This is a genomic window from Burkholderia sp. Bp9142, assembly GCF_003853415.1.
Taxonomy (GTDB): Bacteria; Pseudomonadota; Gammaproteobacteria; order Burkholderiales; family Burkholderiaceae; genus Burkholderia.
Genome location: NZ_QTPP01000033.1, coordinates 1 through 56870, shown reverse-complemented (window position 1 = coordinate 56870; position 56870 = coordinate 1). Strand labels below are relative to the sequence as shown.

Annotated in this window: 50 protein-coding genes, 1 tRNA gene and 3 pseudogenes (1 of these 54 running past the window's edge); 23 read left to right on the top strand and 31 right to left on the bottom strand. The window is 66.4% G+C overall.

Annotated elements, in window-relative coordinates; genetic code table 11:
• From esaS to def, 7 genes are all read right to left on the bottom strand, one after another.
• Positions 1-2080, bottom strand: the 5' portion of a protein-coding gene (gene esaS, locus DIE22_RS28660) for a sensor histidine kinase EsaS (protein WP_124500619.1). The gene continues 335 nt to the left of window position 1, outside the view; 2080 of the gene's 2415 nt are visible here — the first part of the coding sequence; its start codon is at positions 2078-2080; its stop codon lies off the left edge, out of view.
• Positions 2070-2660, bottom strand: coding sequence for a DUF4390 domain-containing protein (locus tag DIE22_RS28655; protein WP_124500620.1), 591 nt, complete (start codon positions 2658-2660; stop codon positions 2070-2072). The genes esaS and DIE22_RS28655 overlap by 11 nt, the downstream gene beginning before the upstream one ends.
• Positions 2657-4045: a 16S rRNA (cytosine(967)-C(5))-methyltransferase RsmB gene (rsmB, locus tag DIE22_RS28650; protein WP_124500621.1), complete on the bottom strand. Its 1389-nt coding sequence runs from the start codon at positions 4043-4045 to the stop codon at positions 2657-2659. Before rsmB ends, DIE22_RS28655 begins: the two co-directional genes overlap by 4 nt.
• A 176-nt stretch (positions 4046-4221) precedes the next feature.
• Positions 4222-5079 (bottom strand): zinc metalloprotease HtpX, encoded by an 858-nt coding sequence (gene htpX, locus DIE22_RS28645; protein ID WP_014895693.1) that lies wholly within the window; start codon positions 5077-5079, stop codon positions 4222-4224.
• A gap of 99 nt (positions 5080-5178) precedes the next feature.
• Positions 5179-5817, bottom strand: a complete 639-nt coding sequence (locus tag DIE22_RS28640; RefSeq protein ID WP_124606589.1) for a LysE family translocator — start codon at positions 5815-5817, stop codon at positions 5179-5181.
• 110 nt (positions 5818-5927) lie between these two features.
• The gene (gene fmt, locus DIE22_RS28635) at positions 5928-6911 is read right to left on the bottom strand and encodes a methionyl-tRNA formyltransferase (protein ID WP_124606588.1); all 984 of its coding nucleotides are present in this window, start codon (positions 6909-6911) and stop codon (positions 5928-5930) included.
• A 34-nt stretch (positions 6912-6945) separates the two neighbouring features.
• Positions 6946-7449, bottom strand: coding sequence for a peptide deformylase (gene def, locus DIE22_RS28630; protein WP_124500624.1), 504 nt, complete (start codon positions 7447-7449; stop codon positions 6946-6948).
• A gap of 185 nt (positions 7450-7634) precedes the next feature.
• Between def and dprA the strand changes: the two genes are divergently transcribed.
• The 3 genes from dprA (at position 7635) to DIE22_RS28615 (ending at position 12162) form a co-directional block, all read left to right on the top strand.
• Positions 7635-9002, top strand: a complete 1368-nt coding sequence (dprA, locus tag DIE22_RS28625; protein ID WP_260426787.1) for a DNA-processing protein DprA — start codon at positions 7635-7637, stop codon at positions 9000-9002.
• Positions 8990-9370: a thioredoxin family protein gene (locus tag DIE22_RS28620; protein ID WP_124500626.1), complete on the top strand. Its 381-nt coding sequence runs from the start codon at positions 8990-8992 to the stop codon at positions 9368-9370. The genes dprA and DIE22_RS28620 overlap by 13 nt, the downstream gene beginning before the upstream one ends.
• A gap of 194 nt (positions 9371-9564) precedes the next feature.
• Positions 9565-12162, top strand: a complete 2598-nt coding sequence (locus DIE22_RS28615) for a DNA topoisomerase III (protein WP_124500627.1) — start codon at positions 9565-9567, stop codon at positions 12160-12162.
• A 128-nt stretch (positions 12163-12290) separates the two neighbouring features.
• On the opposite strand, the gene DIE22_RS28610 is transcribed toward DIE22_RS28615, so the two are convergent.
• Complete coding sequence (locus DIE22_RS28610) at positions 12291-13340, bottom strand: LysR family transcriptional regulator (protein ID WP_124606586.1); 1050 nt, start codon at positions 13338-13340, stop codon at positions 12291-12293.
• Between the two features lie 426 nt (positions 13341-13766).
• On the opposite strand from DIE22_RS28610, the gene DIE22_RS28605 reads away from it, so the two are divergent.
• Positions 13767-14780, top strand: coding sequence for a D-2-hydroxyacid dehydrogenase family protein (locus DIE22_RS28605; protein WP_124500629.1), 1014 nt, complete (start codon positions 13767-13769; stop codon positions 14778-14780).
• Positions 14781-14827: 47 nt separating this feature from the next.
• On the opposite strand, the gene DIE22_RS28600 is transcribed toward DIE22_RS28605, so the two are convergent.
• Together DIE22_RS28600 and DIE22_RS28595 are read right to left on the bottom strand one after the other, a co-directional pair.
• Entirely contained in the window at positions 14828-15694 is an 867-nt protein-coding gene (locus tag DIE22_RS28600) for a patatin-like phospholipase family protein (RefSeq protein ID WP_124606585.1), read from the bottom strand.
• Positions 15695-15702: 8 nt separating this feature from the next.
• Positions 15703-16107, bottom strand: a complete 405-nt coding sequence (locus tag DIE22_RS28595; RefSeq protein WP_124500631.1) for a PaaI family thioesterase — start codon at positions 16105-16107, stop codon at positions 15703-15705.
• A gap of 191 nt (positions 16108-16298) precedes the next feature.
• Here DIE22_RS28595 and DIE22_RS28590 point away from each other — a divergent pair.
• Both DIE22_RS28590 and DIE22_RS28585 read left to right on the top strand, forming a co-directional pair.
• A tRNA-Lys gene (locus DIE22_RS28590) sits at positions 16299-16374 on the top strand.
• 187 nt (positions 16375-16561) lie between these two features.
• On the top strand, positions 16562-17611 hold the full coding sequence (locus DIE22_RS28585; RefSeq protein ID WP_124606584.1) for a DUF3592 domain-containing protein: 1050 nt from the start codon (positions 16562-16564) through the stop codon (positions 17609-17611).
• A 38-nt stretch (positions 17612-17649) separates the two neighbouring features.
• Here DIE22_RS28585 and DIE22_RS28580 read toward each other — a convergent pair whose 3' ends face one another.
• Positions 17650-18264: a CGNR zinc finger domain-containing protein gene (locus DIE22_RS28580; protein ID WP_124500633.1), complete on the bottom strand. Its 615-nt coding sequence runs from the start codon at positions 18262-18264 to the stop codon at positions 17650-17652.
• Positions 18265-18345: 81 nt separating this feature from the next.
• Here DIE22_RS28580 and DIE22_RS28575 point away from each other — a divergent pair, with 81 nt between their 5' ends.
• Complete coding sequence (locus DIE22_RS28575) at positions 18346-19161, top strand: alpha/beta fold hydrolase (RefSeq protein WP_124606583.1); 816 nt, start codon at positions 18346-18348, stop codon at positions 19159-19161.
• A 24-nt stretch (positions 19162-19185) separates the two neighbouring features.
• Here DIE22_RS28575 and DIE22_RS28570 read toward each other — a convergent pair whose 3' ends face one another.
• The 3 genes from DIE22_RS28570 to DIE22_RS28560 are packed head-to-tail and all read right to left on the bottom strand — an operon-like array spanning position 19186 to position 21418.
• Entirely contained in the window at positions 19186-19944 is a 759-nt protein-coding gene (locus DIE22_RS28570; RefSeq protein ID WP_124606582.1) for an amino acid ABC transporter ATP-binding protein, read from the bottom strand.
• Positions 19941-20621: an amino acid ABC transporter permease gene (locus DIE22_RS28565; RefSeq protein ID WP_124606581.1), complete on the bottom strand. Its 681-nt coding sequence runs from the start codon at positions 20619-20621 to the stop codon at positions 19941-19943. The genes DIE22_RS28570 and DIE22_RS28565 overlap by 4 nt, the downstream gene beginning before the upstream one ends.
• A gap of 14 nt (positions 20622-20635) precedes the next feature.
• Positions 20636-21418, bottom strand: coding sequence for an amino acid ABC transporter substrate-binding protein (locus DIE22_RS28560; RefSeq protein ID WP_124606580.1), 783 nt, complete (start codon positions 21416-21418; stop codon positions 20636-20638).
• 327 nt (positions 21419-21745) lie between these two features.
• On the opposite strand from DIE22_RS28560, the gene DIE22_RS28555 reads away from it, so the two are divergent.
• Positions 21746-22018, top strand: coding sequence for a hypothetical protein (locus tag DIE22_RS28555; RefSeq protein WP_124500638.1), 273 nt, complete (start codon positions 21746-21748; stop codon positions 22016-22018).
• 89 nt (positions 22019-22107) lie between these two features.
• Here DIE22_RS28555 and phnY read toward each other — a convergent pair whose 3' ends face one another.
• Together phnY and phnA are read right to left on the bottom strand one after the other, a co-directional pair.
• A complete protein-coding gene (gene phnY / locus DIE22_RS28550) occupies positions 22108-23562 on the bottom strand; it encodes a phosphonoacetaldehyde dehydrogenase (protein ID WP_124606579.1) in 1455 nt (484 codons plus the stop codon).
• Between the two features lie 28 nt (positions 23563-23590).
• Positions 23591-24829: a phosphonoacetate hydrolase gene (gene phnA, locus DIE22_RS28545; protein WP_124606578.1), complete on the bottom strand. Its 1239-nt coding sequence runs from the start codon at positions 24827-24829 to the stop codon at positions 23591-23593.
• Between the two features lie 210 nt (positions 24830-25039).
• Here phnA and DIE22_RS38985 point away from each other — a divergent pair.
• The 3 genes and pseudogenes from DIE22_RS38985 to DIE22_RS28530 form a co-directional block, all read left to right on the top strand.
• Positions 25040-25282: pseudogene (locus tag DIE22_RS38985) on the top strand (putative 2-aminoethylphosphonate ABC transporter substrate-binding protein); the annotation flags it as partial.
• Positions 25248-25469, top strand: a pseudogene (locus tag DIE22_RS28535) (2-aminoethylphosphonate--pyruvate transaminase); the annotation flags it as partial. The pseudogenes DIE22_RS38985 and DIE22_RS28535, both read left to right, overlap by 35 nt.
• 112 nt (positions 25470-25581) lie before the next feature.
• Positions 25582-26970 (top strand): FAD-dependent oxidoreductase, encoded by a 1389-nt coding sequence (locus DIE22_RS28530; RefSeq protein WP_124606577.1) that lies wholly within the window; start codon positions 25582-25584, stop codon positions 26968-26970.
• Positions 26971-27076: 106 nt separating this feature from the next.
• Here the strand turns inward: DIE22_RS28530 and DIE22_RS28525 are convergent, their stop codons facing one another.
• Both DIE22_RS28525 and DIE22_RS28520 read right to left on the bottom strand, forming a co-directional pair.
• Positions 27077-27805 carry a phosphonate utilization associated transcriptional regulator gene (locus tag DIE22_RS28525; RefSeq protein WP_124500642.1) on the bottom strand — a complete coding sequence of 243 codons (729 nt, stop codon included), beginning with the start codon at positions 27803-27805 and terminating at the stop codon, positions 27077-27079.
• Positions 27806-27967: 162 nt separating this feature from the next.
• Positions 27968-30139, bottom strand: coding sequence for a phosphocholine-specific phospholipase C (locus tag DIE22_RS28520; protein WP_124606576.1), 2172 nt, complete (start codon positions 30137-30139; stop codon positions 27968-27970).
• Between the two features lie 229 nt (positions 30140-30368).
• Between DIE22_RS28520 and DIE22_RS28515 the strand changes: the two genes are divergently transcribed.
• Positions 30369-31277: a LysR family transcriptional regulator gene (locus DIE22_RS28515; RefSeq protein ID WP_124500644.1), complete on the top strand. Its 909-nt coding sequence runs from the start codon at positions 30369-30371 to the stop codon at positions 31275-31277.
• Between the two features lie 133 nt (positions 31278-31410).
• Here DIE22_RS28515 and DIE22_RS28510 read toward each other — a convergent pair whose 3' ends face one another.
• Positions 31411-33051: an L-lactate permease gene (locus DIE22_RS28510; RefSeq protein ID WP_124606575.1), complete on the bottom strand. Its 1641-nt coding sequence runs from the start codon at positions 33049-33051 to the stop codon at positions 31411-31413.
• A gap of 378 nt (positions 33052-33429) precedes the next feature.
• On the opposite strand from DIE22_RS28510, the gene DIE22_RS28505 reads away from it, so the two are divergent.
• Complete coding sequence (locus tag DIE22_RS28505; RefSeq protein ID WP_124500646.1) at positions 33430-33741, top strand: DUF4148 domain-containing protein; 312 nt, start codon at positions 33430-33432, stop codon at positions 33739-33741.
• Between the two features lie 80 nt (positions 33742-33821).
• Here the strand turns inward: DIE22_RS28505 and gshA are convergent, their stop codons facing one another.
• From gshA to ada, 3 genes are all read right to left on the bottom strand, one after another.
• On the bottom strand, positions 33822-35435 hold the full coding sequence (gshA, locus tag DIE22_RS28500; protein WP_185640704.1) for a glutamate--cysteine ligase: 1614 nt from the start codon (positions 35433-35435) through the stop codon (positions 33822-33824).
• A 474-nt stretch (positions 35436-35909) separates the two neighbouring features.
• Positions 35910-36884 carry a DNA-3-methyladenine glycosylase gene (locus DIE22_RS28495; protein WP_124606573.1) on the bottom strand — a complete coding sequence of 325 codons (975 nt, stop codon included), beginning with the start codon at positions 36882-36884 and terminating at the stop codon, positions 35910-35912.
• Positions 36881-37972 carry a bifunctional DNA-binding transcriptional regulator/O6-methylguanine-DNA methyltransferase Ada gene (gene ada / locus DIE22_RS28490; RefSeq protein ID WP_124606572.1) on the bottom strand — a complete coding sequence of 364 codons (1092 nt, stop codon included), beginning with the start codon at positions 37970-37972 and terminating at the stop codon, positions 36881-36883. Before ada ends, DIE22_RS28495 begins: the two co-directional genes overlap by 4 nt.
• A gap of 429 nt (positions 37973-38401) precedes the next feature.
• Here ada and DIE22_RS28480 point away from each other — a divergent pair, with 429 nt between their 5' ends.
• A complete protein-coding gene (locus DIE22_RS28480; protein WP_124500651.1) occupies positions 38402-38815 on the top strand; it encodes a VOC family protein in 414 nt (137 codons plus the stop codon).
• Between the two features lie 10 nt (positions 38816-38825).
• Here DIE22_RS28480 and DIE22_RS28475 read toward each other — a convergent pair whose 3' ends face one another.
• The 3 genes from DIE22_RS28475 to speG form a co-directional block, all read right to left on the bottom strand.
• Positions 38826-39380, bottom strand: coding sequence for a YaeQ family protein (locus DIE22_RS28475; RefSeq protein ID WP_124500652.1), 555 nt, complete (start codon positions 39378-39380; stop codon positions 38826-38828).
• 177 nt (positions 39381-39557) lie between these two features.
• Positions 39558-39905: a surface attachment protein Sap1 gene (gene sap1, locus DIE22_RS28470; RefSeq protein ID WP_044848669.1), complete on the bottom strand. Its 348-nt coding sequence runs from the start codon at positions 39903-39905 to the stop codon at positions 39558-39560.
• 510 nt (positions 39906-40415) lie between these two features.
• Entirely contained in the window at positions 40416-40958 is a 543-nt protein-coding gene (gene speG / locus DIE22_RS28465; protein WP_124606570.1) for a spermidine N1-acetyltransferase, read from the bottom strand.
• A gap of 153 nt (positions 40959-41111) precedes the next feature.
• On the opposite strand from speG, the gene DIE22_RS38345 reads away from it, so the two are divergent.
• The 4 genes from DIE22_RS38345 to DIE22_RS38980 all read left to right on the top strand — a co-directional run bounded on the left by DIE22_RS38345 (position 41112) and on the right by DIE22_RS38980 (position 43378).
• Positions 41112-41282 carry a hypothetical protein gene (locus DIE22_RS38345; protein WP_006489933.1) on the top strand — a complete coding sequence of 57 codons (171 nt, stop codon included), beginning with the start codon at positions 41112-41114 and terminating at the stop codon, positions 41280-41282.
• A 103-nt stretch (positions 41283-41385) separates the two neighbouring features.
• Complete coding sequence (locus tag DIE22_RS28460; protein WP_124606569.1) at positions 41386-41634, top strand: DUF2795 domain-containing protein; 249 nt, start codon at positions 41386-41388, stop codon at positions 41632-41634.
• A gap of 110 nt (positions 41635-41744) precedes the next feature.
• Positions 41745-43103, top strand: a complete 1359-nt coding sequence (locus DIE22_RS28455; protein ID WP_124606568.1) for a diguanylate cyclase — start codon at positions 41745-41747, stop codon at positions 43101-43103.
• A 149-nt stretch (positions 43104-43252) separates the two neighbouring features.
• Complete coding sequence (locus tag DIE22_RS38980; protein ID WP_006750105.1) at positions 43253-43378, top strand: hypothetical protein; 126 nt, start codon at positions 43253-43255, stop codon at positions 43376-43378.
• 164 nt (positions 43379-43542) lie between these two features.
• Here the strand turns inward: DIE22_RS38980 and mnmE are convergent, their stop codons facing one another.
• Entirely contained in the window at positions 43543-44937 is a 1395-nt protein-coding gene (gene mnmE / locus DIE22_RS28450) for a tRNA uridine-5-carboxymethylaminomethyl(34) synthesis GTPase MnmE (RefSeq protein ID WP_124606567.1), read from the bottom strand.
• 337 nt (positions 44938-45274) lie between these two features.
• Between mnmE and DIE22_RS28445 the strand changes: the two genes are divergently transcribed.
• Positions 45275-45712, top strand: coding sequence for a helix-turn-helix domain-containing protein (locus DIE22_RS28445; RefSeq protein WP_124500657.1), 438 nt, complete (start codon positions 45275-45277; stop codon positions 45710-45712).
• Between the two features lie 132 nt (positions 45713-45844).
• On the opposite strand, the gene yidC is transcribed toward DIE22_RS28445, so the two are convergent.
• The 4 genes from yidC to rpmH all read right to left on the bottom strand — a co-directional run bounded on the left by yidC (position 45845) and on the right by rpmH (position 48468).
• Positions 45845-47506 (bottom strand): membrane protein insertase YidC, encoded by a 1662-nt coding sequence (gene yidC / locus DIE22_RS28440; protein WP_124500658.1) that lies wholly within the window; start codon positions 47504-47506, stop codon positions 45845-45847.
• 8 nt (positions 47507-47514) lie between these two features.
• Positions 47515-47781 carry a membrane protein insertion efficiency factor YidD gene (gene yidD, locus DIE22_RS28435; RefSeq protein WP_006750110.1) on the bottom strand — a complete coding sequence of 89 codons (267 nt, stop codon included), beginning with the start codon at positions 47779-47781 and terminating at the stop codon, positions 47515-47517.
• 75 nt (positions 47782-47856) lie between these two features.
• On the bottom strand, positions 47857-48318 hold the full coding sequence (gene rnpA / locus DIE22_RS28430) for a ribonuclease P protein component (RefSeq protein WP_124500659.1): 462 nt from the start codon (positions 48316-48318) through the stop codon (positions 47857-47859).
• Positions 48319-48333: 15 nt separating this feature from the next.
• Positions 48334-48468, bottom strand: a complete 135-nt coding sequence (gene rpmH, locus DIE22_RS28425) for a 50S ribosomal protein L34 (protein WP_004198824.1) — start codon at positions 48466-48468, stop codon at positions 48334-48336.
• A gap of 421 nt (positions 48469-48889) precedes the next feature.
• Here rpmH and dnaA point away from each other — a divergent pair, with 421 nt between their 5' ends.
• From dnaA to DIE22_RS28405, 4 genes and pseudogenes are all read left to right on the top strand, one after another.
• The gene (gene dnaA / locus DIE22_RS28420) at positions 48890-50467 is read left to right on the top strand and encodes a chromosomal replication initiator protein DnaA (protein ID WP_221623903.1); all 1578 of its coding nucleotides are present in this window, start codon (positions 48890-48892) and stop codon (positions 50465-50467) included.
• Between the two features lie 170 nt (positions 50468-50637).
• Positions 50638-51744 carry a DNA polymerase III subunit beta gene (dnaN, locus tag DIE22_RS28415; RefSeq protein WP_006756934.1) on the top strand — a complete coding sequence of 369 codons (1107 nt, stop codon included), beginning with the start codon at positions 50638-50640 and terminating at the stop codon, positions 51742-51744.
• Positions 51745-51937: 193 nt separating this feature from the next.
• Complete coding sequence (gene gyrB / locus DIE22_RS28410; RefSeq protein WP_124606565.1) at positions 51938-54412, top strand: DNA topoisomerase (ATP-hydrolyzing) subunit B; 2475 nt, start codon at positions 51938-51940, stop codon at positions 54410-54412.
• Between the two features lie 165 nt (positions 54413-54577).
• Positions 54578-55851 (top strand): annotated as a pseudogene (locus DIE22_RS28405) (IS256 family transposase).
• A 236-nt stretch (positions 55852-56087) separates the two neighbouring features.
• On the opposite strand, the gene DIE22_RS28400 reads toward DIE22_RS28405, so the two are convergent.
• On the bottom strand, positions 56088-56789 hold the full coding sequence (locus DIE22_RS28400; protein ID WP_124606564.1) for a hypothetical protein: 702 nt from the start codon (positions 56787-56789) through the stop codon (positions 56088-56090).
• Between the last annotated feature and the right edge of the window lie 81 nt (positions 56790-56870).

Sequence of the window (56870 nt, the reverse complement as noted above, 5' to 3'; positions counted from 1 at the left end):
CGGGATCGCCATATTCTACTGTCTTGGTTTCGATCAACACACGCGGATGCGCGACTTCCGCGACCGAATCCTGCGCGTTCTGCAGCAGGTTGTGAATCACCTGGCGCAGTTGCGTCGCGTCGCCGCGAATCACCGGCAGCGACGGCGCGAGCTCGGCGACGATCGCGCTCTTGCCTTCGCCGACACCATACAGCCCGAGCACCTCGCTCGCCAGTTCGTTCAACTGCAGGTTCGCGAGCACCGCCGGCGGCGTGCGCGCATATTCGCGGAAGTCGTCGACCATCCGCTTCATCGCGGCCACCTGGTTGACGATCATCGTCGCGCCGCGCTTGAGCACGTCCGCATCGTGCGGCGCGAGCTTGTCGGACAGCTTCATCTGCAGCCGCTCGGCCGACAGCTGGATCGGCGTCAGCGGGTTCTTGATCTCGTGCGCGAGCCGCCGCGCAACCTCGCCCCATGCGACCGAACGCTGCGCGGAAATCACGTCGGAGATGTCGTCGAACACGACGACGTAGCCCGATGTCTGCGGATCGTCGGCCTGGCCCTCGACCGTCGAGACGAGGCGCGTGCCGCGCACGAGCAAGGTCAGCGGATCGGCTTCGCCCGGCACTTCGACCGCGAATTGCTGCTGCCAGTGGCCGCGATCGCCGCTGCCGCCGTCGGAAGCCGCCTCGCGATCGGCGAATGCCTTGCGCACCATCGCGCCGAATTCCGCCACGACGCCGATCCGGTCGAGCGCCGTGCCGATCATCGAGCCGAACGGCTGCCGGAAGATCCGCTCGGCGCCGCGGTTGGCCGTCGTCAGCCGGAACTGGCGGTCGAGCACGAACACGCCGGCGGTCAGGTTCGCGAGAATGCTCTCGAGATACGTCTTCGAATGCTCGAGCGCGACCCGGTTCTTCTCGACCGCGAGCCGCGCCTCGGACAGCTGGCGCGTCATCGCGTTGAACGACTGCGTGAGGAAGCCGAGCTCGTCGCGCGACTTGATCTCGCGCTTCGGCGTGTAGTCGCCTTCGGTGATCTCCTTCGTGCCCTGCGCGAGCAGGAACAGCGGCCGCGCGAGCTGCTGGCCGAGTGCGAGCGCGAGCATCATCGCGATGAAGGTCGCGAGGAACAGCGCGAGCGTGAGCGTACCGATGTACATCTTGCGCAGCCCGGTGCGGCCGAGCGACTTTTCCTGGTACTCGCGATACGCGCGCTGCACGGCGTCGGCGTTGTGCGCGAGCGTGGGCGGCACCGGCTGCGTGAGCTGCAGGAACCGCTCCGCGGGCTGCAGCAGCGACGTCGTCGCATCGGGAATCGGCCGCACGACGCGCAGCCGCAACGCGCCCTTCGCGCCGTGCGCGCGCGGGTCGCCGTCGACTTCGCCCTCGATCGCCGCGTACGCGCCGTGTTCGCGCGCCTGGCTCAGCATCAGCGGCGTCGGCAGGTCGTCCGGAATCAGCGCGGCGAAATTGCCCGACGCCTGCGCGACGATGTGCAGTTCGGGCGCCGCGCCCGAGGCGCCGCGGCTCGGCTCGACGATCGTCGCGTCCTGCACGCCGAACTGGTCGCGCAGGCGCAGGAGCGTGAGCGTCGTGCCGTTCGTGTTCGCATCGACGCTCGCGAGCTGGTCGGACATCAGCCGCGCCTTCGTCTGCAGGTCGGACAGCGATGCGTCGAGCATCCCGCGGCCGAGATTCAGGCCGGCCGTCAGCGCGGTCTCGACGTTCACGTCGAACCACGACTCGATACTGCGCGACACGAACTGGTACGACACGATGTAGATGATGCCGCCCGGCACCACGCCGACGAGCGCGAAGAACACCGCGAGCTTCGCGAGCAGCCGCGTGCCGAACTTGCCCTTCCTCAGGCGCACGACGATCATCCCGATCAGCCCGAGCACCACCAGCAGGAACACGAGCGCGACGATGATGTTCATCGCGTACAGCCACGAGTAGTAGCGGTCGAAGAACTCGGTGTTCGCGCTCGCGGCCGCCAGCAGCACGAGCAGCAGCAGCGCAGTGAGCGCGACGGTCGAGACGATCACGCGAACGAGGAGGCTCTTCCCGCTGGCCGCGCGGCGCACTTTATTTAGCACGTTCGGTCACCGTGAAGTTGAAGCGCTTCCAGTCCGAGCCGAGCGTCCAGTCGCGGTTGTTCACCGCGTCGACCTGGAACGGCTTCGGCATCAGCGCCGTATCGAGCTGCATGCGCACCGAGGCCGTATAGGTTTCGCCGGCGCGCACCTGGTTGCGGTCGATCACGTGCCATGACGTGATGTGCCGGACGACCGCAAGCGCGTCCTTCAGCGACGGGAAGCCGAGTTGCAGCCCGCCCGTCGACACGCGGTACTCGCGCGTGAGCGGCTGGAACGACAGGCGGATCGTCTGCGACACCGACACCGGCTGCTCGTCGAACCAGTACCAGCGCGCGCGGCCGAGTTCGAAGTCGGTCGTGAAGTAAAGCGGGATGCCCTTGTTGACGGCATCCTCGAGGTTCGGATTCAGCTCGAAATCGAAGCGGGCATCGAGGCTCCAGCCGCTTCCGTCAGCCTGCAGCGATGCACGCTGCACGGCGATCGACTCGGCGCGCGCCGGCCGAACGACAGCCAGGCACAGCGTCAACGCCACCAGCAGGACGGCCGCGAGCCGAAGTGGAAAAAGGTGTTTGATCGTCACCGTTTCTGAAACCGCGCGTAGAAAAATCCGTCGTGATCGGTGTTCTGGTCAAGTGCGCCGGCCGCCCCGCCGTGCACGCCGCCCGGCAGCAGTTGGCCGGGCGCGTCCAATCGTACCGCATCTTCACAGGACGCTTCAAACCAGCGGGCCTGCAATTCGCCCTCCTCGGGAAAGATCGAGCAGGTCACGTAGAGCAGTTCGCCGCCCGGCTTCACGAGCGGCCACAACGCCGTCAGGATGCGGCGCTGTTCGGCGACGAGCGCGGCGATGTCGGCTTCGCGGCGCAGCCAGCGGATGTCGGGATGGCGGCGCACGATGCCCGACGCCGAGCACGGCACGTCGGCGAGGATGCGATCGAACGGCCGGCCGTCGTACCACGCGTGCGGCGCGCCTGCGTCGCCGACCCGTACGTCCGCCGCGAGCGACAGGCGCGCGAGGTTCTCGCCGATGCGCGCCGCACGGGTCGCGTCGCTCTCGAGCGCGACGACGTCCGCGTCGGCCAGCTCGAGGATATGGCCGGTCTTGCCGCCCGGTGCCGCGCACGCGTCGAGCACGCGCATGCCGTCACGCGCGCCGAGCCATTCGGCCGCGAGCTGCGCACCGGCATCCTGCACCGACACGACGCCATCGACGAAGCCCGGAATGCGCTCGACCGGAAGCGCCGACGCGAGCCGCACCGCATGGCGGCCGATCGCGATCGCGTCGATCCCGTTCGCGCGCAGTGTGTCGAGATACGCGTCGACGGTCGCGCGGCGCGCGTTCACGCGCAGCGTCAGCGGCCCCTGGCGCTCGCCGGCCGCGAGGATCGCCTGCCATGCATCCGGCCACGCGCGCTTCACCGCATCGATCCACCATGGGCGGTAATTCCAGCGGGCGACCGGATCGTCCTGCAGCGCCGCGACGAGCGCGTCGCGCTCACGCTGGAAACGGCGCAGCACCGCGTTGACCAGCCCCTTCGCGAACGCATGTTCACGTCGGGCGCCGATCACGGTGACGGCCTGGTCGACGATCGTGAACGCCGGATACGCCGCCGATTCTTCCGGATCGAGCAGCAGCGCAAGCGCGCCGGCGAGCACCGCCTGCACGTGCGCGGGCGGCGCCTTGCTGACGAGCCGGCCGATCAGCCAGTCCGCGGTGCCGAGGCGGCGCATCGTGCGGTAGGCGACGTCCTGCGTCGCGCCGCGCGCCAGCGCCTGCGCGCCGGCCGGCATCTGCGCGAACACGGCGGCCAGTGCCGCCGGCAGCGCCGTGCCGCGCCGCACCGCATCGACCGCCTGCGCGGCCGCGTCGAGCGCAAAGCCCAGCGAATCGGGCGCGAGATGCAGTGCGGACAGGCGCGCGGGACGGCCGGAGGAAGACGGAGCGGAGGAACGGGTTCGTGTCATCGGAGCAAAATCGGCAAACGGGCGCCGCGAGCGGCGGGAACCCTGCGGCCCGCGTGGCCGCCGCGATTCCAAACCGCGCATTGTAGCGTGAGGCCATGCGGCCCCTTTACGGGATGCACAAATGAAACACCCCGCAGCGCGGGGCGTGCGGGGCGATGTGGCGAGTGCGACGCGACTTAGTCGAAGCGGCCGGTACGCGCCATCTCCATCAGGCGCGCGATGCGCTCCTCGGTCGCCGGGTGCGTGGAGAACAGGTTCTGCAGGCCGCCGCCGTGCAGCGGGTTCATGATCATCATCTGCGCGGTGGCCGGATGCGCTTCGGCAGCCTGGAACGGGATGCCCGCCGCATAGCGATGGATCTTGTCGAGCGCGGTGGCGAGCGACTGCGGATCGCCGGAGATCTGCGCGCCGCCGCGGTCGGCCTCGAACTCGCGCGCCCGCGAGATCGCCATCTGGATCAAGGCGCCTGCGATCGGCGCCAGCAGCGCGACCGCAATCCCCGCGATCGGATTGGCCGGGCGACCGTTCTCGTCGCGGCCGCCGAAGAACATCGCGAAGTTGGCCAGCGCCGAAATCGCGCCCGCCATCGTCGCGGTGATCGTCGAGATCAGGATGTCGCGGTGCTTCACGTGCGCGAGTTCGTGCGCCATCACGCCGCGCATCTCGCGCTCGGACAGCACGCGCAGGATGCCCGTCGTCGCGGCGACTGCCGCGTGTTCCGGATTGCGGCCCGTGGCGAACGCGTTCGGCGCGTCCTCGTTGATCAGGTAGACGCGCGGCATCGGCAGGTTCGCGCGGGTGGCGAGCTCGCGCACCATCCGGTAGAACTGCGGCGCCGTGTTCTCGTCGACTTCCTGCGCGTTGTACATGCGCAGCACCATCTTGTCGGAGAACCAGTACGAGAAGAAATTCATGCCGAGCGCGAACAGCAGCGCGATCGTCATGCCGCGCGAACCGCCGATCATGCCGCCGATCACGATGAACAGGGCCGTGATCCCGGCCATCAGCATCGCCGTTTTGACCCAATTGAACATACCCACTCCTTATCCTCAGGGGACCCGCCGCACATCACCGTGCACAGCGGAAAATTGTAAGTGATTTGTTAGATAAGGTCTTGCCGGAAAAATTCAATTTCAGCGCTGCGCCGCCGCGAGCCGCAGCCCGAGACCGACGAACGCGCTGCCGACCGTGCGGTCGAGCCACTTCCTGACGCCCGGCTTGCCGGAAAAGCACTGCGTGACGCTGCCCGCGACCCATGCAACGATGCCGGTCCAGATCGTGCTCATCACGACGAACACCGCGCCGAGGGCCAGGAACGCCAGCGCCTTGTGCGGACTGTCGGCCGACACGAACTGCGGGAAGAACGACACGAAGAACAGCACGACCTTCGGATTCAGCACGTTGGTCCAGAAACCCTGCACGAACAGCTGGCGCAGCGGCTTCGCGGCCGTGGCCTGCGCCGCCTGCGCGCCTGCCGCGGCGGCCTGCTTCGTGAGAAGCATGCGCACGCCGAGGTAGATCAGGTAAGCGGCACCGGCAAGCTTGATCACCGTGAACGCGGCGGCCGACGCCGCGAGCAGCGCGGTCAGGCCGAATGCACACGCGAGCGCGTGCACGCAGCAGCCGGCCGAGATGCCGAGCGCCGACATCAGCCCCGCGCCGCGGCCCTGCGCGACACTGCGGCCGACGATGTACGCCGTATCGGGGCCGGGCGTGACGTTCAGCAGGAAAACCGCGAGTACGAAGAAGCCGAAATGGGTGATGCCAAGCATGAAAACCTCGAAACCGGAAAGCGCAGGGAAATTCTACGCGCGCCTGCCGCGCCGCGCGACTCGGCCGTCCGGCCGATTGCGTGCAGCCGGCAGGCCGTGTCGAATCACGCTCAAGTCCCGTCGGGCAACCCGAAGCGCTGGCCCGCGACGAGCGGCGAGCCTGCCAGGAATTCGCGCGCGGGCAGCCGCTTGCCGCCCGGCTTCTGCAGTTGCGTGACGCGCAGCGCGCCGCTGCCGCACGCGACGATCACGCCTTCCGACGCCGCCTCGACGATCGTGCCGGGCGCCGCGTCGCCGCGCGCCGCCACGGGCTCGGCTGCCCACAGCTTGATCGCCGCGCCGTCGAGCGTCGCGACGCCGCCCGGGAACGGGTCGAACGCACGCACCTGGCGCGCGAGCACGGCGGCCGGCTTGCGCCAGTCGAGCGCCGCTTCGTGCTTGCCGATCTTTTCCGCATAGGTCACGCCGTCGGCCGGCTGCGGCGTGGCAGGCAGCATGCCGTCGCGCTCGAGCCGCACGAGTGCGTCGACGATCAGCCGCGCGCCGTCGGCGGCCAGCCGGTCGTGCAGCGTGGCGGTCGTATCGTCGGGCGCGATCGCGAGGCGCGCTTCCTCGATCATCGCGCCGGTGTCGAGGCCGACGTCCATCTGCATCAGCGTGACGCCCGTCTCGGCGTCACCGGCCTCGATCGCGCGGTGGATCGGCGCGGCGCCGCGCCAGCGCGGCAGCAGCGACGCGTGGATGTTGATGCAGCCGGCGCGCGGAATGTCGAGCACTTCCTGCGGCAGCAGCAGGCCGTACGCGGCGACCACCATCACGTCGTGCGGGGTCGTGCGCAGGCGCTCGATCGCGTCGGCCGCCTCCGCCGGGTACTTGCCCGCGCGGCGCAGCGACGGCGGCTGCGCGACGGGCATCCCGTGCTCGACGGCATAGCGCTTCACCGCGCTCGCCTGCAATTTCATCCCGCGCCCGGCAGGGCGATCGGGCTGGGTGAGCACGAGCGGCACCGGAAAACCGGCCTCGTGGATCGCGGCGAGTGCGGCCGCGGCGAATTCCGGCGTGCCGGCAAAAATCACGCGCAACGTATGGGTCATGAAAGCGTTCGGGGTCGGGCTTGGCGCACGCGCGTCACATCGCGCGTTCGAGTTTCTTCATCTTCGTCTTGATGCGGGTCTGCTTCAGCGGCGACAGGTATTCGACGAACACGCGCCCCATCAGGTGATCCATCTCGTGCTGCACGCACACGGCCAGGAGGCCCTCGCAGTCGAGTTCGAAGGTCTCGCCGTGCTCGTTGAGTGCACGCACGCGCACGTGGTCCGGACGCTCGACCTCGTCGTAGATCCCGGGCACCGACAGGCAGCCCTCCTCGTAGACCTGCTTCACGTCGCTCGACCAGATGAGCTCGGGGTTGATGAACGCGCGCAGCTCGTTCTTCTCCTCGGAGACGTCGATCACGATCACGCGCTCGTGCACGTCGACCTGCGTCGCCGCAAGGCCGATGCCGGGCGCTGCGTACATGGTTTCGGCCATGTCGGCGACGAGCTTGCGGATCCGGTCGTCGACCTTGTCGACGGGCTTGGCGACCTTGTGCAGCCGCTTGTCGGGGTAATGAAGAATGTTCAGCAAAGCCATGGTGTTCGGTATTCGGTGGAGCAGCGCGCCGCATCGGCCATCCGGCCGGCTGGCGCCGCCGCCGGGATGCAATGAAGATGAGGCGGACGCGCGGCATGTCAACGCCGCGGGTCATGCCTCCTGCAATTGGCCGGACGCCGGTGCGCGCGGCCCTGTCGAGTATTTCGGATGATGAAAATTTTATCATGGCGCCACGCGGTTCGCTGGCCGTCGCATTCGAGGGGAACCTCATGTCACCGCAAGCGCTGACCACCTCCGCGCTGCGCGCGTGGCTGCAGCTCGCGCATGCGCCGGGCCTTGCCCCCGCCGTGCTGCACGCGCTGCTCGATGCATTCGGCTCGCCGGCGGCGCTGCTGCGCGCGTCCGACCAGGCCATCAGCGCGGCAAGCAGCGCCGCCGCCGCGCGGGCGGTGCGCGCCAGCGAGCGGGACGACCTCGACATGCGCACCGACGACGCGCTCGCATGGCTCGATGCACCGGGCAACGCGATCGTCACGCTCACCGATCCCGCCTATCCGCCGCGGCTGCGCGACCTGCACGATCCGCCGGCGCTGCTATATGTAAAGGGCCGGCTCGACCTGCTGCACGCACGCGGCCTTGCCGTGGTCGGCAGCCGCCACGCGACGCCGCAAGGGCTCGCCGACGCGACGCGCTTCGCGCACGCGCTGTCCGATGCGGGGCTCGCGATCGTCTCCGGCCTCGCGCTCGGCATCGACGGCGCCGCGCATCGCGGCGGGCTCGATGGCCGCGCCAGCACGGTCGCGGTGATCGCGACGGGCGCCGATCTCGTCTATCCGGCGCGGCACCGCACGCTCGCGCACGAGATCGCCGCGCGCGGCGCGATCGTGTCCGAATGGCCGCTCGGCACGCCCGCGCGGGCGTCGCACTTCCCGCAGCGCAACCGGCTGATCGCCGCGCTCGCGCTCGGCGCGCTCGTCGTCGAAGCCGCGCCGCGCTCCGGCTCGCTGATCACCGCGCGGCTCGCGAACGAACTGGGCCGCGACGTGTTCGCGATGCCGGGCTCGATCCACGCACCGCTCGCGCAGGGCTGCCATGCGCTGATCCGCGACGGCGCGAAGCTCGCCGCGACGCCGCTCGACGTGCTCGAGGAATACGGATTGGGCGAACCGGCGGCGCTCGCCATCCACGCCACGACGAATTCGGGTTCGTGCCCCGATAACGGCGACGCAGCCCCCGCGGGGCAACGCACGGGCGAGCCCGTCGCGAAGACGAACTCCACCGTTCCCGTCGCCGCACCGGCCGGAATCGACGACGCGCCACCCGACAACCCGGCCGAACGGTCAGTGCTCGCCGCACTGGGATACGGCCCCGTTACCTACGAGTGGCTCGCCGAGCACAGCGGCCTGTCCGACGACGTGCTGCACCGTGCGCTGCTCGCGCTCGAACTGGCCGGCCGTGTCGCGAGCGTGCCCGGCGGACGCTTCGCGCGGCTTGACGCGGCGCCCACCCCGCCCCCGTCCGGCGTGCTACATTCCCCCGCTAGGGGCGGCCGTGCCGCCGACGATACCCAAGGAATTCCATGCCCGCGCTGAATCTCGACACCGATGCCGATCGGATCGCCGAGCGCCTCGCCGATCCCGACACGCTGCTGGTCGCCTGCCTGTGCGCCGAGTGGTGCGGCACCTGCCGCGACTACCGAACAGCCTTCGACCAGCTCGCCGACGCCCATCCCGACGCCTGCTTCGCGTGGATCGACATCGAAACCCATGCCGACCGGCTCGACGATCTCGACGTCGAGAATTTCCCGACGATCCTGATCGAGGACGCGAACACCGCGCGCTTCTTCGGCACGGTGCTGCCGCACGCGGCGATCGTCGAGCGGATGCTGTCCGACCTGAGCGCGGTGCCCGGCTCGCCGCACGCACCGAAATTGCGCAACATCCTGAACGTCGAGGCGTAAGGCGCGCACCGGCCGAACGGCGGCTTTTCGCGCCGTTGCGCGCGCCGCCGCGCCGGGCGCTTGCCGCCGTTGCGCCCCCCCTCTATGATGAGCCGCTTTTTACACGCCGAGCCGCCGTCGCCGCGGCTTGTGCTATAAAGCCGTCGTAAAAGGGACCCACACCGGCGAACCCGGTCTACCAACACACACCTGTCATGTCCAAAGCTCTGATCATTGCGGAAAAGCCTTCTGTCGCGAACGACATCGCGCGCGCTTTGGGCGGCTTTACCAAGCATGACGAATACTTCGAGAGCGACGAATTCGTCCTTTCGTCCGCGGTCGGCCACCTGCTGGAAATCGCCGCCCCGGAAGAGTACGAGGTCAAGCGCGGGAAATGGAGCTTCGCTCATCTGCCCGTCATCCCCCCGCATTTCGACCTGAACCCGATCGCAAAAAGCGAATCGCGCCTGAAGGTCCTTACCAGGCTGATGAAGCGCAAGGACGTCGATCGCCTGATCAACGCATGTGACGCGGGGCGCGAGGGCGAGCTGATTTTCCGCCTGATCGTGCAGCATGCGAAGGCGAAGCAGCCGGTCCAGCGCCTGTGGCTGCAGTCGATGACGCCGCAGGCGATCCGCGACGGCTTCGCGCACCTGCGCAGCGACACCGACATGCAGCCGCTCGCCGACGCCGCACGCTGCCGCTCGGAAGCCGACTGGCTCGTCGGGATCAACGGCACGCGCGCGATGACCGCGTTCAACAGCAAGGGCGGCGGCTTCTTCCTGACGACCGTCGGCCGCGTTCAGACGCCCACGCTGTCGATCGTCGTCGAACGTGAAGAGAAAATCCGTCGATTCATCCCGCGTGACTACTGGGAAGTGAAGGCCGAGTTCGCGTGCGCCGGCGGCTTCTACGAAGGCAAGTGGTTCGACCCTAAATTCAAGCGCGACGAATTCGATCCGGAAAGGCGCGACTCCCGCCTGTGGAGCCTGCCGGCCGCCGAAACCATCGTTGCCGCGTGCCGCGACCAGGTCGGCACGGTGAGCGAGGAATCGAAGCCGTCGACTCAGCTGTCGCCGCTGCTGTTCGACCTGACGAGCCTGCAGCGCGAGGCGAACAGCCGCTTCGGCTTCTCCGCGAAGAACACGCTCGGCCTCGCACAGGCGCTGTATGAAAAGCACAAGGTGCTGACGTACCCGCGTACCGACGCGCGTGCGCTGCCGGAAGACTACATTTCGACCGTGCAGTCCACGCTCGAGATGCTCAAGGAGAGCCACAACTACCTGCCGCATGCGAAACAGGTGCTCGACAAGGGCTGGGTGAAGCCGAACAAGCGGATCTTCGACAACACGAAGATCAGCGACCACTTCGCCATCATCCCGACGCTGCAGGCGCCGAAGTCGCTGTCCGAGCCGGAGCAGAAGCTGTACGACATGGTCGTGAAGCGCTTCCTCGCGGTGTTCTTCCCGGCGGCCGAATTCCGCGTCACGACGCGGGTCACCGAAGTCGCCGGCCATCACTTCAAGACCGAAGGCAAGGTGCTCGTCGAGCCGGGCTGGCTGCAGGTGTACGGCCGCGACGCCGAAGGCGCGGATGCGAACCTCGTGCCGGTGCAGAAGAACGAGAAGGTGAAGACGGACGAGATCGCAGCCGTCGCGCTCGTGACGAAGCCGCCCGCACGCTACTCGGAAGCGACGCTGCTGTCCGCGATGGAAGGCGCGGGCAAGCTCGTCGAGGACGACGAGCTGCGCGAGGCGATGGCCGCGAAGGGCCTCGGCACGCCGGCCACGCGCGCGGCCATCATCGAAGGCCTGTTGGGCGAAAAATATCTCGTGCGCGAAGGCCGCGAGCTGATCCCGACCGCGAAGGCATTCCAGCTGATGACACTGCTGCGCGGGCTCGGCGTGAAGGAATTGACCGCGCCCGAGCTCACCGGCGAGTGGGAATACAAGCTTTCGCAGATGGAGCGCGGCAACCTCGGGCGCGACGCGTTCATGCAGGAAATCGCCCGCATGACGCAGCAGATCGTCAAGCGCGCGAAGGAATACGATTCCGACACGATCCCCGGCGATTACGCGACGCTCGAAACACCGTGCCCGAACTGCGGCGGCCAGGTGAAGGAAAACTACCGCCGCTTCGCTTGCACGAAGTGCGAGTTCTCGATTTCGAAGATTCCGGGCAGCCGGCAGTTCGAGATCGCGGAAGTCGAGGAGCTGCTGCGGGAGAAGACCATCGGTCCGCTGTCCGGTTTCCGCAGCAAGATGGGCCGTCCGTTCTCGGCGATCCTGAAGCTCTCGTTCGACGACGAAACGAAGAACTACAAGCTCGAGTTCGACTTCGGCCAGGACCAGGGCGGCGAGGAAGGCGAGGCACCCGACTTCTCCGCACAGGAGCCGGTCGGCGCATGCCCGAAGTGCAAGGGCCGCGTGTTCGAGCACGGGATGAGCTATGTGTGCGAGCACTCGGTCGCGAATCCGAAGACCTGCGACTTCCGTTCGGGCAAGGTGATTCTGCAGCAGGAAATCACGCGTGATCAGATGGCCAAGCTGCTCGCCGACGGCCGCACGGATCTGCTGCCGAACTTCAAGTCGTCGCGCACGGGCCGCAACTTCAAGGCATTCCTCGTGAAGCAGCCGGACGGCAAGATCGGTTTCGAATTCGAAAAGAAGGAGCCGAAGGCTGCTGCTGCGAAGAAGACGGCAAAATCGGCGACGAAGGATGCCGAAACCGTGACGGAAGGCGCCGACGAGAAACCGGCACCGGCCCGCAAGACCGCCGCCCGCAAGACGACGGCGCGCAAGACGGGCTCGTGACGCCCCGGCCGCCGGGGGCTTCCCCGGCGCATTGCACGCCGGTCGAACGGCAATAAAAAAACGCGGATCGATCGCTCGATCCGCGTTTTTTTTGGCGCGGGCCGTGTCGGCGCGCGGCCGCCGCGCCGTTACAGCGGCGACGGCACCGCGACGCGCGCGCGCGGTGAACGCGCGAGACGCGGCTGCAGGTTCGGGTCGGTCGATTCGGCCGGCTCGGCACGCATCTCGACGCCGATCGGCGCAGGCGTCGCACCCTGCGCGGCCCACTGCTCGCCCATCGTCGCGTCGGTCGAGTGGCTGAAATACTCGACGAGGTGATCGATGAACGTGCGCACCTTCGCGGGCAGATGGCGCCGGCTCGGATACGCGATGTTGATCTCGACCTGCGGCAACCGGAAATCCGGCAGCAGCCGCACCAGCGCGCCGCGCGCGATGTCGCTGCCGATCAGGTAGCTCGGCAGGATCGCGATGCCCATCCCGAGCAGCGCAAACTGGCGCAGCATCGCGGTGTTGTTCGCGACGATCAAGTTGGTCGGGCGCACGCGCACTTCGCCGTCCGGCCCCGTGAACACGCGCTCGTCGCCCCAGTATTCGGTCGGCAGGCTCAGGGCCGGGTGCTCGGCGAGCTGTTCCGGGTGGGTCGGCACGCCATGCTTTTCCAGGTAGCTCGGCGTCGCGCACACGGTCATGCAGCCCGTGGTCAGCCGCCGTGTGACGATGCTCGCGCTGCGCATCTGGCGCGTGACGACGATGCCGACGTCGAAACCTTCCTCGACGAGATCGACCTGGCGGTCGACCAGCGTCAGATCCGGCACCACTTTCGGGAAATTCTCCGTGTACGACTGCAGGACGGGGGCAAGGTTGTGCAGGCCGAACACGACCGGCGCGACGATGCGCAACGTGCCGACCGGCTCGTGATTGCGCGCGACGACCATCTGCTCGACATCCTCGAGCTCATCGAGAATCTGGCGCGCCCGCTCCAGATAGACCTGGCCCGACTCCGTCAGCGAAAGGCTGCGCGTGGTGCGGTTCAGCAACCGCGTGCCGAGCCGGCCTTCCAGATCGGCGACGTGACGCGTCGCGACCGCGTTGGAGATATCCATTGCACTCGCGGCCCGCGCGAAACTGCCGAGATCCGCAACCTTGACGAACACGCGCATCGACTGCAAATGATCCATAAACGACTCCTGCCGCTGTTACAACTTCAAAAAGTTGAAGCAAATGCGTAATTCTCCTACGACAGCGGAAATGATGCAGAGTTGCTCAACAAGGCGCCGGTTGACGATAAAAATAGTCAAAAATCCTCACTCATTGCGAACAGATGATCCAATTATTCTGATTGGAGCAACAATTGGGTGAACCTCGTCCGGTAAGCGGCTGAATCAGGAAGGACGTGTTTGATGCAACACGGCAGCGCACCCCGCCGCCCCGCACGGGAGCGGCGCGAGGTCAGGCCGGCGCCGATTGCGGCGGAGCGTAACAACCTGTTAAAAAGACACCACGACGTGCGCCGACGTAGCATCATGTCGGCCCCGGCCGGGCGGGATGGGTGCGCGACGTGCGCCGCCGCCACCGCCGCTTTCAACGCGCGATTCCCGCTGACCATGAAAATTGCCATCCTCGACGACTACCAGGACGCTGTCCGCAAGCTGAACTGCTTCGAGATGCTCGCCGAGCACGACGTGAAGGTCTTCAACAACACGGTACGCGGCCTGGGGCAACTCGCGAGCCGTCTCGCGGAAGTCGAGGCGCTCGTGCTGATTCGCGAACGCACGCCGATTTCGTCGCAACTGCTCGCCAAGCTGCCGAACCTGCGCATGATCAGCCAGACCGGCCGCATCTCGAGTCACATCGACCTCGAAGCGTGTACCGACCGCGGCATCGCGGTGCTCGAGGGCACCGGTTCGCCGGTCGCGCCGGCCGAACTGACCTGGGCGCTCGTGATGGCCGCCCAGCGCCGCATTCCGCAATACGTCGCGAACCTGAAGCAGGGTGCCTGGCAACAGTCGGGCCTGAAGACGTCGGCGCTGCCGCCGAACTTCGGCCTCGGCCAGGTGCTGCGCGGCCAGACGCTCGGCATCTGGGGCTACGGCAAGATCGGCCGGCTGGTCGCCGGCTACGGCAAGGCATTCGGGATGAACGTGCTGATCTGGGGCCGCGAGCATTCCCTCGAGGCCGCGCGCGCCGACGGCTACACGGCCGCCGAGAGCCGCGAAGCGCTGTTCGAGCAGAGCGATGTGCTGTCGCTGCACCTGCGCATGCACGACGACACGCGCGGGATCGTCAAGCAGGAAGACCTGATGCGGATGAAGCCGACGTCGCTGCTCGTCAACACGAGCCGCGCGGAGCTGCTCGAGGAAAACGCGCTCGTCAACGCGCTGTCGCACAACCGTCCGGGGATGGTCGCGATCGACGTGTTCGAAAGCGAGCCGATCCTGCAGGGCTACAGCCTGCTGCGGATGGAAAACGTGATCTGCACGCCGCACATCGGCTACGTCGAACGCGAAAGCTACGAACTCTATTTCAGCGCGGCGTTCCAGAACATCCTCGCGTTCGACCAGGGCGACCTGTCGAGCGTCGTCAACCCGGAAGCGCTGACGCCGCGCCGCGTGCGCTGACCAGCGCGGGCCGCACTCGCCGCGGCCCTGCTGCCGGCCTCCCGCCTTCAGGCCGGCATACGGCCGGCCGTCATCGCGTCGACGCGCGCAAGGAAATGCTCGCCGTCGCGCCGTCCGAGGTCGTATGCATGCCGCATCTGCGACGGACTCGTGTAATCCCAGCTCGAAATCGGCACCTTGCTCGACGGCTGTACATAGAGCCGCCGCTGGTCGCCGTGCGCGACCGTGAACATCTGCGGACGCGGATACAGCCGCGTGACGAGCACCAGCACGTCGCCCGGCGACGGGTCGAGCGCGTCGACCGGCACGTTGTCGACCATCCCGCCGTCGAGCACCGGCCGGCCGCCGCGCCGCAGCACCGGCGTGAACGGCGGCGTGCACGACGACTGCAGGATCAGGTCGGCGAGTTCGTCGACGCTCGTGCAGGCCTGCGCGCGCACGAACTCGGGCCGGAAGCCGAGCGTGCGCCCGAGCGTCGGGTGCAGCGTCTTGCGCACGTACTTTTCGATGTTGTACGCGACGAGGCCCGCGGCGACCGCGCTGCGCGCGCCGAGCCAGCGCGGCACGTGCGATACGCCGATGCGGATCTCCGGCGCGTCGGCGAGCTGCCGGAACGGCTCGCCGTAGATGTCGAGCAGCGCCTGACGGTAGATCCGGTAATGCGGAAACACGGGCTCGCGCCCGAACAGGTTGCCCCAGTACGCGTTCTTGCGATTGTGGCGCAGCGCTTCCTCGTAATAGCGCATCACCCAGGCGGCGTCGCGCGTATACAGCATGCAGGCGGTCGCCGCGCCGGCCGAGATGCCGGCGATCACGCGCGGGCGCAAGCCGAGCGCCGGCTGCGCGACGTCCCAGAAGCCGGCCTGCCACCAGCAGCGATTGCCGCCGCCCGCGAAGACGATCTGGTCGAACATCGCGCCGCTCAGCTGACGAGCGCGTAGGTCGACGTCGCGTGAACGGCCATCGTGCCGTCCTCGTCGAACAGCTCGACTTCGCCGAATACCAGGTTGCGGCCCATCCGCAGCACGCGCGCGGTGACGAGCACGTCGCCCTTGCGCACCGGACGCATGAAGTTCGTGTTCAGCGACACGGTCGTCATCGGCCGGAACTCGCCGAGCGCGGCCGAGATCGCCACCACCATCGCCGTGTCGGCGGCGGCCGTGAACACCTGGCCGCAGATGATGCCGCCGGAATGACGGAATTCGCCGGAAAACGGCAGGCGCATCGTGACGCTGTCGTCGCCGATCGATACGGGGACCAGACCGAGCGAGCGGACCCACGGGGCCAGCAGGCGATCCAGCAATTCGCGGACTGCGTTTTCGTCCATCTTCGAATGTCCAGAAAACGTTGCGCGACCGCCGCGCAACGGGTGTGGACGTCATCATACCGGGAGCACGCCAACTGCGATGGCTCGTTGCCGCGCCGACAGACGCCGTTGCCGTGACGAAATATTTTCAGGAAATTTGCAGAAAGGTCTTGCCAAGACCGAAATACCCATGCATAATCTTTCTTCTGTTTGGGGCGTTAGCTCAGTTGGTAGAGCAGCGGACTCTTAATCCGTAGGTCGAGTGTTCGAGTCACTCACGCCCCACCAGGAATTCCGAAGCCCGGTTAGCGAAAGCTAACCGGGCTTTTTCCATTTCCGGCGCCGCCCCGCCCCTGTCGCATCGCCGCGGGCAATCACATACATGCCTCGCCCATATACTTTCCGTTAGAATCGTCCGACAAATATCACACGACCGGCACGGCGATCGCCGCATCGCCGCCGGCACTGAGAGAGCATGGGACGTCAAACATGGAGTCACGTGAGCGAGACGCGACCATTCAGGGAGCATGGTCACGCCGATATCGGCGCGCACGTCGAGTCGCGCCCCGCACCCGATCGCATCCGGCCCCGTCGCACGACGCACGCGGCGGATCCGCTCATGCTGCGTAAAGGCACGCTCGTCGCGTTCGCGCTCGGCGTTGCGCTGCTCGTGATCGCAGCCGCGCTCGCCGTCACCGCGAGCCGCACGGCCGGCCATCTGGTTCGCGCGCCGGGCACGGTCGTGCGCATCGTGCAGGACAGCGACGCGATGCGCGCATACCGCCCGATCGTCGCCTATCTCGCGAACGACGGCCGGCGCCGCGAAGTCGCCGGCAATACCGCCTCGATGGTCCCGGCGTACGACATCGGCGAAAGCGTCGACATGCTGGTCGATCCGGATCATCCGAACCGTCCCGCGCTGATCGACGATTTCGCGCAACGCTGGTTTCCCGTCGCGGTGCCGGCACTGCTCGCGGTCGCGTCGCTTGCGATCGGCAGCCTGCTGTACGCGAACGAGCGCCGCAGCAGGCAAGCCGGCGTGCTTGCCGCACCGGCCGCCCGCAAGACGGTCCGGCGCCGCTGGAACATCGCGATCGTGCTGATTCCGATCGCAATCGGCACCGGCTTCCTGGCCAGCGCCGGCGCAGTCGGGCTGCGTCAGTGGCAGATCGCCCGCCAATACGCGCACTCGACCGGCCATGTCGTCGAGATCGCCGAAACCGGACACTCGCCCCGCGCCCGCACGTCACTCTATTCCGTGAGCGTCGCGTTCACGACCGACAGCGGCCGCCCGGTCACGTTCACGCAAGGCTCGACGTCATCGCATCCCGAGCTGTACGAAGGCGAGATAGTCAACGTGCTGTACGACCCGGTCACACCCGAGCGCGCGATCGTCGACCGGTTCTGGGATCGGTGGGCGCTCACGGCGATCCTGCTCGCGATCGGCACGCCGTTCCTCGTCGCCGGACTGTTCGTCGCCGGAACACTGTGGCCGGAGCATCGGCCGCTCGAAATCGCCGAATGACGCGCGCGGCGCCGGGCCGTCAACACCGCGCCCCCACCTCACCGCTCCCTGAACGCCTCCACCTTCGCGCGGTTCCCGCACGTGCGCATGTCGCACCAGCGCCGCCCGACGCCGCGGCCGCGATCGACGAAGAACCACGTACAGCGGCCGCACTGCCGCACACGCGCGAAGTCGTCGCCGCGCAGCAGATGCTCGAACCCGAGCGCGGCCGCATCGATCCAGCGGGACGCGGCGCGCGCATCGGGACGCCACGCGAAGCGGCCATCGACCGCGTCGAACGTGCTGCGCCCGATCGCATCGCGAATCGCCACGGCGAGCCGGTCCGCCGCACGCGCGCCTGCGCTGCCGCCGTCGCCGGCCGTCAGGTACGCGAGCGCCGCATACGCATCCTCGCGAAATCCATGCAGCGCGGCGAGTTCGTCTGCTCCATCCTGCCGGGGATGACGCAGGAACCGCGTCAGGTCGGCCTCCTCCAGCAACCCCGACTTCGCGGCCCACGCACGCACGGCCGGCCAGTCGACGAACTTGTCCTCATTGCGCGTCTTGCCCGTGTCGGCCACCGTGTTCAGGAAGTCGAGCGCCGGGTGGCCGCCGACGAAATCCGCCGCGATCCATGCGTGCGCCTGTCGTGCAGGCTCGTGCCGGGTAACCATTTATCTCCACCTATCGGTTTCATATCCGGATGAACAGGCGTAACCTGTTAATAACCCAAACAGGTTATCACGGAGGCACCGATGCTCGATCTCGCCAATCGCTTCATGTTCGAAGGTCACGGGATCGCATGGGGTACGCTCGGCGAAGGGCCGCCGCTCGTGCTCGTGCACGGCACGCCGTTTTCATCGCAGGTGTGGCGCCGGATCGCGCCATGGCTTGCGCGGCGCCATCGCGTGTTCTTCTACGACCTGCTCGGCTACGGCCAGTCGGACATGCCCGACGCGGACGTATCGCTGGGACGGCAGAACGTGCTGTTCGGCGCGCTGCTCGACGAATGGAATCTTTCGCGCCCGCGCGTGCTTGCGCACGATTACGGCGGTGCGACCGTGCTGCGCGCGTATTTCCTCGACGGCATCGCATATTCGGACCTGACGCTCGTGAACCCGGTCGCGATCGCGCCGCAGGGCTCGCCGTTCGTGCGGCATGTCGCGCAGCACGAAGCCGCGTTCACCGGATTGCCGGCCTACGCGCATCACGCGCTCGTATCAGCCTATATCGGCAATGCGGTCGCGCAGCCGTTGAGCGACGACGTGCTGTCGATCCATCGCTCGCCATGGCTCACGCCCGCCGGTCAGGCCGCGTTCTACCGGCAGATCGCGCAGATGCGCCAGCGCTACATCGAGGAAGCCGAGGCCCGCTATGCGCCGCCGGACTTTCCGGTGCGCATCGTGTGGGGCGAGGACGACGGGTGGATTCCGCTCGAACAGGGGCAGGCGCTCGCCGATCGCATCGCGAACGGCAAGCTGATCAGGGTGCCGCGCGCGGGTCACCTGGTCCAGGAAGATGCGCCGGAAGCGATCGTCGCCGCCGTGCTCGACGGGCACGGCCAAGGTTGATCGCTGCCGGCACTGCTTGGCACGTCAGAAGGCCGGCACGCCCTGCGCGAGCGTCGCGACGAACTTCGTGGTGCGCGGGTCGCGCGGTCGCCCGAACAGCTCGCGCGATGCGCCGGCCTCGACGATGCGGCCATCCGCGAGAAACACCGCATCGTGCGCGACCGACGCGGCCAGGCGCAGGTCGTGCGTGGCCATCAGCATCGTCGTGCCTTCCCGCGCGAGCTGGCGCAGCACTTCGACGACTTCGACGGACAGCTCGGGATCGAGCGCCGACGTCGGCTCGTCGCACAGCAGCACCTGCGGCGACGGCGCGAGCGCACGTGCGATGGCGACGCGCTGCTGCTGGCCGCCCGACAGCGTCGCGGGCCATGCGTCGGCCTTCTCGGCGATGCCGACCTTGTCGAGCAACGCGAGCGCCCGCCGGCGCGCCTGCTCGCGCGGCCAGCGCTGCACGGTCACGAGCCCTTCCATCACGTTCTGCACGACGCTCAGGTGCGGAAACAACTGGAAGTTCTGGAACACCATGCCGGTTTGCCGGCGCACCGCGAACACGTGATCTCGCGACGGCCGATACCCCGCCGCGAAGTCGATGCGTGCATCGCCGACCGTAAGCGCGCCCGTCTCCGGCACTTCGAGCAGGTTCACGCAGCGCAGCAGCGTGCTCTTGCCGCTGCCGGACGGCCCGATCAACGCGGTCACGCTGCCGGGCTGCAATGCGAGGTTGATTCCGGTCAGCACGCGCTGCGCGCCGAACGACTTGTCGATGCGCTCGAGACGGATCATCGCAACTCCGCGTGGAACAGCGCATGACGGCCGAAACGGAGCTCGAGCCGACGTTGCAGCGAGGAGAGCACCGAGCTGAACAGCAGATAGATCAGCGCGGCTTCGGTATAGAGGATCAGCGGCTCGTAGGTGACGGCCGCGATGCGCTGCGCGGCCTGGAAGATCTCGGGCACGGTCAGCACGGCGGCGAGCGACGTGTCCTTCACGAGCGAGATGAACGCATTCGACAGCGCGGGCAGCGCGACGCGCACGGCCTGCGGCAGGATCGCGCGGCGCAGCGTCTGCGCGCGCGTCATCGCCATCGAGTACGCGGCTTCCCACTGCCCCTTCGGGATCGACTCGATCACGCCGCGGATCACCTCGGCGTTGTACGCACCGACGTTCAGCGAGAAGCCGATCACGGCGGCGGTCAGCGGATCGAGCACGATGCCGACGTTCGGCAACCCGTAGAAGATCACGAACAACTGCACGAGCAGCGGCGAGCCGCGAAACAGCCAGATGTAGAAACGGACGCCGGCCTGCGCCCAGCGCGGCCCGAACAGGCGCGCGAGCGCCGCGCCGAACGCGAGCAGCAGGCCGATCGCGAACGACGCGAGCGTGAGCGGAACCGTGAACACGAGCCCCGCCACCAGCAGGGGCCGCAGCGATTCCGCCATCAGGTGCAGCCAGGGCGGCATCGGTCAGCCTCGCGTCACGGCTGCGACACGTCGCGGCCGAAGTACTTCTGCGAGATCCTCGCGTACGTGCCGTCGGCCTTGATGTCCGCGAGCGCCTTGTCGATCGCGGCGACCAGCGCGGGGCTGCCCTTGCGCAGCAGCACACCCGATGCATCACCGGCACCCGTCGTGTCGGTCGCCGCGATCTTCAGTTTCGCGTCGGGCTTGTGCTTGCGGAAGTCGAGGTACGACAGCGAATCGTTGATCGTCGCGTCGACGCGCCCCGAGCTCAGCAGGTCGATCGATTCGTTGAATCCCTGCACGGGCACCACGTCCGCGCCGTGCGCGGCCGCGAGCTTGCCGAAATTGCTCGTCAGCGTGTTCGCGGATTTCTTGCCCTTCAGGTCGTCGAACGAGCGGATCGACGTGTTGTCCGCGCGCACGATCAGCACCGCGTGCGACGTGATGTACGGCGTCGAGAAATCGTACTTCGCCTTGCGCGCGTCGGTGATCGACACTTCGTTGACGACCGCGTCGTAGCGGTTCACGTCGAGGCCCGCGATCAGCCCGTCCCACTTGCCTTCGACGAACTCCGCCTTCACGCCGAGCCGCTGCGCGATCGCGGTCGCGATGTCGACGTCGAAGCCGGTCAGCTTGCCCGTCGTGTCGTGATACGTGAACGGCGCATACGTGCCTTCGGTGCCGACCCGGAACACGCCGGCCGACTTGATCCGCGACAGGTCGTCGGCGGCCAGCGCGCTCGTGACGGCAGTGGCCTGCAGCAATGCGACGACCAGGATGGAGCGAAGGAATTTCATAGTGCGGACCCCGAACGATGGAAGGGAGTGAACCCGCCGGCCCGAGCGGCCGCGCGAGCGGTCCGCGAATTCTACCGACGCGCCGATGCCCGGCAAAAACGCAAATCCGCTAACGATATGAGCGCGTCGAATAACGCGCCGGCCAGCCACGCTCATCCCGCAGATGAAATCCGTCGCGATGCAGCGCGGCGATCGTCCGACGATTCGTTACCGGCGGTTACAGAAGCGACACCGCGGTATCACCCATTCGGCATGCGCTACGTACCATGAAGACAGGTGAACCTATTGCTCGCGGGCCTTGCCCCCCACGAACGGAGTGAACGGCAAATGAAACGCATCCTGTTGTCCTGTGCCCTCGGCATCGCGACCGCCTGCCTGTCGGCAAGCGCGTTCGCGCGCGCCGACATCGGCGTGTACTTCGGCGTGCCGGGGCCGGTGATCGAGGCGCCACCGCCTGTCTACTACCCGCCGCCGCCCGTCGTGTACGAGCCGGCGCCCGTCTATTACGGCCCGTACTACGGCGAATATCGCTACCGCCACTACCGGCACGACAACGGCTGGCATCGCGGCTGGCGACATCACCGCGACGACGACGACTGACCGTCGCCTGGCGGCCGTCGCGACCGCATCCCGCCGGGGGACATTCCGCGCGCCGGCCTTCGAGCCGGCGCGTCCGCATCACGCACCGCTTACCACGGCAGCGAATAGGTCTTCGTGTTCGTGAAGCTCTTCATCGCTTCCTGCACGCCTTCCTTGTAGCCGAGGCCCGAATCCTTCACGCCGCCGAACGGCGTCAGTTCGAGCCGGTAGCCCGGCACCTCGCGCACGTTCACGCTGCCGACCTCGAGCTCCGTGATGAAGCGCGTGATGTTGTCGAAGCGGTTCGTGCAGACCGACGACGACAGCGCATAGTCGGTGCTGTTCGACATCCGGATCGCCTCGTCGATGTCGCGAAAGCACATGATCGGCGACACGGGCCCGAACGTCTCGTATTTCACGAGCGGCATGTCGGGGGTCACGCGATCGACGACCGTCGGCGAATACAGCGCACCGTCACGCACGTTGCCGACCAGCAGGCGCGCACCGCGCGCAATCGCATCGTTGACCTGCTGCTCGCAGAACTTCGCGGCCGCCTCGTCGATCACCGTGCCCATGTCGACCGACGGATCGGCCGGATTCCCGTACGCCCACGCGCGGGTTTTCTCGACGACCAGCTCGGTGAAGCGATCGGCCACCGCCTCGTGCACGAGCATCCGCTTGATCGCCGTGCAGCGCTGCCCGGAGTTCTTGTACGAGCCCGATACGGCGAGCGTGCTCGCCTCGTCGAGATCGGCGTCTTCCATCACGATGATCGGATCGTTGCCGCCGAGCTCGAGCACCGCGCGCCGGTAGCCCATCCGCGACGCGATCGACTTGCCGATCGACACGCCGCCGGTGAACGTGATCAGGTCGATCGCCGGGTTCGTGATCAGCTCGTCCGCGATCTCCTTCGGGTCGCCGGTAATCACCTGCAGCATCTGCGGCGGCAGGCCGGCTTCATACAGGATGTCCGCGAACAGGTAGCATGACAGCGGCACCTTCTCCGACGGCTTCACGACGATCCGGTTGTTGGTCGCGATCGACGGCACGACCTTGTGCGCGACCTGGTTCATCGGATGGTTGAACGGCGTGATCGCGGAAATCACGCCGAGCAGCGGTTCGCGCTGCGTGTATACGCGGCGCTTCTTGCCGTGCGGCGTCAGATCGCACGAGAAGATCTGCCCGTCGTCCTTCAGCACTTCGCCCGCGCCGAACGTGAGCACGTCGGCCACGCGTCCGGCTTCATACGTCGAATCCTTGAGGCACAACCCGGCTTCGGCCGTGATCAGCGCCGCGATCCCGGCGGTGCGCGCACGCACGATGTCGGCCGCGCGGCGCAGGATCGCCGCGCGCTCGTGGCGCGTGAGCGACGGCCGGTATGCGCGCGCGGCCGCGAAGGCGCGCCGCACGTCGTCGAGCGTCGCCTTCGGCACGCTGCCGACGAGCGAGCCGTCGTACGGGTTGCGCACCTCGATCACCGCATCGCGATCAATCCTTTCACCATCGATTCGTAGTGCTTCGCGATGAAGCGCGCGGACCTCCGTCGATGCTGCAATGGCGTTCATGAGTGTCTCCCTGGCGGATACGTCCGCGTCACTGCAGATGGTTGAGCGCGATGTCGATGATGTCGAAGTTGCGCAGCCGCGTGCGACCCGTGACGTCGGTCGCGACCGGCTTGCTGAAGATCAGCGGCACGATCTGTTCGGAGATCCCGCCGTGCGAGCGCAGCGGCACGTCGAGGCCCGACAGGTCGTGCCTGATGCGGCGCGTGCCGAGCACGACGTCCTGCTTCGAGATCACGATCAGGTCGCCCATCCGGTCGGGCGGCAGCTCGAAGCGCGCGCAGCCTTCGGCGCCGGTCAGCACGACCTCGATGCCGTCCACCGCGGCGAGCCGCGCGCGCAGCGCGTCGGCATCGGCGGAATCCGGCACGTAGACGGTCGCGAACGAGCCGAGTGCGCCGTGGTGCACGACGTACGGATCGGTGATCGGCAGGATCACGCGCGCAGCATCCTGGCCGAGCCACGCGTCGAACAGCTCCTGCAGGTAGATCACGTTCGGCTCGCCGGTCTCGCCGTCGTGCTTCGCGTTCATCCCGTGGTCGGCCGTGATCGCGACGATCGCGCCGAGCTCGTCGAGCCGCTTCAGGTACGTGTCCATCATCTGGTAGAACGCGTTGGCGCCGTCGGTGCCGGGCGCGCACTTGTGCTGCACGTAATCGGTCGTCGACAGGTACATCAGGTCGATCGGGCGCGTCTCGAGCAGGCGCACGCCGGCCGCGAACACGAATTCCGACAGGTCCGCGCTGTACACGCTCGGCACCGGCTTGCCGACCAGCTCGAGCACGTTGTCGATGCCGTTTTCCTCAACGCTTGCCTCGTCGGCCTTTTCCGACGAGAAGCAGATGCCCTTGAGCCCCTTGCCGAGCAGGCGGCGCAGCTTGTCCTTCGCGGTGACGACCGCGACGCGCGCGCCCTGTTCGGCGAAGGTCGCGAGCACGGTGGGCGCGACGAGGTACTTCGGATCGTTCATCAGCACCTCGGCGCCGGTGTCGCGATCGTAGAAGTAGTTGCCGCTTATCCCGTGGATCGCCGGCGGCACGCCGGTAACAATCGACAGGTTGTTCGGGTTCGTGAAGCTCGGCACCACGCACTCGCCCTTGAGCGCCGTGCCCGGCTTCAGCAGCGTGCGCAGGAACGGCGCGACGCCGGCCTCGGCCGCCATCTCGAGATATTCATAGGCGCAGCCGTCGACGCAGACCACCACCACGGGGCGGCTCATCCAGTTGTAGCGGCGGCCGTTCACTTCCACGGATACAGGCGTTTCAGTCATGACGTTCAGTCCTTTCGGTTCGAAGGGGGTTGAGCTGTCGGCGCCCGCGCCGCGCCGAGGAGGTGTTTTCCATGCTTGACATTAAAATTGATGATTTGTAGATTGTCAACAACATGCAGAGAACAGAAAGCAAAAGACGGAAGCACGAGGCAACACGAAGAGGGCTGGTCTCCACTCATCCGCCGCGTGCCGCAGTCAAGGGGTCTGAAGGTGAACGAGGTGCCGGTACACAAGGGTTTCAATGCATGGGCAGCGGGCGCGGCCCGTGTCGCGGCGGTGGCGCTCGGTGCCGCGCAGGCGGCACACGCGAAGACGTCGCTGCTCCTCTACACCGCGCTGGAACACGAGGCGATGAAGCCCTGCAAGGACGCGTTCGAGAAGGCGAACCCCGACATCGAGATCCGCTGGGTGCGCGATCCACGCACCGGACGACCCGAACTACGACTTCAAGCGGTTTTATCAGGAGGTCAAAAAGCGCGGCTACATTCTGTATCCGGGCAAGCTGACCGAAGTCGACACGTTCCGCGTCGGCTGCATCGGCCACTTCGGCGAAGCGGGCATTCCGGGCGCGGTCGCGGCGATCGCCGACACGCTGAAGGCGATGGGCGTGCGCCGCGTGTCCGCCGAAGCGGCGGCGTGACGCGACGCACCCGGCCGCACCGCGGCGCGCGGCCGGACGCCGTGCGGCGGTTTCGTTTTCCTTTCCCGCCGTGCGCGGCACGGCAACCCGACCCTTACTGGCACGACATCCGATGCGACCCTTCTGGATCGAACAAGCCCTGTTCAACGACGGCGATCTCGCCCCCGCGCTGCAGGGCGCGACGCAGGCCGATGTCTGTATCGTCGGCGGCGGCTTCACAGGGCTCTGGACCGCGATCCAGGCGAAGCAGCAGAACCCGGCACTCGACATCGCGATACTCGAGGCCGACCTGTGCGGCGCCGGCGCGAGCGGGCGCAACGGCGGGTGCCTGCTCACGTGGTCCGCGAAATTCCTGACGCTGCGCCGCCTGTTCGGCGAAGCGGAGGCGATCCGGCTCGTGAAGGCGTCGGAGGCGGCCGTCCAGCACATCGCCGACTTCTGCCGTGCGCATCGCATCGATGCCGAGCTGCGGCTCGACGGCACGCTGTACACGGCAACGTCGCGCGCGCAGGTCGGCACGCTCGCGCCGGTGCTCGACGCGCTCGCCGCGTGCGGCATCCACAGCTACGAGCCGCTGCCGTCCGCCGAAGTCGCACGCCGCTCGGGCTCCGCACGCAATCTCGACGGCGTGTACTCGCCGATCGCCGCGACCGTGCATCCCGGCAAGCTCGTGCGCGGGCTGCGCCGCGTCGCGCTCGACATGGGAATCCGGATCTACGAGCGCACGCCGCTCGTCGACTTCACGCCGGGGCAGCCGGCCGTCGTGCGCACGCCGTCCGGCAGCGTGCGCGCGGGCAAGCTGGTCTTCGCGATCAACGCGTGGATGGCGAGCCGTTTCCCGCAGTTCGAACGCACGATCGCGGTCGTGTCGAGCGACATGGTCATTACCGAGAAATGCCCGGAGCTGCTCGAGAGGACCGGGCTCGTGGACGGCGTATCGGTGCTCGATTCGCGGATCTTCGTGTACTACTACCGCACGACCGCCGACGGCCGGCTGATGCTCGGCAAGGGCGGCAACACGTTCTCGTGGCGCAGCCGCATCGCGCCCGTGTTCGACCGGCGCTCGCCTTACGAGGCGCAGCTCACGCAGAGCCTGCGCGCGTTCTTCCCGTCGCTCGCCGGCGTGCCGGTCACCGCCAGCTGGAACGGCCCGTCGGACCGCTCGGTGACGGGCTTCCCGTTCTTCGGCCGGCTCGACGACGCGCCGAACGTGTTCTACGGCTTCGGCTATTCGGGCAATGGCGTCGGACCGACCTACATGGGCGGGCAGATCCTGTCGTCGCTGGTGCTCGGCCTCGACAACGCGTGGACGCGCAGCCCGATCGTGCGCGGCCCGCTCGGCCATTTCCCGCCGGAGCCGATCCGCTATGTCGGCGCGCACGTCGTGCGCAACGCGATCCGCCGCAAGGAGCGCGCGGAAGACGAAAGCCGGCGGCCGGCGCTCGTCGATACGTGGCTCGCGAAATTCGCGAGCGCGGCGGGCAAGGCCGACAAGGCGTGACGAGGCGTAGACGACGAGGCGCTGATGCGATGACGTGACGCGCAACGCAAAAGGGACGCTGCGAAGCGTCCCTTTGCTTTCGTCGCGGCGGGCCGGTGCAGCCGCGTTACACGCGCTCGGCTTTCTCGCGCGCCGCCTTGCCCGTGCCCGGCAGCCCCTGCTCGTGGGTGCGGCGCATCCGTGCGAGGCCATGCGCGACGTGCTCGCGCACGAGCGCGACGGCCTTCTCCGCGTCGCCGCTCGCGAGCGCCTGCACGATCTTGTCGTGCTCGGCCGCCGACACCGCGATCGCATCCTCCTCGGCCTCGATCGCGGCCTGGCGGAGCAGCCCGAGCTGGCGCACGAGCCGGCGATAGGTATCGGTGAGGTGCGTATTGCCGACGCCGACCACCATCGCGTCGTGGAACTGCACGTTCAGCTCGGTGTAGCGCGTGACGTCATGCGTCTTCGCGGCGCCCTTCATCGACTGGATGATGCCCTTCAGGACCTTCAGCGTGTCGGGCGAAATGCGCTTCGCGAGCGCGCGCGCGACCGACTCGTCGAGCATCGCGCGCACTTCGTAGATTTCCTCGGCCTCGCGCAGCGGCACGACGCGCACCGTCACGCCGCGGTTCTTCTCGTTGCGCAGCAGTCCGGCCTGCTCGAGCGCGCGGAATGCTTCACGCACGGGGCCGCGCGACACGTTCAGCTTCGTCGCGATATCGACTTCGTTGAGTTTCTCGCCCGGCGCATATTCGCCGGACACGATCGAGCGCTCGAGCATGTCCTGGACAATCATCGCGAGCGACTGGCTTTGCAGGAGTTCGATGGCGTTGAGCGCGTTCGGGGCAGTCATGGTCGGGCAGGCAGCGCGGCTGCGGGTGAAAACGAGGGCGCCATATCGGCGAATGATCCTTGTATACCCTCGGCCCGACACATTGTCAACAGTTTTCAGTTTCCAAAAATCAATCGCGCGGCCGGCACGAACATGCCGGACCGCGCGGCGCGGGGCCTGCCGTCAGGCCGTCTGCTTCACCGGCCCCGGATCGCTCTGGCTCGGCCGCCCCGTCTCGACGTGGCCCGCGAAGCGGCGCACGACCTTGTCGTCGCCGCCGCGCAGCGTCGTCGCGGTAATCGTCAGATCGTACCAGCCGTGACTCGACGACAGCTCGAAGTGATCCTCGACGCGCTCGCCCGGCTCCAGCGTGTAGGTGCGCGCATGCGCATGGCTGTACGCGTTGTCGACCACGACACGGCACGCCGCGCGGCCGCTGTTGCGCAGCTGCAGGTACACGTGGCGGTTGCGCACGTCGTAGCCGATCTTCGCTTCCGGGTTCGCGTGGCGGCCGTCCGCGGCGAGCCGCGTGTTGCCCTGGAATTCGCACAGATAGCCGTTCGGGCCATAGGCGGCGAGATGGTAGTCGCCGCGCGCGGCCGACGTGCTCCAGGTATCGGCGAAGCGGTCGTGCGAGGACACCGCGTAGCGGCGCGGCGGCGTCGCCGGATTGCGACGGTCGTACACGTAGAACGCGGCGCCCGCGTCACCCGAGTTCGCGAAATCGAGCGACACGCTGTCGTCGCGGCCGTTCACGCGGGCATGCACGAACAACTCGTACGGCAGCGCGCGCGCCGGGCGCGTGCCGGGCTCCTGCGCCGGCATCGACTGCTGCGCGGGCACCTGGTACGCCTGGCCCGCGGTGGCGATGTGCTGCGGCACCGTGAAGCTCACCGTGCGCGTATCGGGGCGCGCGGAGAAATCGAACGCCGACGTGAGGTCGCCGCAGATCGACCGGCGCCACGCGCTGATGTTCGGCTCCTGCACGCCGAAGCGGGCTTCGAGGAAGCGCAGCACCGACGTGTGGTCGAACGTCTCCGAGCAGACCCAGCCGCCCTTCGTCCACGGCGAGATGACGATCAGCGGCACGCGCGGCCCGAGGCCGATCGGCTGGATCCCGCCCGGATCCGCGCCCGGCACCAGCGGGCCCATCTCGCCCGGGTACTTGTTCAGGTCGAGCAGTTCGTCGCCGAGGTTCGACAGCAGGTTCGACGACACGATGCCCTGGCCGCCCACGCCGCTCGCGACCGGCGGCACCGGCGGCACGACGTGGTCGAACAGCCCGTCGTTCTCGTCGTAGTTGAGGATGAACACCGTCTTCGCCCACACCTCCGGGTTCGACGTCAGCGCCTCGAGCACCATGTTGATGTAGAACGCGCCGTCGGTCGGCGACGCCTGTGGGTGCTCGCTGTACTTGTACGGCGACACGATCCACGATACCTGCGGCAACCGGTTCGCCTGCACGTCGGCCTTCAGCTCGGCGAGCGTGTGGTTGGATGCGCCCTTGTCGACCAGCGGGCCGCTCGCGCCTTCCTTCACCTGGAAGCGCTTGAAGAACATCAGCGAGTTGTCGGTGTAGTTGTCGGTCGGGTCGCCCGGGATGCCCGTGCCGCCCTGGTACACCTTCCAGCTGATCTTCGCGTTCTCGAGGCGTTCCGCGTAGGTCGTCCACGTGTAGCCGTTCACGTCATTGCGCTCGCCGATGCCGGGACCGTTCGGCTGCGTGCCGTAGACGTTGCGCGAGTCGACCGTGCCGGTCCACAGGTAGATGCGGTTCGGCGCCGTATCGGCGTGCGCGGAGCAGAAATACGAATCGCAGATCGTGAACGCGTCGGCGAGTGCGTAGTGGTACGTGAGGTCCTGGCGCTTCAGGTAACCCATCGTCAGCACGTCCTGCTTCTGGTTCACCCACTGGTCCCACTGGCCGTTGTTCCATGCGAGGTGGCCGCTGCTCCAGCCATGGTTGGTGCCCGGCTGGAATTCGGTCGTCTGCTTCGGGTCGAGATAGAACGGCAGCACGTACGGCGCGGACGGATCGAGCCCGCGCGAATGGTAGTTCTTCGTGAACACCGACGCCGGCGGCTGCTGCCACACCGGCGCGCCGCTCGGCAGCAGGTGGGGGCGCGGGTCGTTGAAGCCGCGCACGCCGCGCAGCCCGCCGAAGTAGTGGTCGAACGAGCGGTTTTCCTGCATGAAGATCACGACGTGTTCGACGTCGCGGATCGTGCCGGTGCGATAGGCGGCCGGTATCGCCAGCGCGTTGCGGATCGCCGGCGGGAAGCCGGCGTAGGCGGCCATCGCGCCGGCCGACTGGGCGGCAAGGCGCAGGAAATCGCGTCGATTGGTGGCGGACATGAAGAGGATCCTGTGGGTCGGTAAGGGTGGCGCCGGTCGAGCGGGGCCGGCGGTCGGTGCGTTGCCGCTATTACTCCGCACCGGCATGTCCCGGCCGTGACCGGTTCCAGCAGGTTTCTTGCGGTCACCCCCAGCTTTTTTTCGAAGCGGCGCACGATGCGCCTTTCATCCGGCCGACACATGCGTCCGCTACGCTGACGCGCGATGAAGACGGGGGAGAAGCCGAGTCGTGTTCGATCAGCTGAAGGCGTTCCACGCGACCGTCCGGCAGGGCAGCATCACGCGCGCCGCGCGCCACCTGGGCGTGAGCCAGCCGACGATCGCCGCGCAGATCAAGCAGGTCGAGCAGCTGTACGGCGTCGAGCTGTTCTACCGCAGCGGCCGCAAGCTCGAGGTCACCGAGACCGGCATCGAGCTGCTGCCGCTCGTCGAGAAGATGATCGCGCTCGAGGCGCAGGCCGACATCATGCTGCGCAATGTCGGCGGCCTGTTCGAAGGGCATCTGCGGATCGGCGCGACGGGGCCGTACTACATCATGGACGCAGTCGGCCGCTTCTCGCACGCGCATCCGTCGATCGCGCTCACGTGCCGGATCGGCAATTCCGAGGAAATCCTGCAGGCGCTGCACGAATTCCGCATCGACCTCGCGGTGTCGTCGCAGCGCAATGACGCGGACGGCCTCGAACGCAAGGTGATCTCCACCGATCCGCTCGTGCTCGTCGTGCATCGCGACCACCCGCTCGCGCGCTTCGACGCGATCGACGCCGCGCAGCTCGCCGACGTGCGGCTGCTGATCCGCGAGGAAGGGTCGGTCACGCGCCGCTGCACGGAGACGATCCTCGCGGGCGCTGGCGTCGCGGCCGCGTCGGTGGCCGAGATCGGCAGCCGCGAAGCGATCCGCGAGGCGATCCTGCACGGCGTGGGCGCCAGCCTCTTTCCGCGCGGCGAGGCCGAGCGCCATCCGGACCTGCGCATCGTGGCGCTGCGCGGCGTCGACACGACGATCGACGAATACGTGTATTACCTGAAGGCGCGCCGCCAGAGCCCCGCGATCGATGCGTTCCTCGCGTGCATCCTGCCGGCGCGGCCGGTCACGCACGACACACACGACACGACGCGGCAAGTGAACGCCCGCTGAACCGCCGCGCGTCCACCGGTTTCGCGCATTTCCCGTCGCATTTCCCGTCGCACTTCCCTGCACCTTCCGGCGCTTTTCCCGCGCCTTCCCTCGTGGTTTTCCTCGTGCCTTCGTTGTTGCTTGCCGCCGTGCATTACTTCGGCAGCGCGGGGATCATCCACGTCAACACGTGCTGCTGCAGGAACACGAGCACGCCGAGCAGCAGCGTGAGGATCACGCTGTGCCAGAAGGTGCGCGCGAACACGACGCCTTCCTGCCCCTTCAGGTCGGTCGTCGACACGCCCGTCGCGATGTTCTGCGGCGAGATCATCTTGCCCATCACGCCGCCCGACGAATTGGTCGCGGCCATCAGCACCGGATCGAGGCCGAGCTGCCTGGCGGCGACGACCTGCAGGTTGCCGAACAGCGCATTGCCGGACGTGTCGCTGCCGGACAGGAACACCGCGATCCAGCCGAGCGACGCCGACACGAGCGGGAACAGCGCGCCGGTCGACGCGACGCCGGTGCCGAGCGTGTAGCTGATGCCCGAGTAGTTCAGCAGGTACGCGAGCCCGACGATCATCATCACCGTGATGATCGCGATCCAGGTCTGCCGCCACGTCTTGACCACGCATTCGAGGAACGCGCCGACGCCGGTGCGCGTCAGCGCCGCCGTGATGATCGCGGAGAGCAGGATCGCGGTGCCGGTGCCGAGCGGCTGGAAATCCCAGATCGCCGCATACGGCTTGTGGTACAGCGTCACGAACACCGTGTTGTGCAGGCCTGGCCACTTGATCTTCACGTCGCCGATCGCCGCGACGTTCGCATGCACCCAGACGATCACGACCACCGACACGACGATCCACGGCAGCCAGCCGCCGAAGCCCGTGCGCGCGGCGCCGGCCGTGGCGGGCGCGCTGCGCGCGAGCGCGTATTGCGGATCGGGCTGCGGCTTCCACGCCTGCAGGAAGCCGATCGTGACGATCAGCGACGTGAGCGACGACAGCACGTCGGTGAGCTGGTAGCCGAGGAAGTTCGACGTGACGAACTGCGCGATCGCGAAGCTGCCGCCTGACACGAGCAGCGCGGGCCACAGCTTCGCGATCGAGCGCAGGCCGCCGTACGCGCCGACCACGTAGAACGGCAGCAGCAGCGCGAAGAACGGCAGTTGCCGGCCGACCATCGCGCCGAGCGTCGCGGGCGGCAGCGACGTGACCGCGCCGAGCACGGTGATCGGCACGCCGAGCGCGCCGAACGCGACCGGCGCCGTGTTGAACAGCAGCGTGTAGGTGAGCGCTTCGAGCGCGGGGAAGCCGAGCGCGATCAAGAGCGCGCTGGTGATCGCGACCGGCGTGCCGAACCCGGAGATCCCTTCGAGCAGGCAGCCGAACGAGAACGCGACGACGAGCAGCACGAGGCGGCGGTCGTCGGGCAGGTTGTCGAGCATCCACTGCCGGAACTGGTCGAAGCGGCCCGACTTCACCGCGATGTTGTACAGCAGCAGGGCGTTGAACACGATCCACATCACCGGCACGACCGCGAGCGCCATGCCGGCGCCGACCGCGTTGAACGCGAGACCGGCCGGCATGCCCCAGGCGCCGATCGCGACCGCGAGGCCGGCGACGAGCCCGGCCAGCGACGCCTGCCAGGCCGGCCGGCGCAACACGCCGAGCGCGATCAGCGCGACCGCGATCGGGATCACGGCGACGACGAACGACAGGAACAGCGAGTTGGCGACGGGCGTCAACGGCTGCGCGAACAGGATGCCGGGCGGCAGGGCTGCGGTGGGATTCATCGTGTCTCGTGTCTCCGATCCAGTACCAAACGTGCGTTCACGGCCGCAACGATCGTCCGACGCTTGCGCATGCAACCATGCCGCCGTGCGCCGACCGATCGGTCGCTTAAAAGAGGTTAGGAGGCGCATCGCGCTTGCACAAGGAGGACAAGCCCGATGCATGCGGCGCCGATACACGGCATCCGCCGCACACCGAACGGCGGCTGGTGGCCCGCTGACGCGCGCGCCGGCAAGCCGCCGGCGCAATGTTGCTCAGCCGACAAAGGTGACTGACGGCGGGCAGGGTGTTTCGTTTGATGTCCGAAGCCTAGACTGGCTGCATCGATTCCGCCCGCGCCGAAGACGGCGCGGCTGCGGAGACCTCACGGAGCAAACCCGATGAAAACCATGAAACTTGCGGCCTGCGCGTTACTGCTGATCGGCTCGGCTGTCGCCGTCCAGGCCCAGGCCGCGTCGGCGCTGACGCGTGCGCAGGTTCGCCAGGAACTCGCGGAACTGCAGGCAGCCGGCTACCGGACGAGTCTCGCCAGCAGTCCCGACTTTCCGCAGAACATGCAGGAGATCATGCAGCGCGCCGCGCAGGCGCGCGGCGACGCGGCCGGCTACGGCAGCGACGGCCATGCGAACGTGGAATCGGGGAAGCCGGCGCTGCCGCACGTGGTCGATCGCGACACGTACGCGCATCACTGACGCGAATGAAACCGGGCCGGGCGCGTGAATGCGCGGCCACCCGGCCCGCAGCCTGCCCGCCGCGCGGCGGGCTGCTGCCGTCAAACGCTGAAGCGGTTCAGCGTGTATGCACGATAGGCCGCGACGAACGCGTCGAATGATCCGGCCTCCTTCGCTTCCAGCTCGGCCTGCTCGGCCAGCGACTTCGCCGCGAGCGCCTGCTCGGTGCGCATCGTCTCCGCCGACGGCGGGTTCGCACGGAAGTGCGCAGCATGCGCTGCGCTGTGCGCGAGTGCGAACGCGAGGAACGACTGCCCGTTCTCGCGCATCTCGCGCAGCACGCGCGCCGACGGCGTGCGCTCCGGATCGGCGAGCTTCTCGCGCTGCGCGGCGATCGCACGCGCATGCTCGTCGCCGCCGCGGATCTCGTCGAGACGGCGCCCGACGGTTTCGATATCGGTCATCAGGTCGTCCGCCCATGCCTGCAGCGTGACCGGCTGGCCGTCGCGCGTCAGCGTGAGCCCCGGTTTGCGTCCGTCCATCGTCACGCTGCCGAAGTTCGCGTTCGCTTCCTTGTACGCATCGCAGTCGAGCGCGGGGCTCTCGTCGAGCGCGCACGCGAGCAGGAACGCGTCGATGAAGCGGGCGGTGTCGAGCGCGATGCCGGTCGGCTCGAACGGATCGATGTCGAGGCAGCGCACTTCGATGTACTGCACGCCGCGCGACGCGAGCGCATGCAGCGGACGCTCGCCCGAATACGTGACGCGCTTCGGCCGGATCGTCGAGTAGAACTCGTTCTCGATCTGCAGCACGTTCGTGTTGATCTGGATCCACTCGCCGTCGCGATGCGTGCCGATCGCCTCGTACGGCGGATACGGCTCGCTCACGGCCGTCGACAGCGCGTCGAGGTAGCCGGGCAGCGTGTTGTAGTCGACGTGCAGCGCGGCCTGCGCGGTCGTGTTCGAGTAACCGAGGTCGCTCATCCGCAGGCTCGTCGCATACGGCCGGTACAGCGTGTCGGCGTCGAACGCGTCGAGCTTGTGCGGCTTGCCGCGCAGGAATTTCGCGTCGAGCGCGGGCGATGCGCCGAACAGGTACATCAGCAGCCAGCTGCGACGGCGGAAGTTGCGGATCTGCGCGAGATAGCGCTCCGACTGGTAGTCGACGAGCGTCGCCGTCGAGCCTTCGTCCGCATGCAGGCGCCGCCACACTTCCTCGTGCAGCGAGTAGTTGTAGTGGATGCCGGCGATGCACTGCATCGTGCGGCCGTAGCGATACGCGAGGCCGCGGCGATACACCGTCTTCAGGCGGCCGATGTTCGACGTGCCGTAGTCGGCGATCGGGATGTCATCGTCGGCCGGCAGCAGGCCCGGCATCGAGCCGTTCCACAGCATCTCGTCGCCGAGCGACGCATACACGTAGCGGTGCAGATCGTCGAGACGTGCGAGCGTGATCGACGCGTCGGCTTCCGCCGGCGTGATCAGTTCGATCAGCGCTTCGGAATAGTCGGTCGTCAATGACGGGTGCGTGAGGGCCGAACCGAGCGCGTGCGGATGCGGCGTGAACGCAATCATCCCGTCGCGCGTCACGCGCAGGCTTTCCTTTTCGATGCCGCGCAGGCCGTCGGGCAGACGCTGCCGCGTCGGGCCCGAGCTCAACGCTTCGAGACGATTCAGCAGCAGTTCGGACTGGCGGTGAGTCATGGTGTTCGACATGGAGACGCAAGTGCGTGACGGCCGCGCGCAGAACGCCGCGCGCGGCCGGCTGGATTATTTGGTCGCTTCGTTGGTAGCGGGCACTTTAACATCTCGCCGGGACACGTGCTTGAGGTCGCTCCGGGCAATGCACGCGGGCCGCAGCGGGCCGCCCGGCGAGCCGATGGCGACGATCGCCGCGTGCGCAGCCGACCGTCGTCGGCCCCGCCGGACGCCGTGATCACGCGACATTCGTCGGAAGGATCGTGAACGGTACGCGAAGCGCCGATCGGTGCAACCCGCGCTGCCGAATCCGCGATGCAACACCGCCGCGGTCGAGTCGACCATGCGTCGAGGGCGACAGACGCCGGATTCGTTCGATCGCCATCAAGCGTCGCAACCATGAGGACGACCGACCGATCGCGGCAACGCCCGCGCTCTCCGCAGGTCGCCCCTCCACCTCGGCGGGCCGCCCCCGGCCGGCCGCGGCGACCGTCATCCGCCGCGCGCGCCGCCGGCCCGGTCCGCCACGTCGTTCCACAGATGAAGCGCCGCATACGCGCGCCACGGCCGCCAGCCTTCGGTGCGGCGCTTCTGGCTCGCGAGCCGGTCGAGCGACGGATCGCGCGCGGTAATCGACTGCATCAGCACGAGATCGGACGCCGGCCACGCGTCGGGGTCGCGCCACGCACGCATCGCGATGTATTCGACGGTCCACGGGCCGATGCCGGGCAGATCGAGCCACGCGCGGCGCAGCGTTCCGAGGTCGGCCTGTGCGGGATCGAGCGGCACGTGGCCGGCCGCCACCGCACGCGCCATGCCCGTCAGCGCCGCGGCCCGCTTGCCGGGCATCCCGATCTTCTCCAGATCGCATGCGGCGAGCGCGTCCGGCGTCGGGAAACGCCAGGCGGGCGCGCCGTCCGGCACCGGCATGCCGTCGTGGTCCACGACCCGCTCGCCGGCCCGCTGGACGAGCCGCCCGACGATCGTCGTCGCCGCCTTCACGCTCACCTGCTGGCCGACGATCGCGCGCACCGCGAGCTCGAACCCCGACCAGGCGCCCGGCACGCGCAGCCCCGGTGCCGCTTGCACGAGCGGCGCGAACCACGGATCGCGCACGAGCCCGCCGGCGATCGCGGCCGGATCGGCGCCGAGGTCGAACATCGACGCGACGCGGCGCGCGAACGCATCGTCGACATGGCGCGCGGCCGCCCCTTCGACCGTCGCGATCAGGCAGTGCCGGCGCGGATGCTTCGTGACGGTGAGCCGGCCCGCGTCGCCGTGCAGGTCGACGATGCGGCGATACACGCCGTCGACGACCTGCTCGACACCCGGAATCGCGCGGCCGCTGAAGAAGCGCAGCACGCGCGCCCAGTCGTACGGCGCCTTGAAGCGCAGCGCCATCTGCGCGGACGGCGGCACCTGGCCGCCGTCCGCGATCAACGTAATCGTGTCTGTTTCGATGCTCAAACTGCGTCACCCTCCGCAACGGCTTCGGTTTCATCGTCGTGCACCTGGCGCGCCTCGGACGCGAGCAGCGTCGCCTTGCGGCGCACGCCCCAGCGATATCCGGCGAGCGCGCCGCCCTTCTGCACGACACGGTGGCACGGAATCGCGAGCGCCACCGGGTTCGACGCGCAGGCCGATGCGACGGCGCGCACCGCACGCGGCGAGCCGAGCGCCTCGGCGATCTCCGAGTAGCTGCGGGTCTCGCCGTACGGGATGTGCGTCAGCGCTTCCCAGACGCGCTGCTGGAACGCGGTCGGCGCGATGTCGAGCGGCAGGTCGAACGCGTGCCGCGTGCCGTCCAGGTATGCGCGGATCTGCGCGATGAACGGCGCGAGCCGCGACGACGCTTCGACCAGCTCGGCGCGCGCGAACGCGTCCTTCAGTTCGCCGACGAGCGATGCAGGTTCGTCGCCGAACGCGATCCGGCAGATGCCCTGTTCGGTCGCGGCGACGAGCACCGTGCCGAGCGATGTCGACGCGGTCGCAAAATCGATCCGCAGGCCGGCGCCCTGGCGACGGAACGCGGACGGCGCCATCCCCAGTTCGCGCGGCACCGATGCGTAGAGCCGCGACGGCGAATTGAAGCCCGCGTCCACGGCCGCCTGCGTGACCGGCTGCCCGCTTTGCAGCGCCTCGCGCAGCGCGGCACCGCGCTGCGCGGCCTGGTACTGCCGCGGCGACACGCCGACCACGCGCTTGAACAGCCGCTGCAGGTGGAACGGGCTCACGTGCACGGCGTCACTCAGCTGCTGCAGCGTGAGCCGCTCCGGATGCGCGTCGAGCACCGCGCATGCACGATTGACGATTTCGAGCTCGCGCGGCAGCCCTTCCGGCTGGCAGCGCTTGCACGGACGAAAGCCAGCCGCGCGCGCGGCGGCCGGATCGGCAAAGAATGACACGTGCTCGCGCCGCGGCAGCCGCGACGCGCAGCTCGGCCGGCAGAACACGCCGGTCGTGCGCACGGCATAGAAGAACGCGCCGTCCGCATGCGGATCGCGGGCGGTCACGGCGCCCCAGCGGGCATCGTCGGTCGGATAGGCGGTTTTCATCTGAACCTCGCACGTTCTAGTGTAGATGGTGCCTACTCTAGACATCGGCATGGGCCGTCGCGCCCTGAATCTTGCTCTGTGATTCGCGCCGCCGAAATCGGGGATGCATCGCAGTCGATCAAGCGGACGAACCCCCTTGCGAGCGCTGCTTCGGCGCCGCTTTCGTCATCATCCCGTCACCATTTTGCTGCAGTGCAGCTGCGACAAATCGCCGTCCTGACCATTTTTTACACTCGAAATATTGCAACGCACCATCGCCGTGTGTATAGTTGGAACTGTCTCCTCCATGTCTCCTCCTGATATGGATTAAGCCCGTTCCGCTCTGCGTGAACGGGCTTTTTTTCGTCCGTCGATCGTGACGCGTTCCGGCATCCCTCGCCCGCGCGGTCTACACTCGGTGCACGCCATCCGTGAAGGAGTGCCCCGCTCATGAAACCGACCATCCGCACGATCGATCACGTCGTGCTGCGCGTGACCGACATGGCTGCGATGACGCGCTTTTACTGCGATGCCGTCGGCTGCCACGTGGAGAAGGAACAGCCCGACCTAGGCCTCGTGCAGTTGCGCGCCGGCGACGCACTGATCGACCTGTTGTCGGTCGGTGGCCCGATCGACCGTCCCGACAGCGGAGCGCCCGGCGCCGGCCGCAATCTCGACCATCTCTGCCTGCGCGTCGAGCCGTTCGACCCCGACGCGCTGATCGAGCATTTCGCGGCGCATGGCGCGCGCCCCGGCGCCCCCGCCGAACGCTACGGCGCCGGCGGCTACGGGCCGTCGATCTATCTGTTCGATCCCGAAGGGAACATGCTGGAATTCAAGGGGCCGCCCGCCGCGATCGGCTAAGCGCCGGCCGTCACGCGTCGGCGCGCGCCTTCAGCACGGTCCATTCGACCGCGACCGGATCGTGGTCGGCGCTCGAGATCCACGCCGTGCCGTCCTGCACCGTGCACTGCAGGCGCATCGTGCGCTCGGCGAGGTGCCCGAGCGCCGCCGCGACGCCGTCGGCCAGCGACAGCACCTGCACGTTGCGCAGCCGCTCCACCTTGCTGCGCACGCCCTGCCACCAGATATCCGAGGTCTTGCCGCCGTAGGCGATCACCGTGACCTGCCCGGCGCGGCCGGCCGCCTTCGAGATGCGCCGTTCGTCGGGCTGGCCGGCCTCGATCCACACGTCGATCGCGCCCGTCAGGTCCTTTTGCCACAAATCGGGTTCGTCGACGTCCGACAGCCCCTTGCAGAATTCGAGACGCTCGTTCGCGAACAGCGCGAACGCGACGATGCGCACCATCATCCGGTCGTCGGTTTCCGACGGGTGACGGGCGACCGTCAACGCATGATCGGCGTAGTAGTGCCGATCCATGTCGGCGATTTGCAGTTCGGCTTTGTAGATGGTGGATTTCAGCGCCATGCGGATACGGCCCGGGCGGGCATTCGGTTCGGTCGGGCCGTGATGATACCGAATGCGCGTCGCCCGGCGCGCGACGGGCGCTCCACAGCACGACGGCCCGGCATCGGCCGGGCCGCGTTCGGGGCGCGCCGCCGGCGGTTCGGGCCGGCGCGCGGGTGCGAGAGGTGCGCGTGCGGGTTACTGCTTGACGAAGCGCGAATCGGTCCAGAGACCCTGCTGATCGCTGTTGTCGGCGCTGACGAACTGGACGTCGCCCTGATCGACCGACACCACGCGGAAGCGCTGGCCTTCCGGCACCGACAGGCAACGGTAGTCGTCGAAGTACTGCTGCTTCGCCTGCGACTTGCCGTCACGCTCGTGACTCAGTACGGAGTCCAGATTGTCTTTCGACAGACAGCCCCACGCATTCTTCGTCAGCTGGATTTCCTGCTTCGGCTGGACAGCCGCGTCGCCGCCCGCCTGCGCGATCGACACCACGGAAAATGCGCCGACAAGGGCGAAAAGGACACCGGTTCGCTTCATCATGTTCTGTCTCCAGGCTTGCGGGCACCAGGCTGGGTTAGCTATGTGTTTAAAGATGATCGTGAACCCACGTTTTTCACTTTAGAAGACCGGCAAACGATATCAAGCACATTTGTTGTGCGATCGCAATAGCGGCGAATTGTCGCACCCTGCGCGCACCCGGTTTTTCGCGTGCCGCGCACGCGCGGCGGCGCCTGCCGTCCGGCGGACCAGACCGCGCCGCCGGGCGCAAAGCATTGTCCGGCAAGACTTTCAGCGAGGCTGCAATGCGCCCGTTGAACGGTTTGGATAATTCATTTCAATATCGGGATCATTTTGATGCGTTGCACACAAAGTCGTCCGGAACGATATGAATTTACTGCAGTGCGGGACCGGATTTACCTGATACAAGAAAAATGCCAGGTATAAGCGCGTTCGTATTTACCCGTATTTTTTCCGTGCGGGCCGGGCGCCCGTGGCAGCGGGGCCGCAGGGTGTTTTCTCCGTGTTTTCCGTGTTTTCACCCGGCTTCATTCAGACCGGTTGCGGGCGCTCGAAATAATCGCGCTGGAAGATGCACATGCGATATGCGTTGTGATATGCACCATTTCCGAAAAATTCTTCCTTCAATTCGGCCTCGTGCTGGAATCCGCATTTCTCGTACACGTGGATTGCCGCCGCATTCGACGTATCGACGATCAGGTACAGCTTGCGCATGTTCAATACCTTGAACGCATATTCGATCGCGAGACGCGTCGCCTGGCTCGCATAGCCGCGTCCCTGGCATTGGGGCGCGATGATGATCTGGAACTCGCCGCGACGATGGATGTAGTCGAGCTCGATCAGCTCGACGAGGCCGACCAGTTCGTCCTGCGGATCGACCGCGACGAAGCGGCGCTCGCGCTGGTCGTGCACGTGGCGGTCATACAGCTGCGACAGTTCGGAGAAGGTTTCGTACGGCTCCTCGAACCAGTAGCGCATGATCTTCGCGTCGTTGTTCAGCTCGTGGACGAAGCGCAGGTCCTGGCGCTCCAGCGGCCGCAGTGCAAGTGTGTGCTTGTCGTTCTGGAGTTGCATGTTCGTGTCCTTTTTAATGCCCGCGCGCGCGTGAACCCCCGTGCGGCGCCGCCGCGAACGGGGGCGCGTTCCGCGCCGTAACAAGTTGACCCGCGGGAGAAGTTCAGAGCCTAGAATGGGAACAAGGGTTCCTGCCGCCGCAAGGAGGCTATCGTGATCGAGCAAGTCATACTCGGCATCTTCCTCGTGCTGCCACTCGTGATCGTGGCTGCGCTGTTCTCCGACGAACTGTGGCAGGAACATCGGCGCCAGCATCCGCGCGACGAAAACGCACCGCATATCGACTGGAAGCATCCGTGGCGCCGGGTGCGACGCGGGCACTGAATCGATCGCCATCCCGGCACGGCACCCGTCCGTGCGGGTCGCCCCGAACGCTGCAACCGCCTTTTGCCAGAACCGATTCCCGCTCAACCCGCGAGACGCCGACGTGAACGACAAACCCGCTCTCCCTGCACACGACATCCCCAGCGAAACGATCGACCTGCAGATCGCCGACGTGCTGGCGGCCGTCCGCTACCCGGCGAACAAGGATGCGATCGTCGACGCTGCACGCGACGCCGGCGCAAGCAACGAAGTGCTGTCGATGCTCGACGGCTTGCCCGAACAGGATTACGCGGACGTCAATGCCGTCACGCGCTGGGTCGCCGGCAACTTCGGCCCCGGTCTCGGTATTTGAGCGCGCACGAATAACACGGTAGGATCGGCCCGCACCGGCCATGCTGCGGCCGGATGCAAGCCGCCCGGCGCCAAGACCGGGCGTGACCGCACGAGCGCCCGGGGGAATCCATGGAAGGTATTCTGATCCAGCATACGACGCGTCGTCAGCTGTGGTTCGGCGCGCTGACGGCACTCGTCATCGTGCTCGCGCTCGGGATCGCCGTGCCGCACGCGAACGTCGCGCTGCCGGCCGTCGAGCCGTTCATGCCGATGTGCGCGCTGACCGTGTTCACCACCGCGAGCATCGCCGCGTTCTTCCTCGGCGCGCAGTTCACCGTCACGCGCCAGCCCGTGCTCGGTGCGCTCGGCGGCGCCTACGCATTCACCGCGCTCGCCGTCGCGCTGCAGCTGCTCACCTTTCCCGGCGTGTTCGCGCCGCACGGCCTGCTCGGCGCGCGCCCGCAAAGCGCCGCGTGGATGTGGGTCTTCTGGCATGCCGGCTTTCCATGCTTCGTGATGGCCGCGCTGCTCGCGCGCGAGCGGCTCACGCGTGCGCCGGTCGGCGCGGCGCAGACGCGCTGGTGGACCCTCGCGCTGGTCGGCGGCCCGGCCATCGCGGCCGCGCTGCTGTGCATGCTCGCGCTGAACGTTGCGCTGCCGCCCGCGCTCCATCCGCCGGGCGATGCGGCCGTGCTGCCCGTCAACGGGATCGCGCTGGTCGTATGGATCCTCAACGCGCTCGCGCTCGTTGCGGTGCTGGCCTCCGGCCGGCTGCGCACGACGCTCGACCTGTGGCTCGCGATCGCGGTGCTCGCCTGCCTCACCGACACGACGCTGAACCTGCTGACCACGAACCGCTTCACGATCGGCTGGTATCTCGCGCGCGTGTTCAGCATGTTCACGCCCGGCGTGCTGGTGTGCGTGCTCGCGTGGGAAGTGACGAAGCTGTATCAGCAGCTGTTCGAGGCGCATGCGACGCTGGTTCGATCTTCCGCGCGCGACGGGCTGACCGGTGCATTCAACCGCAGCCACTTCAACGATCACTTCCACACGCTGTTCCTGCAGGCGCGGCGGCAGGGCGAATCGCTGTCGCTGCTGATGGTCGACGTCGATCACTTCAAGGCATACAACGACGCTTTCGGTCACGTGAAGGGCGATGCGTGCCTGATCGGCGTCGCGAATGCGCTGGCCGGCGCGGTGCGGCGTCCCGCGGATATCGTCGCGCGCTACGGCGGCGAGGAGTTTGCGATCGTGCTGCCGAACACCGGTGCGCGCGGGGCGCGGGTCGTGGCCGAGGAAGCGCGCGAAGCGGTGCTGCGGCTCGATCTCGCGATGCCTGCGTCGCCCGCGGGGCGCGTGAGCGTCAGCGTCGGCTGTGCGACCGTGTCGGCCGACGACCTGTCGACGCCCGATGCGTTGATCGAAGCCGCCGATGCCGCGCTGTACCGCGCGAAGGATGCGGGGCGAAACCGGGTCGCCGCGGCGTGAAAACGTCTGCGGATTGGGAATTTGTTACGGTCATTGTGACCGGAATAATCCGCCGTTACGGATTGCGGCACCGGGAAACGATCGCTTACAGCCGGTGTTGACGGCGCTCGCTATGCTGGGTTCATGTCGAATCCGAGCAGGTGAACGCGATGAAGAAAACCCTTTTGCTGATTGCCGGTGTGGCCGTGCTGCTGAGCGGCTGCATCGTGGTGCCGGATGGCGGCGGGTATTACGGTGGTGGCGGGTATTACCATCATCATCGGCATTGGGATTGATGGCGGTTGCGGGTTCGAATGCATCGACGAGCAGCCACGTCGATGCAGCATCCACGGCCCGGGTCGCAGCTTGACCGGGCTCCGCGTGCGCCAGAGAGAGCGCAGCCCGCGTTTCGTCATGAAGACGTTCGAGCCGCGCTCCTTTTTCCCGGCCTTGGCCACTGTCACTTCCCGATACAGAATCTGCTGAAAATCACCCCCAGCAGATCATCCGAAGTGAACTCCCCGGTAATCGCATTGAGCTGCTCCTGCGCGAGCCGCAGCTCCTCCGCGAACAGATCGAGCGATTGCGCGCGCTGCTCCGCATGATCGGCCGCCTGAGCCAGATGTTCCTGCGCCGACCGCAGCGCGATCAGATGCCGCTCGCGCGCCAGATAAACGCCTTCGGCACCCGCCTGCCACCCCGCGATCCGCAGCAGCTCCGCACGCAGCATGTCGATCCCGTCGCCGCGCTTCGCCGACAGGTGCACCTCGGTCAGATCGCCTTCCGCCGCCGGATGCTCGACGCACGCCTGCACGCCGGTGAGATCCGTCTTGTTCAGCACGCGCACCACCGGCACGCCGCCCGGGAACCGCGCCGCGATCGTCTCGTCGTCCGCCGTCATCCCCGTGCGCGAATCGAGCAGATGCAGCACGACGTCCGCGCGCTCGATCTCGCTCCACGTGCGTGCAATCCCGATCCGCTCGACCTCGTCCTCCGTCTCGCGCAACCCGGCCGTATCGATGATGTGCAGCGGAATCCCTTCGACCTGGATCGTCTGCGCGACCTTGTCGCGCGTCGTGCCGGCGATCGGCGTGACGATCGCCAGCTCCGCGCCGGCGAGCGCATTCAGCAGCGACGACTTGCCGACGTTCGGCTGCCCCGCCAGCACGACCGACAGCCCCTCGCGCAGCAGCGCGCCCTGCCGCGCATCGCCGAGCACGTGCGCGAGTTGCTCGCGGATCTTCGCGAGCTTGCCGCGCGCATCGGCCGCCTCCAGGAAGTCGATTTCCTCTTCCGGGAAATCGAGCGTCGCCTCGACCAGCATCCGCAGTGTGATCACGTCCTCGACGAGCGCATGGATCTGCCGCGAGAACGCGCCGTCGAGCGAGCGCCCGGCCGAGCGCGCCGCCGCCTCGGTACTCGCCTCGATCAGGTCGGCGACGGCCTCGGCCTGCGCGAGGTCGAGCTTGTCGTTCAGGAACGCGCGCCGCGTGAACTCGCCCGGCTCCGCGAGCCGCAGCCCGAAGCTGCGCCCCGCATCGAGGCAGCGCTGCAGCAGCAGCTGCATCACGATCGGCCCGCCATGCCCCTGCAACTCCAGCACGTGCTCGCCGGTGTACGAATACGGCGCGGGGAAATACAGCGCGATTCCGCGGTCGAGCGGCGCGCCGTGCTCGTCGAGGAACGGCACGTAGCTCGCATGGCGCGGCGCGAGCCGCTGCCCGCACAATGCGTCGATCAGCGGCCGCGCAGCCGCCTCGCCGCCTCGCCCGAACGACACGCGGACGACACCGATGCCACCCCGGCCGGCAGCAGTGGCAATGGCGACGATCGGATCGGAATCGGTAGCGAGCATGGAATCGGATGAATCGGGTAAGCAGACAGTGAATGGTGCGCCCGTGCAACAGTTCACGCATCGGGACGCCGGCATTGTAGCGTGCCGGCCCGCACGCCACCGGACGCCCCATCGGATTCGAACTCGCCCGAATTTATCCCGACGGAGCTAAGCCGAGTATCAGTGCCGAACCGCTGCGTACTGTCCACTTCGGACGAGTACGCCTGTCGGAGTGGTCCGACGCTGCGGCCCCCAATTCAGCCATACGCTCCACTGCAGGTTGGGATTCGTCTGAATAGGCTATGTTTATCTTGGATGGTTGTCTGAGACGCGTCGGTGAAATTGCACAATCACCCCCATGCCGACACCCGAAGAAAAAGCAGCGTTCTCGGAACGCCTGAAATTCGCCTTGCGGCGCAGCCCGGAGAAGGTCACCGGTGCGACGGAGCTCGCGAACCGATTCAATCTGCGTCACCGCGGTGCGCAGCCGGTTTCGCCGCAAACCGCGCACAAATGGCTGACGGGCCGCACGATTCCGACGCCGGACAAACTCGAAACGCTCGCCGAGTGGTTGCGCGTCGAACTGCATTGGCTGCATTACGGCCCGTCGCCGAGCGTGACCGAACATACGACCCCGCAACCGCTGCCGCGCGACGAGCGCTATCCGCCGACGCCCGAGACGATCGAACTCGCGTCGAAGATCGAGGCGCTGCCGCCGCATCAGCGCTACCTCGTTCAGGAACTGATCGAGCAGTTCTACGGCGGCGACGCGAAAATCGAAGCGAAGAAGGCCTGAACGGCAGCGGCCAAGCTCCGCACGCGCCGCCCGCCGCGCCACCCGCCGGAAACGAAAAAGCCGCATGGATCGCACCATGCGGCTTTTTTACATGCATCGCGGGCGGCTGGCCGCCCGCGTGTGCCACGGGCGTCAGGCCGGTTTCTTGGCCCCGCCGAGCTTGCGCGTGATGTAGTACTGCTGCGCGATCGACAGCACGTTGTTCACGACGTAGTACAGCACCAGGCCGGCCGGGAAGAAGAAGAACATCACCGAGAACGCGATCGGCATGAACTTCATCATCTTCGCCTGGACCGGGTCCGGCGGCGTCGGGTTCAGGCTCGTCTGCACGAACATCGACACGGCCATCAGCACCGGCAGGATGAAGAACGGATCGCGCTGCGACAGGTCATGAATCCACAGAATCCACGGCGCGCCGCGCATTTCGACCGAGGCAAGCAGCACCCAGTACAGCGAGATGAACACCGGGATCTGGATCACGACCGGCAGGCAGCCGCCGAACGGATTGACCTTCTCGGTCTTGTACAGCTCCATCAGCGCGGCATTCATCTTCTGCGGATCGCTCTTGAAGCGTTCGCGCAGCGCCTGCATGCGCGGCGTGATTTCCTTCATGCGCGCCATCGACTTGTAGCTCGCGGCCGACAGCGGGAAGAACACGGCCTTGATCAGCACGGTGAGCAGCACGATCGCCCAGCCCCAGTTGCCGACGAGCCCGTGGATCTTCTCGAGCAGCCAGAACAGCGGCTTCGCGATGATCGTCACCCAGCCGTAGTCCTTCACGAGCTCCAGGCCCGGCGCGATGCCTTCGAGCATGCGCTCTTCTTCCGGGCCGGCGAACAGGCGTGCCTGCACGTCGGCCGACTGGCCCGGCGCGATCGCGGCGACCGGCTGCTTCACGCCGACGCGATACAGCGTCGGATCGATCTTCTCGGCGTAGATGTCGCGCTTCGCGCCCTGCTGCGGAATCCAGGCCGACGCGAAGTAGTGCTGCACCATCGCGACCCAGCCGTTGTCGGCCGACTTCTCGAAGTTCGCCTTGTTCTTGTCGAGGTCGCTGAAGTCGATCTTCTGGAAGTGCTTCGTGTCCGTGTAGACCGCCGGCCCGAGGAACGTATGCGAGAACATCGGCGTTTCGACGGCCGTGTTGTCGCGCACCAGTTCCATGTAGACCGTCGGCGTGACAGGCGCCGTGCCGACGTTGTCGATCTTGGTGTCGACGCCGATCACGTAGCTGCCGCGCGTGAACGTGTAGGTCTTCACGACCTTCACGCCGCCCTTCACCGGCGATTCGAACGACAGCTTCAGCGTGTTCTGGTCGCCCGTCAGCGACGTCGGGCCCGCATTGACCTGCGTGTAGACGTCGTTGTGGTTCGGGAAGTCGCCGCCGAGCAGGCCCGAGCGCGCGAGGTACGTGTGGCCGGCCGTGTGGTCGAACAGCGTGATGTACAGGTCGGGCTGCTTGCCGTCGCCCTGCTTCTTCAGCGTCAGCTTCGCGAGCGTGCCGCCGCGCGTGTCGATTTCGCCGTCATAGACGTCGGTCGAGAACTTCACGAGCTGCGCTTGCGCGGCCGGAGCCGTCGTCGACGGCGCGGTGCCGGCTGCAGCGGCAGGCACGTCACCTGCCGGCGTCGTCGCGCCCGTGCCCGAAGCCCCGCCTGCCGCGGCCGCGGGGGCCGTCTGCGTGGCGCTCGGGAAGAACATCGACGGGCGTCCATGGTCGCGCTGCCAGTTGTCGTACAGCATGACAGCGGACATGAAGAAGATCACCCATAGGACGGTGCGTTTGATATCCATGCGTTGTCTCAGAGTCGATGGGACCGCGCGTCGGCTTCGCCGCGAGCGCGAGTGTCGGAGTTGGGCGGCGGGACGAGGTCGATGCCGCCCGCGGAAAACGGATGGCATCGGCACACGCGCCTGACGGCGAGATACGTGCCGCGCGCGGCGCCATGATACTGGATTGCCTCGCGCGCGTAATCCGAACAGGAAGGATAAAAACGGCAACGGTTGCCGAGCATCGGGCTCACGGCAACCTTGTAGAAGCGCAGCAAGGCGATCAATACCGTTTCCATACCTTGGGCGGCGCCGTTCGACGCCGCGTCAAAACCGGCCGGGCAGGCGCGAACGCCGCACCGGGCACGGATGCGTCACTCGGACGCGGGCTTCGACGCGCGGCGGGCGATCTCCCGGACTGCCCTGTCGAGCAGTTCGCGGATTTCGGCCGCACACATCGCCGCGAGCGGGGCGGAAGCCGCGCTCGGCAGCGCTTTCTTGTCGAAGCGCGTGTGCTGCCGCAGCAGCAGGTCGTAACCGGCGAACTCGGCCCGGCGCAAGCGAAACGCATCGCGCGCCAGCCGCTTCACGAGATTACGGGTTACCGCACGCGGCGCATACTTCTTGCCGATGACGAGCCCCAAACGCGCGGGCTGGCCGGTCGGCTTGCCGTAGATCACGAAGTGCGCGGAGCGCCGCCAGGGGCGCAAACGAAAAACGGATGAAAATTCATCCGTTTTCAGAAGTCGCGCAGCTTTCGGGAAGGCGGCTTTCGTCTGCGACGGATTCGCACCCGGCTCGACGGTACCTTCCGCAGGACTGCGGACGGCGGACACAGCGCGCAACCTGCCTTAGATGGCGAGGCGCTTGCGGCCCTTCGCGCGGCGAGCGTTGATGACCTTGCGGCCACCTGCCGTCTTCATGCGGACACGGAAGCCATGGGTGCGCTTGCGGCGCGTCACGGACGGTTGGTAAGTACGTTTCATGATGTTCTCACTTGTTCGAGAATGTCGAAATTCAGGGGACCGCGTGCCCTTAACCGGAGGCATTCGGGCGAACGCAATCGCCGGGAATACAGGATTGGTTTTCGCGGAACCCGCTATTTAAACCGTTTTTCTCTTGACGGTCAATACTTTAGGAGTCGTCCGCCTGTGCCGGCCCCGGCCGATCCGGCCCCGCGACCCACAATCGCAGCCTGTGGATAAGTCCCGCTGTGGCCGCGTTTGGCGTTAGAATCTCGCCTTATCTCCAAGAATCCCGCACGCCGCTTCGGCTCGCGCCTGCCCCTCCACGACCGTGACGCAGGCGTCCGACGCACGCTCGCACGACCGCTTCGGGCCTTGTTGCGCCACCGCGACAAGGGCGCCGGCGAGCCGCGCTGTGCACGCAAAAAACGACAGTTACTTGATGAACGATTTCTGGCAACACTGTTCCGCACTGCTGGAGCGCGAGCTGACGCCCCAGCAGTACGTGACGTGGATCAAACCCTTGGCCCCGGTGGCCTTCGATGCGTCGGCGAACACGCTGTCCATCGCCGCGCCGAACCGCTTCAAGCTGGACTGGGTCAAGAGCCAGTTTTCGGGCCGCATCTCCGATCTGGCCCGAGATTTCTGGAACGCGCCGATCGAAGTCCAGTTCGTCCTCGATCCGAAGGCCGGCATGCGCAGCGCCGCTGCGAGCGCCGCGCCGGCCGCCCCGCGCGCGCCGCTGGCACCGAGCGGCCCTGCCGCGACGATCGCCGCGATCGCCGCCAACCTGACCGCGAATGCCGCCGCCGCGCCCAGCGCGCCGGCCGACGTGCCGATGACGCCGTCGGCGGCTGCCGCGCACCACCTGAACGCCGACGACGCCGACATCGACCTGCCGAGCCTGCCCGCGCACGAAGCGGCCGCCGGCCGCCGTACCTGGCGCCCGGGCCCCGGTGCCGCGCCCGCGAACGGCGGCGAAGCCGATTCGATGTACGAACGCTCGAAGCTGAACCCCGTGCTCACGTTCGACAACTTCGTGACCGGTAAGGCGAACCAGCTCGCACGCGCCGCCGCGATCCAGGTCGCGGACAACCCCGGCATCTCGTACAACCCGCTGTTCCTGTACGGCGGCGTCGGCCTCGGCAAGACCCACCTGATCCACGCGATCGGCAACCAGCTGCTGCTCGACAAGGCCGGCGCGCGGATCCGCTACATCCACGCGGAGCAATACGTGTCCGACGTGGTGAAGGCATACCAGCGCAAGGCGTTCGACGACTTCAAGCGCTACTACCACTCGCTCGACCTGCTGCTGATCGACGATATTCAATTCTTCTCCGGCAAGTCGCGCACGCAAGAGGAATTCTTCTACGCGTTCGAGGCGCTCGTCGCGAACAAGGCGCAGGTGATCATCACCAGCGACACGTATCCGAAGGAGATTTCGGGCATCGACGATCGCCTGATCTCGCGCTTCGACTCGGGCCTCACCGTCGCGATCGAGCCGCCCGAGCTGGAAATGCGCGTCGCGATCCTGATGCGCAAGGCGCAGTCGGAAGGCGTGAACCTGTCGGAGGACGTCGCGTTCTTCGTCGCGAAGCACCTGCGCTCGAACGTGCGCGAGCTCGAAGGCGCGCTGCGCAAGATCCTCGCGTATTCGAAGTTCCACGGCCGCGAGATCTCGATCGAGCTGACCAAGGAAGCGCTGAAGGACCTGCTGACCGTGCAGAACCGGCAGATTTCGGTCGAGAACATCCAGAAGACCGTCGCCGACTTCTACAACATCAAGGTCGCCGACATGTATTCGAAGAAGCGTCCCGCGAACATCGCGCGGCCGCGGCAGATTGCGATGTACCTGGCGAAGGAACTCACGCAGAAGAGCCTGCCGGAGATCGGCGAGCTGTTCGGCGGGCGCGATCACACCACCGTGCTGCACGCCGTGCGCAAGATCGCCGACGAGCGCAGCAAGGACGCGCAGCTCAACCACGAGCTGCACGTGCTGGAACAGACGCTGAAGGGCTGAGCGCGCGGACCGCGCTTGATCATTCGGCCTCCGCCCCAATTTAAGGGGGGCGGTTCGGTTTTGAGGCACAATACTGGTTTGACCGCCCCGGTGGTGGCGGGCCAAGAGCCCGGCCGGCGGGGCGCTGCGAGGCTGCTGCGCTGCAGGCCGTTACTCAACGAAGGAACTCTATGCAACTGGTCAAGACCGAACGAGACACCCTCCTCAGGCCGCTGCAAACGGTCAGCGGCATCGTCGAACGCCGCCATACGTTGCCGATCCTTGCCAACCTGCTGATCACCAAGAACGGCCCGGACGTTTCATTCCTGTCGACCGACCTGGAGCTGCAGATCACCACGCGCGCCGATTTCGGCGTCGGCGGCGACCAGGTGGCCACCACCGTCGCGGCCCGCAAGCTGCTCGACATCCTGCGCGCGATGCCTGACGGCCAGGTCACGCTGTCGCTCGCCGACAAGCGCCTCACCGTTCAATCGGGCAAGAGCCGCTTCGCACTGCAGACGCTGGCGGCCGACGAGTTCCCGACCGTCGCGCAGGCGAAGGATTTCGGCGCGACCCTCACCGTCCCGCAGAAGTCGTTCCGCCAGCTGCTCGGCATGGTGCACTTCGCGATGGCGCAGCAGGACATCCGCTACTACCTGAACGGCATGCTGCTCGTCGTCGACGGCGACCAGCTGATGGCCGTGGCCACCGACGGCCACCGCCTCGCGTTCTCGTCGATGAAGCTCGAAGGCGGCACGTTCGGCCGCCAGGAAGTCATCGTGCCGCGCAAGACGATTCTTGAGCTGCAACGCCTGCTCGAGGACATCGACGACACCGTCACCATCGACATCGCGCAAACCCAGGCCAAGTTCACGTTCGGCCAGGTCGAGCTCGTGTCGAAACTCGTCGAGGGCAAGTTCCCCGACTTCCAGCGCGTGATCCCGAAGGCGCACAAGAACACGTTCGAGATCGGCCGTGAAGAGCTGCAGCGTTCGCTGCAACGTGCGGCCATCCTGACCTCGGACAAGTTCAAGGGCGTGCGCTGCATCATCGCGCCGGGCCAGCTGAAGATCATGTCGACCAACGCCGATCAGGAAGAGGCGCAGGAAGAACTGGAAATCGCGTACCAGGGCGATACCGTCGACATCGGCTTCAACGTCACGTATCTGCTCGACGTGCTCGCGAACCTGAAGGTCGACACCGTGCAGGTGAGCCTCGGCGACGCCAGCTCGAGCGCGCTGATTACCGTGCCCGAGAACGACGAGTTCAAGTATGTCGTGATGCCGATGCGCATCTGACGCGCTCGACATCGCAACACACACCAGGGGGCGGCAAGCCCCTTTGGCGTTTTTATGGCGAACCGACAACCCGTCCCTTTGGTGCCTTTCAGGTGCCTCGGGCGGGCCAGGAAACTGGAGCGGCCCGGCGATTTCTCTCGCTGAAACGCACCGCGCCGCCACGAGAGTGGCCTCGCAGAACCGGAAGATATCCATGAGTGAACAGCACAATACGCAACCCGATAACAGCAGCTACGGCGCCTCGTCGATCCAGATCCTCGAAGGTCTGGAAGCGGTGCGCAAGCGCCCCGGGATGTACATCGGCGACACGTCTGACGGCACCGGTCTGCACCACCTCGTGTTCGAGGTGCTCGACAACTCGATCGACGAAGCGTTGGCCGGGTACTGCAACGACATCCACGTGACGATTCACGCCGACAACTCGATTTCCGTGACCGACAACGGCCGCGGGATTCCGACCGACGTGAAGATGAACGACAAGCACGAGCCGAAGCGGAGTGCTGCCGAGATCGTGATGACCGAGCTGCATGCCGGGGGGAAGTTCGACCAGAACAGCTACAAGGTTTCGGGTGGGCTGCACGGCGTGGGTGTGTCGTGCGTGAACGCGTTGTCGAGCTGGTTGCGGCTCACGGTGCGCCGTGACGGCAAGAAGCGGTTCATGGAGTTCCATCGCGGTGTTGCGCAGGATCGCGTGCTCGAGCAGGTGGACGGCGTGGAAGTGTCGCCGATGCTGGTTACCGGCGATACCGAGAACCGCGGCACCGAAGTGCACTTCATGGCCGATCCGACGATTTTCGGCACGGTCGAGTATCACTACGACATCCTCGCGAAGCGGATGCGTGAGCTCTCGTTCCTGAACAACGGTGTGCGGATTCGCCTCACCGATCTGCGTTCGGGCAAGGAAGACGATTTCGCGTTCGCCGGCGGTGTGAAGGGCTTCGTCGAGTACATCAACAAGACGAAGACCAACCTGCACCCGACCATCTTCCACGCCAACGGCGAGAAGGATGGCGTGGGCGTCGAAGTCGCGATGCAGTGGAACGACAGCTACAACGAGAACGTGCTGTGCTTCACGAACAACATTCCGCAGCGTGACGGCGGCACGCACTTGACCGGCCTGCGGGCCGCGATGACGCGCGTCATCAACAAGTACATCACCGACAACGAAATCGCGAAGAAGGCGAAGGTCGAGACGACCGGCGACGACATGCGTGAAGGTCTTTCGTGCGTGCTGTCCGTGAAGGTGCCGGAGCCGAAGTTCAGCTCGCAGACGAAGGACAAGCTGGTGTCGTCCGAAGTGCGGGCGCCGGTTGAAGAAGTCGTCGCGAAGGCGCTGGAAGAGTTCCTGCTCGAAACGCCGATCGACGCGAAGATCATCTGCGGGAAGATTGTCGAGGCTGCGCGTGCGCGTGATGCGGCGCGGAAGGCGCGTGAGATGACGCGCCGCAAGGGTGTGCTCGACGGCGTCGGCCTGCCCGGCAAGCTCGCGGACTGCCAGGAGAAAGACCCGGCGAAGTGCGAAATCTACATCGTCGAGGGTGACTCGGCAGGTGGCTCGGCCAAGCAAGGGCGTGACCGGAAGTTCCAGGCGATCCTGCCGCTGCGCGGCAAGGTGCTGAACGTCGAGAAGGCACGCTACGACAAGCTGCTGTCGTCGGAGCAGATCGTCACGCTCGTGACCGCGCTCGGCTGCGGGATCGGCAAGGAAGACTACAACCTCGACAAGCTCCGCTATCACCGCATCATCATCATGACCGACGCGGACGTCGATGGTGCGCACATCCGGACGCTGCTGCTCACGTTCCTCTATCGCCAGATGCCGGACATGATCGAGCGCGGCTATGTGTATATCGCACAGCCGCCGCTTTACAAGATCAAGGCGGGCAAGGACGAGCGGTATCTGAAGGATGACGTGGAGCTCAACGCGCACATGCTGCGGTTGGCGCTGCAAGGGTCGGAGCTGGTGCCGGGTGAGAACGCTGCTGCGATTTCCGGTGATGCGCTTGGCGAGCTGGCGCGGTCGTACCTGCTGTCGAAGAGCGTGATCGAGCGGTTGAGCCGGTTGTATGACCCGGCTGCGCTTGAGGCCGTCATGGATGGGGTGGAGATCGATCTTTCCAATGAGGCTTCGACCGAGGCTTCGGCGAAGGCGCTGCACGCTGCGTTGCATGACGAGGCTTTGAAGAACGAAGTGCGCGTGGTGCCTTCGTATGACCCGGTTCGCGAACAGCGGTCGCTGCATGTCGAGCGTACGCATCACGGCAACGTGCGGGTTTCGGTCATCGACCAGGAATTCCAGCACACGGCGGATTATCAGCAGCTTGTGACCACCGCGAATACGTTCAAGGGGCTCATCGGGGAAGGTGCGGTCATCAAGCGCGGTGAGCGCAGCATGGCCGTGAGCGACTTCAAGAGCGCGATGAAGTGGCTGCTTGCTGATGCGGAACGGAACGTTTCGAAGCAGCGGTATAAGGGGCTCGGTGAAATGAACCCCGAACAGCTGTGGGAAACGACGATGGACCCGACCGTGCGGCGACTGCTGCGCGTGCAGATCGAAGATGCGATTGCCGCGGATGGGATCTTTACTACCCTCATGGGGGATGACGTCGAGCCGCGACGGGCGTTTATTGAGTCGAATGCGTTGCGGGCGGGGAATATCGACGTTTGAGAAATTTCGCTTGAACAGTGAGCTCACGCAAAGGCCCGCACTCATAGGAGTTACGGGCCTTTTTTTATTTGAAATAAACTAGCAAGCAAGTCATCAGATGCCAAAGCCCGGACCTATCCGGGATTTCGTGGGCGAGGCATATCATGAGGTGTAAAAGTCATGGATATGCCGATGAAGAAGAAAAGACGTACGGTGGCCTCACAGGCAGCGGCCCGCGGGCCGCTGCCTGAACTGCCCAAGGAACTGCTGGACCAACTGGTCAAGGGGCCCATGACGCCGGCCGAGGTGCAGGATCTGATGCTGGCGTTCAACAAGGCAGTCATCGAGCGCGCGATGAGCGCCGAGATGAGCCTGCATCTGGGCTACCCGCCTGGCCAGCCTAAACCGTCCGGCCAAGCCAACGAGCGCAACGGCGCCAGCGGCAAGACGGTCATCACCGATCGTGGCCCGGTTCGGGTTGACGTGCCCCGCGACCGCGACGGCAGCTTCGAGCCGATCCTGATTCCCAAGCACGAGCGCCGTTTCACCGGCTTTGACGAGCGCATCATCGCGATGTACGCCCGCGGCATGAGCGTGCGCGAGATTCAGGGGTTTCTGGCCGAGCACTATGGCACTGAGGTGTCGCCCGACTTCATCAGTTCGGTCACCGACGAGGTGATGGCCGAGGCGCTGACCTGGCAGAACCGTCCGCTTGAGCCGATGTATCCAGTCGTGTTCTTCGATGCGCTGCGAGTCAAGATCCGCGACGATGGCGTAGTCAGCAACAAGGCCGTCTATCTAGCGCTGGGCATCCAAGCCGACGGCCAGCGCGACGTGCTGGGCCTCTGGATCGAGCAGACCGAGGGCGCCAAGTTCTGGCTCAAGGTGTTCAACGAACTCAAGACGCGCGGCTGCCAGGACATCCTGATCGCCGTGGTCGATGGCCTGAAGGGACTGGCCGAGGCAATCAGCACGGCGTATCCCCGCACGACCGTCCAGACCTGCATCGTGCATCTGATCCGCAACAGCCTCGAGTACGCCAGCTACAAGGATCGCAAGGCGCTCGCCGCAGCGCTGCGTCCGATCTACGCGGCCGCCAGCGAAGATGCGGCAAGGCAGGCGCTGCACGACTTCGCCGAGGGCCCCTGGGGCCAGAAGTACCCGACCATCGTGCAATCGTGGCAGCGGGCATGGGAACACGTCGTACCGTTCTACGTGTTCCCGCCGGAGATTCGTCGGGTCGTTTATACGACAAACGCCTTCGAAAGCTTGAACATGCAGTTGCGCAAGATCATCAAGACGCGTGGCCACTTCCCGAACGATGAGGCGGCGATCAAGCTGCTCTGGCTGGCGCTGCGCAACGTGCTGGCCAAGACCGTTCGGCCGCCTTCGACTGGAAATCAGCGATGAACCAGTTTGCTATCCTGTTCGGCGAGCGGTTCATGCAGGCGCGCGGATAACACGCTGTTCAACCGCCTCGCCCACAAAAATGCGGACAGGTTCCAAAGCCCCGAACGCACAATTAGCTCCCCGCCTCTTGAGAAAATGCTAATGCGCATTTGCGACCCAAGCAGCGCCAATGCAAGTGGCTGGGTATTCAGTAGCCACTGAATTTATTGCGTGCCTCACGACCTCCTCCACTTGACACCAGTAGCGGCTCTCGGCTACTTACCCATACGAGCAATAGCCTCATCGGCTACGCCATAACAATATCCCGAGCTCGGTCTTGCAAGACACGATCCTCTATTCTATCGCTCACATTCTCACTTCTAGCGCGCAATATTTCATGAAAATCATCATCCGTTAGCGGAATAATAATTTCTCGCTTATCTCTATAAAAATCCCTACATCGATCTAATAATCTATCGAAATTTTCAACACTTCTACACAACAACAATCCAACCTGCCCTCTATTTGCACCAAATCGACCAGACAGCTGATCAACCTCAGGATTTCCAACCTCTCTACCATAGTTTTTGCACTCAATCATTATATACTGGGCAGGAATATGTCGAATTTGATGAACCCCCCAAAAGAAACCTTCGTTTGCGGAGTTATCGAAAACAATATCGATTCTCTTTCTACCCTCATTGATTTCTCGCTCAACTTGTGGGCAAGTCAAATTCGGGTAAAAAATTAGCTCCAAAACACCAACCATCAATTTATGATACGAAGATGCAGCATCGTTTCCGACAGGAATTTTAGAAAGTCGCTCAGACAGATAGCAGGCGATTAGCGAAATATCTTCCGCAGGGTTGATCTCCTCATTCCCAAGTGATCTGACTTGTCCATTTGCCCATTTTTTAAAATCATCAAACACTCGGCCGTATTTTAAGGTAAAAGCCGCCGAAAAATCTTTCGTTGGAGGGGCAATAGAATCAGCGAGCTCCTTTTTCACAACCTGACCTTACCCCGCCGAGTACACCATTCGTAAGTTAGTGGGCTCGCCGTTTTTCGGTTGATGCAATTGCCGGAATTG

Coding starts and splice junctions, on each gene's coding strand:
- rsmB (WP_124500621.1), bottom strand. CDS start 4,045: ATGACACGAACCCGTTCCTCCGCTCCGTCTTCCTCCGGCCGTCCCGCG.
- htpX (WP_014895693.1), bottom strand. CDS start 5,079: ATGTTCAATTGGGTCAAAACGGCGATGCTGATGGCCGGGATCACGGCC.
- DIE22_RS28640 (WP_124606589.1), bottom strand. CDS start 5,817: ATGCTTGGCATCACCCATTTCGGCTTCTTCGTACTCGCGGTTTTCCTG.
- fmt (WP_124606588.1), bottom strand. CDS start 6,911: ATGACCCATACGTTGCGCGTGATTTTTGCCGGCACGCCGGAATTCGCC.
- def (WP_124500624.1), bottom strand. CDS start 7,449: ATGGCTTTGCTGAACATTCTTCATTACCCCGACAAGCGGCTGCACAAG.
- dprA (WP_260426787.1), top strand. CDS start 7,635: ATGGCGCCACGCGGTTCGCTGGCCGTCGCATTCGAGGGGAACCTCATG.
- DIE22_RS28620 (WP_124500626.1), top strand. CDS start 8,990: ATGCCCGCGCTGAATCTCGACACCGATGCCGATCGGATCGCCGAGCGC.
- DIE22_RS28615 (WP_124500627.1), top strand. CDS start 9,565: ATGTCCAAAGCTCTGATCATTGCGGAAAAGCCTTCTGTCGCGAACGAC.
- DIE22_RS28610 (WP_124606586.1), bottom strand. CDS start 13,340: ATGGATCATTTGCAGTCGATGCGCGTGTTCGTCAAGGTTGCGGATCTC.
- DIE22_RS28605 (WP_124500629.1), top strand. CDS start 13,767: ATGAAAATTGCCATCCTCGACGACTACCAGGACGCTGTCCGCAAGCTG.
- DIE22_RS28600 (WP_124606585.1), bottom strand. CDS start 15,694: ATGTTCGACCAGATCGTCTTCGCGGGCGGCGGCAATCGCTGCTGGTGG.
- DIE22_RS28595 (WP_124500631.1), bottom strand. CDS start 16,107: ATGGACGAAAACGCAGTCCGCGAATTGCTGGATCGCCTGCTGGCCCCG.
- DIE22_RS28585 (WP_124606584.1), top strand. CDS start 16,562: ATGGGACGTCAAACATGGAGTCACGTGAGCGAGACGCGACCATTCAGG.
- DIE22_RS28580 (WP_124500633.1), bottom strand. CDS start 18,264: ATGGTTACCCGGCACGAGCCTGCACGACAGGCGCACGCATGGATCGCG.
- DIE22_RS28575 (WP_124606583.1), top strand. CDS start 18,346: ATGCTCGATCTCGCCAATCGCTTCATGTTCGAAGGTCACGGGATCGCA.
- DIE22_RS28570 (WP_124606582.1), bottom strand. CDS start 19,944: ATGATCCGTCTCGAGCGCATCGACAAGTCGTTCGGCGCGCAGCGCGTG.
- DIE22_RS28565 (WP_124606581.1), bottom strand. CDS start 20,621: ATGCCGCCCTGGCTGCACCTGATGGCGGAATCGCTGCGGCCCCTGCTG.
- DIE22_RS28560 (WP_124606580.1), bottom strand. CDS start 21,418: ATGAAATTCCTTCGCTCCATCCTGGTCGTCGCATTGCTGCAGGCCACT.
- DIE22_RS28555 (WP_124500638.1), top strand. CDS start 21,746: ATGAAACGCATCCTGTTGTCCTGTGCCCTCGGCATCGCGACCGCCTGC.
- phnY (WP_124606579.1), bottom strand. CDS start 23,562: ATGAACGCCATTGCAGCATCGACGGAGGTCCGCGCGCTTCATCGCGAA.
- phnA (WP_124606578.1), bottom strand. CDS start 24,829: ATGACTGAAACGCCTGTATCCGTGGAAGTGAACGGCCGCCGCTACAAC.
- DIE22_RS28530 (WP_124606577.1), top strand. CDS start 25,582: ATGCGACCCTTCTGGATCGAACAAGCCCTGTTCAACGACGGCGATCTC.
- DIE22_RS28525 (WP_124500642.1), bottom strand. CDS start 27,805: ATGACTGCCCCGAACGCGCTCAACGCCATCGAACTCCTGCAAAGCCAG.
- DIE22_RS28520 (WP_124606576.1), bottom strand. CDS start 30,139: ATGTCCGCCACCAATCGACGCGATTTCCTGCGCCTTGCCGCCCAGTCG.
- DIE22_RS28510 (WP_124606575.1), bottom strand. CDS start 33,051: ATGAATCCCACCGCAGCCCTGCCGCCCGGCATCCTGTTCGCGCAGCCG.
- DIE22_RS28505 (WP_124500646.1), top strand. CDS start 33,430: ATGAAAACCATGAAACTTGCGGCCTGCGCGTTACTGCTGATCGGCTCG.
- gshA (WP_185640704.1), bottom strand. CDS start 35,435: ATGTCGAACACCATGACTCACCGCCAGTCCGAACTGCTGCTGAATCGT.
- ada (WP_124606572.1), bottom strand. CDS start 37,972: ATGAAAACCGCCTATCCGACCGACGATGCCCGCTGGGGCGCCGTGACC.
- DIE22_RS28480 (WP_124500651.1), top strand. CDS start 38,402: ATGAAACCGACCATCCGCACGATCGATCACGTCGTGCTGCGCGTGACC.
- DIE22_RS28475 (WP_124500652.1), bottom strand. CDS start 39,380: ATGGCGCTGAAATCCACCATCTACAAAGCCGAACTGCAAATCGCCGAC.
- sap1 (WP_044848669.1), bottom strand. CDS start 39,905: ATGATGAAGCGAACCGGTGTCCTTTTCGCCCTTGTCGGCGCATTTTCC.
- speG (WP_124606570.1), bottom strand. CDS start 40,958: ATGCAACTCCAGAACGACAAGCACACACTTGCACTGCGGCCGCTGGAG.
- DIE22_RS28455 (WP_124606568.1), top strand. CDS start 41,745: ATGGAAGGTATTCTGATCCAGCATACGACGCGTCGTCAGCTGTGGTTC.
- DIE22_RS38980 (WP_006750105.1), top strand. CDS start 43,253: ATGAAGAAAACCCTTTTGCTGATTGCCGGTGTGGCCGTGCTGCTGAGC.
- mnmE (WP_124606567.1), bottom strand. CDS start 44,937: ATGCTCGCTACCGATTCCGATCCGATCGTCGCCATTGCCACTGCTGCC.
- DIE22_RS28445 (WP_124500657.1), top strand. CDS start 45,275: ATGCCGACACCCGAAGAAAAAGCAGCGTTCTCGGAACGCCTGAAATTC.
- yidC (WP_124500658.1), bottom strand. CDS start 47,506: ATGGATATCAAACGCACCGTCCTATGGGTGATCTTCTTCATGTCCGCT.
- yidD (WP_006750110.1), bottom strand. CDS start 47,781: ATGGAAACGGTATTGATCGCCTTGCTGCGCTTCTACAAGGTTGCCGTG.
- rpmH (WP_004198824.1), bottom strand. CDS start 48,468: ATGAAACGTACTTACCAACCGTCCGTGACGCGCCGCAAGCGCACCCAT.
- dnaA (WP_221623903.1), top strand. CDS start 48,890: ATGAACGATTTCTGGCAACACTGTTCCGCACTGCTGGAGCGCGAGCTG.
- dnaN (WP_006756934.1), top strand. CDS start 50,638: ATGCAACTGGTCAAGACCGAACGAGACACCCTCCTCAGGCCGCTGCAA.
- gyrB (WP_124606565.1), top strand. CDS start 51,938: ATGAGTGAACAGCACAATACGCAACCCGATAACAGCAGCTACGGCGCC.